The sequence below is a fragment of the Sphingomonas sp. TZW2008 genome, from assembly GCF_002117915.1.
Classification (GTDB): domain Bacteria; phylum Pseudomonadota; class Alphaproteobacteria; order Sphingomonadales; family Sphingomonadaceae; genus Sphingomonas.
The window spans coordinates 1-53,855 of sequence record NZ_BDJB01000004.1; the positions used below are offsets into that span (position 1 = coordinate 1).

51 protein-coding genes and 2 tRNA genes are annotated in these 53,855 nt (G+C 63.6%); 21 read left to right on the forward strand and 32 right to left on the reverse strand.

The annotated features are described in order from the left end of the window. Nucleotides 1–59: 59 nt before the first annotated feature. From B7L05_RS16845 to B7L05_RS04800, 3 genes are all read right to left on the reverse strand, one after another. Nucleotides 60–1,853 (reverse strand): hypothetical protein, encoded by a 1,794-nt coding sequence (locus tag B7L05_RS16845; protein ID WP_144037136.1) that lies wholly within the window; start codon nt 1,851–1,853, stop codon nt 60–62. A 600-nt stretch (nt 1,854–2,453) separates the two neighbouring features. Then, a complete protein-coding gene (locus B7L05_RS16850) occupies nt 2,454–2,711 on the reverse strand; it encodes a hypothetical protein (protein WP_144037137.1) in 258 nt (85 codons plus the stop codon). Further along, complete coding sequence (locus B7L05_RS04800; RefSeq protein WP_307718254.1) at nt 2,701–2,925, reverse strand: AlpA family transcriptional regulator; 225 nt, start codon at nt 2,923–2,925, stop codon at nt 2,701–2,703. Before B7L05_RS04800 ends, B7L05_RS16850 begins: the two co-directional genes overlap by 11 nt. Nucleotides 2,926–3,074: 149 nt before the next feature. Between B7L05_RS04800 and B7L05_RS04805 the strand changes: the two genes are divergently transcribed. Beyond that, on the forward strand, nt 3,075–4,238 hold the full coding sequence (locus B7L05_RS04805) for a site-specific integrase (protein WP_085809113.1): 1,164 nt from the start codon (nt 3,075–3,077) through the stop codon (nt 4,236–4,238). A gap of 62 nt (nt 4,239–4,300) precedes the next feature. Here the strand turns inward: B7L05_RS04805 and B7L05_RS04810 are convergent. From B7L05_RS04810 to aroA, 6 genes are all read right to left on the reverse strand, one after another. Further along, nucleotides 4,301–4,387, reverse strand: a tRNA-Leu gene (locus B7L05_RS04810). Between the two features lie 47 nt (nt 4,388–4,434). After that, nucleotides 4,435–4,713 carry an integration host factor subunit beta gene (locus B7L05_RS04815; protein WP_085809115.1) on the reverse strand — a complete coding sequence of 93 codons (279 nt, stop codon included), beginning with the start codon at nt 4,711–4,713 and terminating at the stop codon, nt 4,435–4,437. Nucleotides 4,714–4,865: 152 nt separating this feature from the next. Next, nucleotides 4,866–6,581 (reverse strand): 30S ribosomal protein S1, encoded by a 1,716-nt coding sequence (rpsA, locus tag B7L05_RS04820; RefSeq protein ID WP_085809116.1) that lies wholly within the window; start codon nt 6,579–6,581, stop codon nt 4,866–4,868. Between the two features lie 244 nt (nt 6,582–6,825). Then, complete coding sequence (gene cmk, locus B7L05_RS04825) at nt 6,826–7,449, reverse strand: (d)CMP kinase (protein ID WP_085809118.1); 624 nt, start codon at nt 7,447–7,449, stop codon at nt 6,826–6,828. Then, nucleotides 7,446–8,417 (reverse strand): proline iminopeptidase-family hydrolase, encoded by a 972-nt coding sequence (locus tag B7L05_RS04830; protein ID WP_256926608.1) that lies wholly within the window; start codon nt 8,415–8,417, stop codon nt 7,446–7,448. The genes cmk and B7L05_RS04830 overlap by 4 nt, the downstream gene beginning before the upstream one ends. Then, nucleotides 8,414–9,793 carry a 3-phosphoshikimate 1-carboxyvinyltransferase gene (gene aroA / locus B7L05_RS04835; RefSeq protein ID WP_085809119.1) on the reverse strand — a complete coding sequence of 460 codons (1,380 nt, stop codon included), beginning with the start codon at nt 9,791–9,793 and terminating at the stop codon, nt 8,414–8,416. Before aroA ends, B7L05_RS04830 begins: the two co-directional genes overlap by 4 nt. A 113-nt stretch (nt 9,794–9,906) precedes the next feature. On the opposite strand from aroA, the gene B7L05_RS04840 reads away from it, so the two are divergent. The 9 genes from B7L05_RS04840 (at nt 9,907) to B7L05_RS17660 (ending at nt 16,411) form a co-directional block, all read left to right on the forward strand. Next, nucleotides 9,907–10,227: a TIGR02300 family protein gene (locus B7L05_RS04840; protein WP_085809120.1), complete on the forward strand. Its 321-nt coding sequence runs from the start codon at nt 9,907–9,909 to the stop codon at nt 10,225–10,227. A 79-nt stretch (nt 10,228–10,306) separates the two neighbouring features. Next, nucleotides 10,307–10,382 (forward strand) — tRNA-Ala (locus B7L05_RS04845). Nucleotides 10,383–11,058: 676 nt separating this feature from the next. Beyond that, entirely contained in the window at nt 11,059–13,158 is a 2,100-nt protein-coding gene (locus B7L05_RS04850) for a hypothetical protein (RefSeq protein ID WP_085809122.1), read from the forward strand. Beyond that, the gene (locus tag B7L05_RS17650; protein ID WP_256926630.1) at nt 13,073–13,492 is read left to right on the forward strand and encodes a hypothetical protein; all 420 of its coding nucleotides are present in this window, start codon (nt 13,073–13,075) and stop codon (nt 13,490–13,492) included. The genes B7L05_RS04850 and B7L05_RS17650 overlap by 86 nt, the downstream gene beginning before the upstream one ends. Beyond that, nucleotides 13,414–13,704, forward strand: coding sequence for an HIRAN domain-containing protein (locus B7L05_RS17655; RefSeq protein ID WP_256926609.1), 291 nt, complete (start codon nt 13,414–13,416; stop codon nt 13,702–13,704). The genes B7L05_RS17650 and B7L05_RS17655 overlap by 79 nt, the downstream gene beginning before the upstream one ends. Further along, a complete protein-coding gene (locus B7L05_RS04860) occupies nt 13,697–13,951 on the forward strand; it encodes a hypothetical protein (RefSeq protein ID WP_085809124.1) in 255 nt (84 codons plus the stop codon). Before B7L05_RS17655 ends, B7L05_RS04860 begins: the two co-directional genes overlap by 8 nt. 146 nt (nt 13,952–14,097) lie before the next feature. Further along, nucleotides 14,098–14,736, forward strand: coding sequence for a glutathione S-transferase family protein (locus B7L05_RS04865; protein WP_085809126.1), 639 nt, complete (start codon nt 14,098–14,100; stop codon nt 14,734–14,736). A gap of 246 nt (nt 14,737–14,982) precedes the next feature. Next, nucleotides 14,983–15,999, forward strand: a complete 1,017-nt coding sequence (locus B7L05_RS04870; protein WP_085809128.1) for an SDR family oxidoreductase — start codon at nt 14,983–14,985, stop codon at nt 15,997–15,999. 226 nt (nt 16,000–16,225) lie between these two features. Further along, the gene (locus tag B7L05_RS17660; RefSeq protein WP_256926610.1) at nt 16,226–16,411 is read left to right on the forward strand and encodes a DUF2252 family protein; all 186 of its coding nucleotides are present in this window, start codon (nt 16,226–16,228) and stop codon (nt 16,409–16,411) included. Between the two features lie 215 nt (nt 16,412–16,626). On the opposite strand, the gene B7L05_RS04880 is transcribed toward B7L05_RS17660, so the two are convergent. Continuing rightward, nucleotides 16,627–18,093: a PAS domain-containing protein gene (locus B7L05_RS04880; RefSeq protein ID WP_085809130.1), complete on the reverse strand. Its 1,467-nt coding sequence runs from the start codon at nt 18,091–18,093 to the stop codon at nt 16,627–16,629. A gap of 433 nt (nt 18,094–18,526) precedes the next feature. Between B7L05_RS04880 and B7L05_RS04885 the strand changes: the two genes are divergently transcribed. The 3 genes from B7L05_RS04885 to B7L05_RS04895 all read left to right on the forward strand — a co-directional run bounded on the left by B7L05_RS04885 (nt 18,527) and on the right by B7L05_RS04895 (nt 20,954). Further along, the gene (locus tag B7L05_RS04885) at nt 18,527–19,342 is read left to right on the forward strand and encodes an alpha/beta fold hydrolase (protein WP_256926611.1); all 816 of its coding nucleotides are present in this window, start codon (nt 18,527–18,529) and stop codon (nt 19,340–19,342) included. A gap of 18 nt (nt 19,343–19,360) precedes the next feature. Continuing rightward, complete coding sequence (locus B7L05_RS04890) at nt 19,361–20,500, forward strand: HAMP domain-containing sensor histidine kinase (RefSeq protein ID WP_085809132.1); 1,140 nt, start codon at nt 19,361–19,363, stop codon at nt 20,498–20,500. An 82-nt stretch (nt 20,501–20,582) separates the two neighbouring features. Then, on the forward strand, nt 20,583–20,954 hold the full coding sequence (locus B7L05_RS04895) for a response regulator (protein WP_218775988.1): 372 nt from the start codon (nt 20,583–20,585) through the stop codon (nt 20,952–20,954). Nucleotides 20,955–21,556: 602 nt separating this feature from the next. On the opposite strand, the gene B7L05_RS17570 is transcribed toward B7L05_RS04895, so the two are convergent. Both B7L05_RS17570 and B7L05_RS04905 read right to left on the reverse strand, forming a co-directional pair. Then, nucleotides 21,557–24,400: a PAS domain-containing protein gene (locus B7L05_RS17570; RefSeq protein ID WP_085809134.1), complete on the reverse strand. Its 2,844-nt coding sequence runs from the start codon at nt 24,398–24,400 to the stop codon at nt 21,557–21,559. Between the two features lies 1 nt (nt 24,401). Then, nucleotides 24,402–25,910 carry an ATPase domain-containing protein gene (locus B7L05_RS04905; protein ID WP_085809136.1) on the reverse strand — a complete coding sequence of 503 codons (1,509 nt, stop codon included), beginning with the start codon at nt 25,908–25,910 and terminating at the stop codon, nt 24,402–24,404. 396 nt (nt 25,911–26,306) lie between these two features. On the opposite strand from B7L05_RS04905, the gene B7L05_RS04910 reads away from it, so the two are divergent. Further along, nucleotides 26,307–26,981, forward strand: coding sequence for a recombinase family protein (locus B7L05_RS04910; RefSeq protein WP_085809138.1), 675 nt, complete (start codon nt 26,307–26,309; stop codon nt 26,979–26,981). An 11-nt stretch (nt 26,982–26,992) separates the two neighbouring features. Then, nucleotides 26,993–27,205, forward strand: a complete 213-nt coding sequence (locus tag B7L05_RS16865) for a hypothetical protein (RefSeq protein WP_144037139.1) — start codon at nt 26,993–26,995, stop codon at nt 27,203–27,205. Nucleotides 27,206–27,459: 254 nt separating this feature from the next. Here the strand turns inward: B7L05_RS16865 and B7L05_RS04915 are convergent, their stop codons facing one another. The 6 genes from B7L05_RS04915 to nhaA all read right to left on the reverse strand — a co-directional run bounded on the left by B7L05_RS04915 (nt 27,460) and on the right by nhaA (nt 34,834). Then, nucleotides 27,460–28,041, reverse strand: a complete 582-nt coding sequence (locus B7L05_RS04915) for a DUF305 domain-containing protein (protein WP_256926612.1) — start codon at nt 28,039–28,041, stop codon at nt 27,460–27,462. Between the two features lie 37 nt (nt 28,042–28,078). Next, entirely contained in the window at nt 28,079–29,194 is a 1,116-nt protein-coding gene (locus B7L05_RS04920) for a hypothetical protein (RefSeq protein WP_144037140.1), read from the reverse strand. Between the two features lie 89 nt (nt 29,195–29,283). Then, complete coding sequence (locus B7L05_RS04925; protein ID WP_085809141.1) at nt 29,284–30,690, reverse strand: DUF2254 domain-containing protein; 1,407 nt, start codon at nt 30,688–30,690, stop codon at nt 29,284–29,286. Then, nucleotides 30,687–31,958, reverse strand: coding sequence for a sodium:proton antiporter (locus B7L05_RS04930; protein WP_085809142.1), 1,272 nt, complete (start codon nt 31,956–31,958; stop codon nt 30,687–30,689). The genes B7L05_RS04925 and B7L05_RS04930 overlap by 4 nt, the downstream gene beginning before the upstream one ends. Continuing rightward, the gene (locus tag B7L05_RS04935) at nt 31,955–33,517 is read right to left on the reverse strand and encodes a DUF389 domain-containing protein (protein ID WP_085809143.1); all 1,563 of its coding nucleotides are present in this window, start codon (nt 33,515–33,517) and stop codon (nt 31,955–31,957) included. Before B7L05_RS04935 ends, B7L05_RS04930 begins: the two co-directional genes overlap by 4 nt. Before the next feature lie 33 nt (nt 33,518–33,550). Continuing rightward, nucleotides 33,551–34,834, reverse strand: coding sequence for a Na+/H+ antiporter NhaA (gene nhaA / locus B7L05_RS04940; RefSeq protein WP_085809144.1), 1,284 nt, complete (start codon nt 34,832–34,834; stop codon nt 33,551–33,553). A 124-nt stretch (nt 34,835–34,958) separates the two neighbouring features. Here nhaA and B7L05_RS04945 point away from each other — a divergent pair, with 124 nt between their 5' ends. Next, nucleotides 34,959–35,987 (forward strand): TrkA family potassium uptake protein, encoded by a 1,029-nt coding sequence (locus B7L05_RS04945; RefSeq protein WP_085809145.1) that lies wholly within the window; start codon nt 34,959–34,961, stop codon nt 35,985–35,987. A gap of 5 nt (nt 35,988–35,992) precedes the next feature. Here B7L05_RS04945 and B7L05_RS04950 read toward each other — a convergent pair whose 3' ends face one another. From B7L05_RS04950 to B7L05_RS04960, 3 genes are all read right to left on the reverse strand, one after another. Continuing rightward, nucleotides 35,993–37,918 (reverse strand): glycoside hydrolase family 97 protein, encoded by a 1,926-nt coding sequence (locus tag B7L05_RS04950; RefSeq protein ID WP_179187127.1) that lies wholly within the window; start codon nt 37,916–37,918, stop codon nt 35,993–35,995. Nucleotides 37,919–37,933: 15 nt separating this feature from the next. Continuing rightward, a complete protein-coding gene (locus B7L05_RS04955) occupies nt 37,934–39,730 on the reverse strand; it encodes an SLC13 family permease (RefSeq protein WP_085809147.1) in 1,797 nt (598 codons plus the stop codon). 64 nt (nt 39,731–39,794) lie between these two features. After that, nucleotides 39,795–40,175, reverse strand: coding sequence for a YidH family protein (locus tag B7L05_RS04960; RefSeq protein ID WP_085809148.1), 381 nt, complete (start codon nt 40,173–40,175; stop codon nt 39,795–39,797). A gap of 139 nt (nt 40,176–40,314) precedes the next feature. Between B7L05_RS04960 and B7L05_RS04965 the strand changes: the two genes are divergently transcribed. The 3 genes from B7L05_RS04965 (at nt 40,315) to B7L05_RS04975 (ending at nt 43,216) form a co-directional block, all read left to right on the forward strand. Then, complete coding sequence (locus tag B7L05_RS04965) at nt 40,315–41,163, forward strand: mechanosensitive ion channel family protein (RefSeq protein ID WP_375601244.1); 849 nt, start codon at nt 40,315–40,317, stop codon at nt 41,161–41,163. 148 nt (nt 41,164–41,311) lie between these two features. Next, nucleotides 41,312–42,634, forward strand: coding sequence for a L,D-transpeptidase family protein (locus tag B7L05_RS04970; RefSeq protein WP_256926614.1), 1,323 nt, complete (start codon nt 41,312–41,314; stop codon nt 42,632–42,634). 30 nt (nt 42,635–42,664) lie between these two features. After that, complete coding sequence (locus tag B7L05_RS04975; RefSeq protein ID WP_256926615.1) at nt 42,665–43,216, forward strand: DUF421 domain-containing protein; 552 nt, start codon at nt 42,665–42,667, stop codon at nt 43,214–43,216. A 406-nt stretch (nt 43,217–43,622) separates the two neighbouring features. Here the strand turns inward: B7L05_RS04975 and B7L05_RS04980 are convergent, their stop codons facing one another. The 10 genes from B7L05_RS04980 to B7L05_RS05015 form a co-directional block, all read right to left on the reverse strand. Continuing rightward, complete coding sequence (locus B7L05_RS04980) at nt 43,623–44,006, reverse strand: response regulator (protein ID WP_256926616.1); 384 nt, start codon at nt 44,004–44,006, stop codon at nt 43,623–43,625. A 43-nt stretch (nt 44,007–44,049) separates the two neighbouring features. Next, nucleotides 44,050–45,624: an HWE histidine kinase domain-containing protein gene (locus tag B7L05_RS04985; protein ID WP_085809152.1), complete on the reverse strand. Its 1,575-nt coding sequence runs from the start codon at nt 45,622–45,624 to the stop codon at nt 44,050–44,052. Nucleotides 45,625–45,627: 3 nt separating this feature from the next. After that, complete coding sequence (locus B7L05_RS04990) at nt 45,628–46,392, reverse strand: PAS domain-containing protein (protein WP_144037142.1); 765 nt, start codon at nt 46,390–46,392, stop codon at nt 45,628–45,630. 138 nt (nt 46,393–46,530) lie between these two features. After that, a complete protein-coding gene (locus tag B7L05_RS17665) occupies nt 46,531–46,902 on the reverse strand; it encodes a response regulator (protein WP_256926617.1) in 372 nt (123 codons plus the stop codon). Beyond that, nucleotides 46,793–48,457, reverse strand: a complete 1,665-nt coding sequence (locus tag B7L05_RS17670) for a PAS domain-containing sensor histidine kinase (RefSeq protein ID WP_256926618.1) — start codon at nt 48,455–48,457, stop codon at nt 46,793–46,795. Before B7L05_RS17670 ends, B7L05_RS17665 begins: the two co-directional genes overlap by 110 nt. Before the next feature lie 430 nt (nt 48,458–48,887). Then, nucleotides 48,888–49,685, reverse strand: coding sequence for an alpha/beta fold hydrolase (locus B7L05_RS05000; RefSeq protein WP_085809154.1), 798 nt, complete (start codon nt 49,683–49,685; stop codon nt 48,888–48,890). A 251-nt stretch (nt 49,686–49,936) separates the two neighbouring features. Further along, entirely contained in the window at nt 49,937–50,341 is a 405-nt protein-coding gene (locus B7L05_RS05005) for a hypothetical protein (protein WP_085809155.1), read from the reverse strand. Continuing rightward, complete coding sequence (locus tag B7L05_RS05010) at nt 50,338–51,093, reverse strand: spermidine synthase (RefSeq protein ID WP_256926628.1); 756 nt, start codon at nt 51,091–51,093, stop codon at nt 50,338–50,340. The genes B7L05_RS05005 and B7L05_RS05010 overlap by 4 nt, the downstream gene beginning before the upstream one ends. A 5-nt stretch (nt 51,094–51,098) precedes the next feature. Beyond that, a complete protein-coding gene (locus B7L05_RS16870; RefSeq protein WP_144037143.1) occupies nt 51,099–51,335 on the reverse strand; it encodes a hypothetical protein in 237 nt (78 codons plus the stop codon). 65 nt (nt 51,336–51,400) lie between these two features. Beyond that, nucleotides 51,401–51,607 carry a cold-shock protein gene (locus B7L05_RS05015; RefSeq protein WP_085809156.1) on the reverse strand — a complete coding sequence of 69 codons (207 nt, stop codon included), beginning with the start codon at nt 51,605–51,607 and terminating at the stop codon, nt 51,401–51,403. 220 nt (nt 51,608–51,827) lie between these two features. Between B7L05_RS05015 and B7L05_RS05020 the strand changes: the two genes are divergently transcribed. Together B7L05_RS05020 and B7L05_RS05030 are read left to right on the forward strand one after the other, a co-directional pair. Continuing rightward, the gene (locus tag B7L05_RS05020; protein WP_085809157.1) at nt 51,828–52,325 is read left to right on the forward strand and encodes a transglutaminase N-terminal domain-containing protein; all 498 of its coding nucleotides are present in this window, start codon (nt 51,828–51,830) and stop codon (nt 52,323–52,325) included. A gap of 263 nt (nt 52,326–52,588) precedes the next feature. After that, nucleotides 52,589–53,122, forward strand: a complete 534-nt coding sequence (locus tag B7L05_RS05030) for a MarR family winged helix-turn-helix transcriptional regulator (RefSeq protein ID WP_375601245.1) — start codon at nt 52,589–52,591, stop codon at nt 53,120–53,122. 414 nt (nt 53,123–53,536) lie between these two features. Here the strand turns inward: B7L05_RS05030 and B7L05_RS05035 are convergent. Continuing rightward, the coding region (locus B7L05_RS05035) for a DUF1345 domain-containing protein (protein WP_144037158.1) at nt 53,537–53,855 on the reverse strand (319 nt) is incomplete at its 5' end.

The following is a 53,855-nucleotide window of genomic DNA, read 5'->3' on the forward strand; positions in this document are numbered from 1 at the left end:
CTCCGCCGTCGCCCTCGCTGCAACCGTCATCTTCTGGCTGTGATCAACGAGTCCTGAGCCTAAGCTGTGAACGCGCCGGAAGAACAGCGTACAAACTGTCGTCCCCTAATAGTAATCTGTTGTTCCGCCAATTTGCTCTTGAACCTTGATGATCCAACGATCTTAGTCAGATAGGATCGACTTTTAGCTTCGCTCGCCTTGATGACTTCGCTGAACGAGACGAATGGCAAAGTCATGGCTAGCGCGCGATCTTCTATCATCGATACAACCAGTGCGAGGATTTTATCCGCCTTCCGCTGCTTCGCTTGCGGCACCGGCTCCCATGCTTTCATCGAGCAATCAGGAAAGGCGCGTTCGATCAAAGATCGCCTATGGTCGCCTTCCGCCATGATCAAATAGGCATTAGCTCGACCGCATTCAGCGCCGCTCACATTGCGGACCGAACTACGACAAACCGCCTGATACAGGTTGCTGATGAATTCCGCATCCTTCTGTGCGCTTCGCTCAACCCTAGAGATGATACCCTTTGTATTCCCGCTTACCCCTAGCGCTAACGCATCGTAGGCCGTTTCGTCGTAGCTATAGTCACCAACGATGATGACATTGGGGATATCGCGAAAACTGTTGATCCCAACGTGACGCCCCCAATTGGTGATAGCGACGCGTGACAGATCATCGATCATATCCGCGAGGCTGTTTGGCAGAACCGCGCGATCATCATCTAAGCCACAGAACTCTTTTGCCATCACGATAAGAAAGCGTTCCCCGGCAGCACCGTTGATAAGATCAGCAATGGCACGAAAGACGGTGTTACGCTCTTCCGGCTTTCGCATTTGCGTCTTCCCCGCTCCACGGTTCCAACAATGAACCGTTAGGTTGCAATAGCTCACGGCAATAGGCGGAAGTGGGCGCACAACCATGCCATAGGGGGACCAATCGTCGTAACGCCCTGTAAGGCGTGCAGATGCGTCTAGGACGATCAGCGGGGCGATATCAACCGGAAGGGGCTTACCGGTCCCGATGAGGCTTGTATCGCTGCCTACGCTACCCTGGAGGTACGCCTTTGACCCTGAAAGCTTCGCCAGCGCGTGTAGCGTCTGCTTTGCCGTATCGCTCGCCTTGAAGCCGACCTTCAACACGGCGTCTGCGATTTCTTGCAGTTCAGCGGGTATTTCAATCGCTGCACCTGCGCTGGCACGTTGCATTTCAACCGCTAGCCAAAAGAGCGTATGTCGGTGATCGTGAGGTAAGGCTTTATACTGGCTAGGTAGAGCCATAACGTCGGCGAGTGCAAAAGAAGCAGTTTCAACGGGGGGCAACGCTTCATCCCAAACCCTCAGCGCCCTAGGCTTGCCACGGTAGTAGAAGCATTCCGCTAATCCGAAGCTTCCTACTTCTTTGAATACCCGTCGAGCTTTCGCATGAGAGGCGAAAAGAACGGGCACTTCACTCGCCTTATGCCGCCCGGAACCGTACCCGGCATACGGTTCGGCGCCCGTCTGAATGGCGTAGTCTTCTTTCTCTAGGCCAGCAGCCAGTACATAGGTATCAACTTCGTCAAAAGAATTAACAAAGATAATGACGCCTTTCCCGTATGAACCCTTAGCCTTACACTTCGCTAGTTTCTTAGATACAGCAATTGACTTTCCAGTACCGCAATCAGCACTAAGAACAAAGATTGATTTTTCAATTCGCTCTTCCAAAGATAGTTGTAAGGCATCTGTGATCGATGACGGTGCCACCGGTATAAGAAAACTAACAGGTTCTTTGATAAAGACTGTGCTATTACCTGATGCGGCATGTGATTTGTAGTTTGTGGTATTCTGACTGTAGAACGTATATGAGTTAAACATGTTTTCCTATTTGAGTTAAAAATATGTAGTCCAATATCCTTATATATACAGAGTTGGACTACTTTGTTGAATTTCCACCTAAAGTGGGGTATTTGAGTCTATCCCGCAAAATCAATTCTTGTTGATATGCTTGCGGTTTGGGCGAAGCCAATGCCATCGGCCTTTCCCATGACGAGGGTTGGGCACACCGTCCCAAGCCCCGCGAACCACGATCGAACCTTGCGGGTTGACCATTGCGGGCGGACAGTGATGCGTAAAATGGTATTGGCGGCGATGCGGATTGAATTGAGCAATCGGTCTCGATGCTCGCTCTTCTAACACCGGCTGTAGAAAAGAACACCGTTAGTACCGGTGGTTATGATTTACGTGTTAAGATAAGTATGGCTGATATTAATAGAATTCGCGAATTCTAAGTTTATATAGCTATTCGGAATATAAAAAACGCATCGTATTTAACATTTACGGAAATAAGACTTGGAAGCGTAAGAATGAAAAAGTGGTAAGCCAATAGTTAGTAGGGCTTGTGACGCAGTTTTAGCTTGGTGCGTCACGAAGCTCACAGCATGAATGTTTTATTGCGCTGCGACGACGGATAGTTCGCTACCTTCCAGCCGCTGCAATATCGAACCGCGAGACGATCGTTCGTGCTGTCAATCCGGCGTCATAGAAGAACCATTCGTCACCAATCTGCGTGACGATCCAGCCACGACGCAACGCTTCCGCGATGACGGACGCGCGAGACGTGTTCCTGTCAAGAGACGGTAAACGGCGTCGGACCGGTCCACCGCGACGGGCGACTTTGCTGCTGTCGAAAATCTGATTGATCCACGCGGTGGGTGCGGTGCGCTTACGCGACATTGCTAGCACCTCCGCCAATGAAGGCGTCAAGATCAGCGACGCGGTAGAACCGGCGGCCGCCGACGCGAACGCTAGCCGGGCCAATATTCCGACTGCCCCAATTTGATAGCGTCCTGTAAGATAATCCCAAATAAGACGCCGCGTGACGACGGGTCATGCGTCCATCAGGCGTAATGCGTACGGTGTTACTCTCAATCACAGTCATAGACTCCATTTTCACGCGATGCCATAATCGGCCCGCGAATCGGAACTAGGCGGGAGAGCGACCGGATAAAATGCGATGTAACCAGTATTTCCACTTCAATGAAACGCCCGTCAACTTGCAATTATCGTTATGGTTCTTTGCACTTATTTGAGGTTATTATGCCGAAGTTTGTGAAGATGACGCGTGACAACGTACGCAAGCTCATTCCCGGCAAGCGCATCGCCGAACATGGAATCGTCGTACAACGAACGAAGAAGGGTGACCTGCGGTACAGCGTCAACGTGATGGTGGATGGCGAACGCATTCATCGTACGATCGGGACTGAAAGCGACGGCGTCACTCGCGAGCAAGTGGAACGCGCTATCGAGCAGTTTCGAACGCAAGCGAGGGAAGGGCGCTTGAACCTACCGGCAGGACGTAAGCTGCATCTTAGCTTCGCGGAAGCCGCCAAGGGCTACCTAGAACGGATGGAACAGACCGGAGGGCGAAACCTCAAATCGAAGACCCGCCACATCAATGCGCACCTTGTTCCTGCGTTCGGGAGCGTGCGGGCTGATCGCCTTACCGACTTTCAGGTGCAGCAGTACGCCCGGAAGCGCTTGGAGGTTGTGAAGCAGCCAACCGTCAATCGCGAGTTGGCTACCCTCTCCCACGCCTTGAAGCGGTTCGTGCAATGGAAGTGGATCAAGCACGACGATGCGCCGCGAATCGTGAAAGGGTTGGAGCCGCGTAAGAAAATCGCTGTTCTTGATGAGCAGCACGCAACGGCGTTGATGGAAGCGGCCAAGGCCGATTCCGACTCGAGGTTGTGGCTTTTCATTGCGTTCGGACTGAACGCGGCGATGCGTCACGCCGAAATCCTGCGGGTTCGATACGATCATATCGACTTCGCGAACTGTCGCATCTTCATCCCGGATGCGAAAGCGGGCGAGCGCGAGCAGCCGATCACTTCTAGCCTCGCGAATCACCTACAGAGCCAGTTGGCAGTCGATGGCGAATCGGCAGATTGGGTGTTCCCATCAGTTGGAAAGACGGCGCGTCAGCCGCACCGAACGAGCCTAGCGGTTCCATTCAAGCGAGCGGTGATTCGGGCCGGTTTGCTGCCGGGCAAGGTCACCCCGCACGTCATGCGGCATACGGCGATAACAAGGTTGGTGAAGGCTGGTGTCGATCTTCCCACTATACAAAGAATCAGCGGTCATAAAACGCTCGCGATGGTTCTTAGGTACGCTCACGTTCACGGCCGCCATATCGACCAGGCGATTGCGGTATTGGACGTAAACGAGCGTTCCGCAGCTACATCAGTTTTACACGCAGCCTGATAGATACGGGATGGGTGTCTGCGCCCGTCCCGCGAATAACCAGCTTTTACAGAGACTTGTGATGGTGCGGACGGCGGGACTCGAACCCGCACGCCCATAGGGGCAGAAGATTTTAAGTCTCCGGCGTCTACCGGTTCCGCCACGTCCGCGCATCACTCACGCTCGAAAGCGCGCGCTGGCGGCCAACGTCAAGCGTTCAGACGTTAAGGCGTGCCCGCATCTCCTTGCCGGGCTTGAAATAGGGCACACGCTTGGCCGTCACGTCCACCGTTTCGCCGGTGCGCGGGTTGCGCCCGGTGCGGGCATCACGCGCGCGCGTGGAGAAGGCACCGAAGCCGCGCAGTTCGACGCGGCCGTCCTCTGCCAGCCGCCGAACGATCTCATCGAAGAATGTCGCCACCAGCGACTCGACGTCGCGCGTCGACAGGCTGGGATTTTCCTCGACCAGCAACTGCACCAATTCCGATCGGATCATTCGTCTACCCTCTGACACGCCATCGGCTGCACGGCGGCGGCTACTCTAATACAGGTCAGGAGTGATCATAATAGGACCGAAACGACATTAATTTTCGGTGCTGGCGGAAATCGGGCCGGATCGCATGTGCGACCCGGCCCTTTCCGTAACGGTCAGTCCTTGCTCTGGCGCGCCTTGAGCGCCTCGCCGAGGATGTCGCCGAGCGACGCGCCCGAGTCGGACGAGCCGTACTGCGCCACGGCCTGCTTCTCCTCGGAGATCTGCATCGCCTTGATCGAGAAGGTCGGCTTCTTCGAACGGTCGAAGCCGGTCACCATCGCGTCGAACTTCTGGCCGACCTGGAACCGCTCCGGACGCTGCTCGTCGCGGTCGCGGCCTAGATCGGTGCGCTTGATGAAGCCCGTCGCGCCATCGTCGCCCGCCTGAACCTCGAGGCCCGCGTCGCGGACTTCGAGCACGGTGACGGTGGTGATCTGGTTCTTGCCCAGACGATCGCCGGCTGCCGCCGCGCCGCCCGCCACAGGCGCGCCGCGCTCGAGCTGCTTCATGCCGAGGCTGATGCGCTCCTTCTCGGCGTCGACGTCGAGCACGATCGCCTGAACGGTCTCGCCCTTGCGGTGCAGGTTGAGCGCGTCCTCACCCGACACGCCCCACGCGATGTCGGACATGTGGACCATGCCGTCGACGTCGTTGTCGAGGCCGATGAACAGGCCGAACTCGGTCGCGTTCTTGACTTCGCCTTCGACGGTCGTGCCGACCGGATGCTCGGCGGCGAAGCGCTCCCACGGGTTCTGCTGCGCCTGCTTCAGGCCAAGCGAGATGCGACGCTTGTCGGCATCGACCTCGAGCACCACCACGTCGACTTCCTGCGAGGTCGAGACGATCTTGCCCGGGTGGACGTTCTTCTTGGTCCACGACATTTCGCTGACGTGCACCAGGCCCTCGATGCCCGGCTCCAGCTCGACGAACGCACCATATTCGGTGATGTTCGTGACGCGGCCCGACAGCTTCGCGCCGACCGGATACTTGGCCGATGCGCCATCCCACGGATCGCTCTCGAGCTGCTTCATGCCCAGCGAGATGCGCTGCGTGTCCTTGTTGATGCGGATGATCTGCACCTTCACCGTGTCGCCGATGTTGATCATCTCGGACGGGTGCTGGACGCGCTTGTAGCTGAGGTCGGTGACGTGCAGCAGGCCGTCGATGCCGCCCAGGTCGACGAACGCACCGTAGTCGGTGATGTTCTTGACGACGCCGTCAATGATCTGACCCTCGGCGAGGCTCTGGATCAGGCCCGAACGCTGCTCGGCGCGGGTCTCTTCGAGCACGGCGCGACGCGAGACGACGATGTTGCCGCGCTTGCGGTCCATCTTCAGGATCTGGAACGGCTGCGGGATGTCCATCAGCGGCGTGACATCACGCACCGGACGGATGTCGACCTGGCTGCCCGGCAGGAAGGCCACGGCGCCGTTCAGATCGACGGTGAAGCCACCCTTCACGCGGCCGAAGATCACGCCCTCGACGCGCGCGGTCTTGGCGAATTCGGTTTCCAGCTTGTCCCAGGCGGCTTCGCGGCGCGCGCGGTCGCGCGACAGCATCGCTTCGCCGTGCATGTTCTCGACGCGGTCGACATAGACTTCGACTTCGTCGCCGACCTTTAGCTCGGCCTTCTGGCCCGGCGCCGGCGCGAACTCGCGCAGCGGCACGCGGCCCTCGCTCTTCAGGCCGACGTCGATCACGGCCATGTCGTTCTCGATCGCGGTCACGGTGCCATGCACCACGCGGCCCTCGAAGCTGTCGGCGCCGCCGAACATGTCATCGAGCATCGCCGCGAAATCATCACGGGTTGGGGTTGGCTGGGTCGCCATAAAGTCGTTGGTCCTAACTCAGTTCGTTTCCGGCCAAGCGGTTGGTTCCGCTGGTCTTGGCCATCACCGCCGCTGCGGCCGAATGCCGCCGCGGCGTCCGCACGGGCAAGGGAGGGAGGAGGGCCAGAACGCGCTTATGCGAAAAGGGCGCGAGAGGATTTCCTCCGCGCCACGCCTCCGCGAACCCAGTCCGCCGGACGGCGCGCCTTACTGCAAAGCGCGGCCGATCACAAGGCGCATCGCCTCAGCCGCCGCGCCGCGCCTCGACCAGCGCGATCGCCTTCTCGATCGATGCCTCGATCGACAAGAAACTGGTATCGAGCAGCGCGGCGTCGCTCGCCGGCACCAGCGGCGCGGCGGCACGCGAGCTGTCGCGCTGGTCGCGCGCGCGAATGTCGCCGAGCACCTGATCGAACGACGCGGTCGATCCGCGCGACAAAAGCTCGTTGTGGCGGCGGCGGGCCCGGATCGTCGGCGTTGCGCGGACGAACAGCTTGGCCTGCGCATCGGGCGCGATGACGGTGCCGATATCGCGCCCGTCGAGCACCGCGCCGCCCTCCTGGTGCGCGAACCTCTTCTGCCGCTGGAGCAGCGCCGCGCGCACCAGCGGGTGCGCCGAGACGATCGAGGCAAGCTTGCCCATGTCGTCGTCGCGCAGCGCGGGATCGGCGAGCGTCAGTTCATCGAAGTCGCACGCGGCGACGGCATCGGCTTCCTTGGTTGGATCGAGCTCCAATCGCGCCACCGTCGCGCCCACCGCGCGATACAGCAGCCCCGTGTCGAGGTGCGGCAGCCGGTAATGGCGAGCGAGCGCCTTGGCGATCGTGCCCTTGCCCGACGCGGCGGGCCCGTCGACGGCGATGATCATGCCAACACGTCCTGGCGCGCGAGCCAGCCGCGCACCAGCGCCACCGTCTCCGCCGGCCGATCGTTGAACAGCCCGTGTCCGGCGCCCGGCATAACCGCGAACTCGGCGCCGGGCACGCGCGCTGCAAAGCCTGCCGTGGTGACGGGGCGCGCCTCGTCATGTTGGCCACAAAGGAACAAGGTACGCCTTCCTTCCAGCTTGGCGAGCAGCGGCTCGCCGTCGTAATCCTTGAGCGTGCCGGTGGAGACGAACTCGCTCGCCCCCCACATCGCGCGGTACAGCGCCTGGTTCGATCCCGGCACCGCGCGGCGATAGGCCGCGACGTCGGCGGCGGCTGCCTCGCGCCGGCCGTACGCGGCGTAGAAGGCGGCGGTCGGCGCGTCGCACGCGGGTGGCGGCACAAGCTGAGTCAGCGCGCCGCACTGCCGAAGCTGCATCTGAACCGCCGGCGGCAGAGCGCCGATCAGTGCCTGCGCGTCGGAGAGCCAGCTGCGCGTCGACACGAGCGGGCTGGCGAGCGCGAGCCCGGCCAGCGCCGCCGGCCGCCGCGCGCCATATTCCAGCGCGATCGTGCCGCCCCAGCTAGCGCCGAGCACGTGCCAGCGCGCGATGCCGAGCGCCTGCCGGATCGCGTCAAGCTCGTCGACGAAGCGCGCGACACGCCAGTTCGCCGGATCGCCTGGGCGGTCCGAGCGCCCCGAATCGAGCTGATCGTACAGGATCACCGCGCGCTCGTCGGCGAGCGCCAGCGCCTCGAGGAAGCCCGCGTGCGTCCCGCCCGGCCCGCCGTGGATCATCACCACCGGCGGGCGCTTCGCGGCGAGATCGCCGTCGACGCGAACGAAGATCCGCCCGCCCGTTACCGGTACCATCGCCGTGCGTACGGGCCGATCGAGCACGCGTGCGAGCGCCGGCGCCGCGGCGAGGCTGGCGGCGAGTCCGGCGATCAGGCCCCGGCGATCGATCACGTCCAGCTGACCGTCCCTCCCAGTGTCTCGAGCAGCGCGAAGAAGCCGGGGAAGCTCGTCGCCACCGGGCTCGCGTCGTCGATCGTGACCGGCGAACGGGCGTGAAGTCCAGCGATCGCCATGCTCATCGCGATACGATGGTCGAGACGCGAGGCGATCCGTGCGCCGCCCGCGATCGGCTCGCCGCCGCTGCCCTCGATCGTCAGCCCGTCGGGATGCTCGGTGGTGGTGACGCCGCACGCGTCGAGCGCGGCCTTCATCACCGCGATGCGGTCCGATTCCTTGACGCGCAATTCGTCCGCACCGCGCGCGATCGTGCGCCCGCCGGCGAACGCCGCCGCAACGAACAGCGCGGGATATTCGTCGATCATCGATGGCGCCAGATCGTGCGGCACCTCGATTCCTGTCAGTGGCGCATGCCGCACGCGCAGGTCCGCCACCGGCTCGCCGCCGACGCTACGCGGATCGAGTTCGGTGATGTCGGCCCCCATCAGCCGCAGCGCGGTCAGCAGCCCGGCACGCGTCGGGTTGAGGCCGACGTTCTCGACGACCACGTCGCTGCCCGGCACGACGCTCGCGGCCACCATGAAGAAGGCAGCGGACGAGGGATCGCCCGGCACGACGATCGTCTGCGGCCGCAGCTCCGCCTCGCCCGTGATCGAGATGATCCGGCCCCGGTTGGTCGCCTCGACCTCGATCGTCGCGCCGAACCCCGCCAGCATCCGCTCGCTGTGATCGCGCGTGGCCACCGGCTCGATCACGCGCGTGACGCCCGGCGTGTTTAGGCCGGCAAGCAATACCGCCGATTTCACCTGCGCGGATGCGACCGGCAGTTCGTAACTGATCGGGACTGCCGGGCACAGGCCGCGCACCATCAGCGGCAATCGCCCGCCCGGGCTGGCGGTGATGTCCGCCCCCATGCTCGCCAGCGGATCGATCACGCGCTTCATTGGCCGGCCGGAGAGCGACGCGTCGCCGGTGAACGTAACGGTGATCGGATGGCTCGCGACCAGCCCCATCAGCAGCCGCGTCGACGTGCCCGAATTGCCCATTTCGACCGCCCCCGCCGGTTGGAGCAGCCCACCGACGCCGACGCCGTGGATGCGCCAGATCGCATCCTCGCCGCGCGTGATCGTCGCGCCCATCGCGCGCATCGCGGCGGCGGTGGCGAGCACGTCCTCGCCCTCCAGGAGCCCCTCGACGCGGCTCTCGCCCACGGCCAGTGCGGAAAGCATCAGCGCGCGATGGCTGATCGATTTGTCGCCCGGCACGCGGATCCGCCCGCGCAGCGTCGCGGCGGCGTGGACGGTCGCCTCGTGCGCGCCGTGGCGCTGATCGGCAGGAAGATTGGCGGGCGGGGCAGGGGGGTGCGGCATTGCGCGCCGCGCCTTGCCAGCGGGGTTGTGCTATGGCAATGGCCGCCCCACTTCGCGGGTCTGGGGCTTTCCCGAACCTGTTGACTCTTCCCATCCGAAAGGCACGACACGGCATGATTAAGCCGGAATGGGGCACGAAGCGGACGTGCCCGAAATGCGCCACGCGTTTCTACGATCTGCAAAAGGACGATCCGGTCACGTGCATCGAATGCGGCTTCGCGTTCGTGCCCGAGCCGATCCTGAAATCGAAGCAGCCGATGCCGTTCGAGGCCGCCAAGGCCGAGAAGACCCCCGACAGCGATCTGGCAGGTGACGACGAGAACGATCTGGTCGCGGACGAGGACGAGGAGCCCAGCGCCGACGATGAGGTCGATCTGGGCGGCGACGACGATCTCGGCGTCGAGACGCAGACGGACGACGACGACAACAATTGACGGCAATTCGGCAAGCGGCCCGAACAGGCCGCTTGCCAAGCCAATCGCGCCCCGCTAGGGGGCGCTTCCCGGACGGATTGGGGCCGTAGCTCAGCTGGGAGAGCGTCGCAATGGCATTGCGAAGGTCAGGGGTTCGATCCCCCTCGGCTCCACCAACCTAAGTCTCTGAAATCAATCGGAAGACTTGGCCAGATGCTTGGCTATGTCAGATCTGCTGGCCGCGTCTGGTATCGCGCTGGTATCGCAGCGGCGATCTGCTCGAAACACCGCCGGTGCAAGCTTTCAGTTGGCTTGAGTGAGAACCGGAAGGTGTTTGTTGCGGAGCCGGCTTTCCCGTGAACGTGCGGCTGGCGAGGCTAACACCGCAAACCTGTAACTCAGATTTGAGCTGAGGGCCGGCTCGAATGGTGGATCGATATGCCGAAGAAGATTGATCCTTGGGCCGTGGCGCCGGCCAGGCACACAAACTCGTCCCAATAGTCTCATTCTCGATGCCCTCAATCTGTCGTTAAAGGCTCGACTCAGTACATGAGGCGGAGCGCTCCGAGGGGCCGGGCCTGTGGGCCGCGCTACTATGCATCTGAGCGGCCTACACGGCGAATGCACCTTTCTCAGCGTGCGCTTGGAACTCGCTCCGGCCCGCGCGCATCGGTCTTGATCCACAAATCCAGTGGCGGGGAATTGACAAGCCCGTACTTGAATCTGGAAGTATAAGCTTCTGAAATGAGCTGCTGCCGGCCTCGGCACTGCGGCCGGGGCAGAAGGGGGTGGTGGGGTGGTGCGGGAGAGCCGATCTGGCGTTCCGCGGCCTGAGGCCGCGGGAGAAGCTTCTTGAGCGCTACGCTTGACGCCCTTCAGACTCGGCTGGAAGCTCATTTCGAGGCGCTCGCGGAGATCCGGCGTGCGCGGAAGTTGCCGGTCTTTGCGCTGGAACACGGCATTCCAGCCGACGAACTTGCGGACATGTCCGCAGAACTCCGGAGAAAGCTTCGCGTCGGCGGCTATCAGCTTAGTAAGCACTGGCTCGTCTGGGTCGTCTACGCAACTGAGCAGGGCTATGACTACGACGGTGACGAGTATTGGCACTCCTTCGAGCGCCGCACGCCCGGCTGGGACCGGAGCTGGCGTTCTTCCCTACGCGCCTGGTTCCACAGGTTCGGTACCAAGTACCGCGGTCTGCGGCCAAACGGCGCATGGGCCAACTTCTTTTCCATTATAGCCTGGCCCATCACGCATTCGCTTCTGCCGAAGGACCTCCAGTGGCAACTGGCGAGAACGCTCTATTCGCTTCGATACAACCTGGTATCGCGGCTGGATCGAACGCCGGCTGAGATCGGCCGCTACGTCGCCAGCTTCAACTACGGCGGCAGCTCGAGATACGAGAACTTCCTCCAGCAGAAGGAGTTGGTCGGCCATCTGGTGCTGGCGCTCCTCCAGCACATGCCTGCCGAGGACGCCATCGCCATCCATCCGGCTGCTCTCGAGCGCGTCGTGCAGGACCTCGAAAGGGCGCGCGAGGCGAGGGCCTGGTTGAAGGAGGCGCGCAGGGCGGTGGAGATCGCCCGGCTGAAGGGCACGGCTCCTGCGCGGCAGTCTAGCTCGAGGCCGCAGGCTGGCCAGGAGGAGTCCGCGGAACCCCGCCCGTCAATGCGCCCGTCGATTCTGCTCTCGCGCACCGCGCCGGATGAGTGGACGCCGATGCTGGAGCTTCCCAGCTTTCGACAGGTCGCGGCCATTTCGCCCGAGGTGGGCGAGTTTCTGAGCGGCACGCGGTGCAGCGTCGCCGGTGCCGCAGGCCTGCGGCCTCCGGGATGGCTCCTGACCGGGCCGCAACGGAGGGTGATCGCAACCTGGCCTGACCCGGGGAAGCCGGTGCTCTCCTTCCAGTCTCCCAACGCGGCCGTCGAGCATCTCCTCTCGAGCGAATGCCGCATATCGCCCGGTCCGTCTTGGCTCTTCCGCGTCGGATCGGATGGGCGCGCTTTGGAGATCGCAAGCCTGCTCGTCCGACCAGGCAAGTCTTACCTCCTCGTCCAGTCAGAAGGCGCCCCGGACTCCCCGATCGCGAAACCAACCACGATCAGGTGCGCAGGCGTCGTCGCGCATCGGATCGAGGTGCCCGCGGCGCTGAGTGAGTCGGATGTGTCGGTGCTGCGCGGGCTTGGGCTCTCCGTCGCTGAGACTATCCGGATCTGGCCGGCGGGACTGTCCGCGCGCGGCTGGGATGGGGAGGGCACGACCGAGTGGCTGGAGGGTGAGCGGCCCTGCTTCGGGATCGAGCACGACCATCCAATCGCAGCGTACGAGTTCCGACTTGGTGCGGGACCCGCGTTAACCGTCCCGGCGAAGCCACCGGGTGAGCCCACCTTCATCAGGTTGCAGCCTCTGCCGCCGGGCAATCACGTCCTCGCTATTTCAGTGGCGCGAATTGAGGGTGAGGCCCCTACCCGGCCGGCGGAGGGGCTGATCTCGTTGTCGGTCCGTCCGCCGGACACATGGGTCAGCGGCGGCATTGGACACGCCGGTCTGATCGCCACGACCGAGCCGCATGATTCGACGCTCGACGCGTTCTGGGAGGGGCTGACCGAGTTGAAGGTGATGGGTCCCCCGGGACGTCAGATCGCGGTGTCCGTCGAACTGGTCAACGGGGCAGGCGGCACGCTGGGCGTGGAGCAGGTCGCCACCATCGCGCTTCCCATGCGCGAGGATTCGTGGCGCAATGCCCATCAGCTATTCGTCAGGCGGGAGAAGGATCCCTGGGCGCACCTCGGCGCCGCGGCGGTGCGGTACTGCAGGGCTTCCACACCGCCGAGCAGCTCAAAGCCTTTGTCGCGGGAGGCCGGGCATGAACCGCGCCATTCTCCCGCTCCTGCTCGCCGGCGCCTCGGCGCTCGGGGGCTGCACGACGCTCGGCGGCACTGTGAAGGGTGACTTCACCTGCCGCGCGCCGGCCGGCACCTGCGCGCCAATGACCAGGATCGATGCGGCCGCGATCGGCCAAGTCGCCGAGCAAGGGGCCGATCCTGCGGCAGGGCCCGAGCGGCAGTTGCCGCGGACGGGTCGTGGCGGCAGCGTCGCCGTCCGGACGGGCGAGCGCATGCTCTCCATCCTACTCCCGGCGCATGTCGACGAGGCCGGCGTGCTGCACGATGCGGCGACCGTGCGCCCGGCGAGCCGGTTGAGCTCTTGCCCGAGCCCAAGAACCCTGCCGACCCGAACGCTATTGCTGTCTTCAGCGCGCGCGGTGTCCAAATCGGCTACCTGACCGCTGATCGCGCTCCATGGATCGGCGGCATGCTTCGCAACGGCCGCGAGATCGAGGCGATCTTTCAGGCGGCCACGCCGGCCGGTGCCGCCATCCGTGTCGGCTTCGACGGAGAACAGCCCTTGCTGCCTGCAATGACCTTGGCGCGACGTGAGCCTCCCAGCGCAGCAAGGGATGGCCTTTGGCCGGACGAGACCTATTTCGATGACTGAGCTTGCCTTGCTGGACACAGACCGAACAGATTCGAGCGATCAGAAGCTTTCGCCGGATCAGCACTTTTTCAAAGAGGCCTGGGCGATCGCGATCGACCTTCGATCGGATCTGGGCCTTGCCGAGGCCGTCGTCTGGGCAGATGCCTACCTCGACGAAGTTCGCGTGCGACAAGACTCCATAGCTGTGGCGCGGTGGGCTGTGGTGATCAGCGCGTTGGATGAGCTCGCGCGAGCGAGGGTGCACTGACGCTTGACGAGGATCTGACGCCGCTGACTTGCCATTCAACCCACTGTCAGGACAACGAGCGCACGCTGTATTCTGCTGGGGGTCGATCGTGTTCACGGCACCCCGAAGCCGGGGCGTAGCCATCGCATTGTAGAAGGTTCACTTTGATGACCGAGCTATCGATTTGGACGCTCGACTGGGTCCCTGAAGGTCCGCGGGGGTTCGTGCGAGACCTGAGACTGCGATGGGCATGCGAGGAAGCCGGCCTCGCCTATGTAATCCGATCCGTTCCGTTCGACGATAGAGCGACCAATCACCTCGCGTGCCAGCCGTTCGGCCAGGTGCCCTATCTCGACGATGCGGGATTGAAGATGTTCGAGAGCGGCGCCTGCCTGCTTCACCTCGCCGGCAAGAGCGAGGATCTGATGCCACGTGATCCTCGCGGAGCGGCAGAAGCACTCGAATGGACCATTGCTGCGCTAAATTCAATAGAGCCAGTGACCGTGCCATGGTGGTTTCTGGAGGTTTCAGGTGCCGCGAACGGGAAGCTTACAGGCTGGTTCGAAAGTCGCCTCGCTCATATGGAACGCGTCTTGGCCGAACGCGAATGGTTGGCCGCCGGTCGTTTTACCGTTGCCGACCTCTTGATGGCCGATGTTTTGCGCGTGGTGAAGGTGCGGGCGTTCGGCTATCGGCCGGCCACAGAAGCCTATGTGGCACGCCTCACAGGACGTCCCGCCTTCAAGAAGGCCTACGCTGATCAGCTGGCCCACTTTGCAGCCGGCGACAAAGCAAGGGGCGGTTAGACCTGCTTCGTGTCCCGGTCAACGGGATGCTATACGCCGTGCTACTTGCCCTACACTTGGCATACACCTCAAGCGCACCTCATGGATCGAAGCAGATAGCGTTGTCCGCGTTCGGAAGAGGATAGGGTCGACGATGATGGTCGAAGGCAGAACGCTCGTCAAAAGGTCGGTAAGCCCGGAGCAATCCTCCACTCTGCCCGTTGTCTCGCATGTCGCCTCGCGCCGAGCCGGCCGAGGATCACGCCCATGCCGATCAAGTTGAAGCCCCTTCGAAAGCAGGTGATCGTCGTGACCGGCGCGACCAGCGGAAATGGGCTTGCCATTGTCGAACAGGCGGTTGCGGCCGGTGCCGCAGTGGTGGCGGTCGCCCGGAATGCGACTGGCCTGAACGAGCTTGAGACTCGCCTGAGTGTGTCAGGCGCGCGCATCGCGGTTTGCGTGGCGGACGTCAGCGACATGGCCGCACTGGAACGGGCTGCCGACATCGCGGTCGAGGCGTTCGGCGGGTTCGACAGTTGGGTCAATAATGCCGGGACCGGGACTTACGGTACGCTGGAGAAGGTACCCGTGGAGGACCACCGCCGCGTGTTCGACGTGAACTATTTTGGCACGCTGCACGGATCACTGGTTGCCGCCAGGCGACTGCGCGGGCGCGGAGGTGCAATCGTCAACGTCGGCTCGATCTTGGGCGATCGCGCTATCATCCAGCAGGGTCCGTATTGCGCGACAAAGCACGCCGTACAGGCCCTGACAGACACGCTCAGGATGGAGCTGGAACGCGAGCGCGCCGGCATCTCGGTCACGTTGGTGAAGCCAGGAGCGATCGACACTCCGTTCCCCGAGCACGCCCGGAACTTCATGGACACGCCGCCGCGCCTGCCTCCGCCGCTTTACGTCCCCGATGTCGTCGCCGACGCCGTCCTGTTCGCCTGCGCGCACCCCAAGCGGACGCTCTACGCCGGCGGCGGCGGTCTGCTTTCCTCGCTGTTCTCGCAAGCTGCCCCGCGTTTGGCCGATCTGGCGATGGAGATGATTGGCACGACTGCGCAGCAGAAGCCCGATGATGCCGGTGATCTGACGCGGCGCGACAATCTCTATGAGCCGCGCACCGATGCGTTGCGCGGCAGCCAGCGTGTTCACGCCCGTCGATCGAGCCTCACATTGCAGATGCAGAAGCTGCCAGCGCCTCTCGTCGTCCTTGCAGCAGCGGGCGTATCCGCAGGGGTAGCGTTCGCCGCGCTGGCAGCCAGGCGCAATTCCTGAGTCCGGCCGGTCGATCGGGCCAGGATTCAAATCTGTCTACCATACCTAGTGAGCATCGCTCCGCGAACTGGAGCAGGCGCAAACCGCCAAGATGGCGCGCTTGGTGCGCGCCTATGGCCGAGGGAACACGGCCAAGTTTTATGGATGGCTCGCCACCTTTTCGATTACCGCGCGGGTACCAGTCGGTCTGTTCATTTAAATCTGTGACGACTGTCACCTGGGCAATTTGCGACCTCTCAGCGACGGCAGCGGCGAAATCCAGATCCAAATTCGCGATCTCGATCAGACCGTTGTCGGCAACGCCGCGCACCACCGGATCTGCGTGGGGTTGTCGCTTGCGACTGCCGCGCGCGGCTCCGACCTGCCGGGCGTGACCCCCGCGCGGATGGTCGAGGAGATGGTCGACGGCTAAGAGCACGCGATGGCCAACCGAGGTGACGACAACGCCGCCCCGAGCCTGACGTGGTGCGCTCCATCAAGCCTCACGCGCAGGGAAGACGGTGGCGGGTCCTCGCCCGCGAGCGCATCGAAGATGGCGCACCCACAATCCAGTCGGGTAAGAAGTTCTGGGCGTTGGAAGACTGCGAGCGCGCCGCACTCGACGAACTGCGATAAGCCTAACGGCCGCTATTCGCTTTCCAGTTCCGGCAATGGGGCTGAGGCGCTGAACACCACACCGCTAGGTGGATATTGTAAATCGACCTTGCCGTTGATTTCGCTCTTTAACACCCGTTCGATGAGCTTAGATCCGAACCCGATCCGGGATGGCGGCGTGACGGTCGGTCCGTTGATCTCCTGCCAACGAAAGTGGAGGCTTGCCGCCACGTCCTCCGAAACGTGCCAGCTGATCTCGACATAACCGGTCGGGCTGGACAGCGCACCGTATTTCGCGGCGTTTGTCGCCAGTTCGTGCAGGGCGAGTGCCAAGCCGATCGCGATGCGGGGAGGAACCCGCACGTTTGGTCCTTCGGTCCTGAGGCGACTACGGTCGGTCGCGCGGAACGGCGCGAGCGCGCGATCGACCAGATCATGCATGTTGGCGCTCTCCCAGCGCTCATTAACAAGTAAGTCGTTGGCAGCGTCCATCGACTGAATGCGCGCGGACAGCGTGGCGCTTGCCTCCTCGACCGAATTGGCAGTGCGCAGTGTCTGCCCAACGATTGCCTGCAAGGTGGCGAGCATGTTCTTCACCCGGTGACTGAGCTCATTGGCCAGAAGGGTGCGATGCTCCTCGGCACGCTTACGGTCGGTGATGTTCTGGGAAACGCCTACAAGAAGCAGCGGAGTTCCATCGGCGCGGCGGAAAACCTGCCCGCGGACGGCGATCCATCGTTCCTCGCCAGCAGGCGTGTGAATACGGTATTCGACCTGGTAGTCGTCGGTCTCCTCCAACGCGACTCGAAGTGCTTCGTCGCGACGAGCGCGATCCTCCGGATGCACGGCCGCCTTGATATGCTCGTAGAGGAACGGCTCGGAGACGGCGCGCCCGAAATTTTCCTTGCACCCCTCTGTGACGGACATTCGCTCAGTCGCTAGATCAAGAGTCCACGATCCCAATTGCGCCGCCTTTAGCGCAAACCTTAGCTGGCTTTCCGCCTGGATCAGATCGCTCGTGCGCTGGCCGACTTCGATCTCCAGGTCATCGCGATCCCGCTGCAGCCGAACAAGCCGTTCGCGTTCGAGCGTGACGTCGAACTGTGAAGCGAAGAAGTAGGTCACGTCGCCTTCCTCGTCGAACACCGGGGACACCAGAAGGCGGTTCCAGAACGTCTGACCATCTTTACGATAGTTCAGCAATTCCAGTTCGATCGGCTGTCGGGCCGCGATCGCCTCCCGTAGCCGCTGCACCTCCCCCCGGTCGGTGGCTGGGCCCTGCAGGAACCGGCAATTGCGTCCAATGATCTCGTCATGATCAAAGCCGGTCAGACGCGAAAAAGCCGCGTTTACGAAAACGATCGGATTGTCGGGCTGATTGGGATCGGTGATCAGCATCGGCATGCGCGTCGCGCGGACAGCGGCAGAGAACGGGTCGGTGCCTCGATCCTTGCGCACCAGCTCGTTTGCGATGCGCGAATGCTCAACGTGATCCCGCAATGCGCACTCCGTTAGTCACTACCCCGCGCGCCCCTCAGCGTGCCGTTACGTGAGCGTAATCGAAACCGGAAGCCTATGGTAGCGGGGCAGAGCAGGGCTGTCCCGATCACCTTTCGACAGGCTGGCCTTCTCCTCTCCTCCGGATGCCAATTGCCGTGATGCGGGTCGGTTCAGCGCTCGGCCCGAAGGAGGTTGTAGATGCCGATCGCGGGCCGCGCAGCACGTGACGCCGATCAGGACGCGGGTATCTGCGGTCAAAGCTGGAGTTGCTCGAAAACCGACGCGCTGTTCAACTTACGGATCTAGCTGCCCAGGCGATGCCCGACCAGCAATGGCATGACATGATTGCGTGTGCTAAAGGCTTAGTGTCCCGCTCAGATCGACCGACCTGCCTGTCGCCATCGACCCGCTCCGGATGAGGAAGGCCCGATCGATGACGAAGACTGACACCGTCGCAGATCCCGGATTGATGGCACGGCTCGCGGTGAACGTTCGTGGCGCAGGGCCGCAGGCGATGATGTTCGCGCATGGGTTTGGGTGCGATCAGGCGATGTGGCGGTACGTTGCGCCGGCGTTCGAGCGCGACCATCGGGTAGTCCTGTTTGACTATGTCGGCGCAGGCGCCTCCGATCTGGCGGCGTATGATGCCGAGAAGTATGGGTCGCTCGCGGGCTACGCCAATGACGTGGTCGCGCTCGCACGGGCGCTCGACATCCGAGGCGGAACCTTCGTCGGCCACTCCGTGAGCGCAATGATCGGCGTGCTCGCCGCCAATCTAGCGCCCGAGCTGTTTGCAAATCTCGTTTTGGTCGGTCCGTCCCCCCGCTACGTCGACGACGGCGCCTATGTCGGCGGGTTTACGGCCGAGCAGATCGAGGAGTTGCTCGACTTCCTCGACAGCAATCACATGGGCTGGTCCCAGACGATGGCGCCGGTCATCATGGGCAACGCTGATCGGCCCGAGCTTGGCGAGGAGTTGATCAACAGCTTCTGCCGCACCGATCCAGAGATCGCCAGGCACTTCGCGCGGACTACCTTTCTGTCCGACAATCGCGAAGACCTCGCCCGGGTTCACGCGCGCGTGTTGATCCTGCAATGCCGCAACGATCTTATCGCGCCGGTCAGTGTGGGCGAGTTTGTCCACCGTCAGATCCGCGGCAGCGAGTTCGTGCTGCTCGACGCGGTTGGGCATTGCCCCAATCTGAGTGCCCCTGCTGAGACGATCGCGGCGATCAGAGCCTTTGTCTGACCCGGGCACCGACTGGCGATGAACGGCTCAAACGCCATCGCCGACCCCGGAGACTGGTTCGACGGCGCACCCTGTGGTCTCCTGCGGACAGACGTGGAGGGCTGCATTGTCGAGGCTAATGCGATCTTCGCCCTCTGGACCGGCTACAACCGGGAGGTTCTCGTCGGGCAATCACTACCGGACATCCTGCCGATCAGCGGCAAGATCTTCTACGAGACTCATTTCGTGCCGATGTTGCGGCTCCAGGCGCACTTCGACGAGGTGGCGCTCGACTTCGTGCGGGCCGACGGAACGCGCATGCCAGCGCTGGTAAACGCGGTGGAGCTGCGCGACCGCGACGGACGGCCGCAGGAGGTCAGACTGGCGATCTTCCGGTCGACCGACCGGCGGCGCTACGAGCGCGACCTGCTCGATGCCCGCGCCCGGGCGGAAGAAAGTGCCAGAGCCGAGCGTGCGACCTCCAAGTTGCGCGAGGAGTTCATCGCCGTGCTGGGACACGACCTGCGCAACCCGCTCGCCTCGATCGCGAGTGGGATGCGGCTGCTTGCAAAGGAGCCGTTGAGCGACCGCGGACGGCGGGTCACTAACCTGATCGATGGGAGCATCCTGCGCGCGGGTGGGCTGATTGACAACGTGCTCGACTTTGCGCGCGGTCGCTTAGGTGGTGGCATAGTGTTGTCGAGGGATGCCGATGCTCCGCTTGAGCCGGTGCTGAGGCAGGTGGTGGACGAACTGCGCGCGATCTCACCAGATCGCGAAATTACAGCAAATTTTGCGTTCAACCGTTCGGTGGACTGTGACCGTCAGAGGCTAGGCCAGCTGCTCTCAAATCTGCTCGGTAACGCGCTTTCCCATGGTTCCAAGGACATGCCCGTGCGCATTGAAGCCTCGATCGCGGACGATGTCCTCACGATATCTGTCACGAACGGGGGCGCCGCGATCCCGCCGGAGACCATGGCGCACCTGTTCGAGCCTTTCGTGCGGGGGCGCGTGCGTTCCGATCGGGATGGACTGGGGTTGGGGCTGCACATCGCCGCGGAGATCGCCAAAGCGCACGCCGGGAAGTTGGAGGTCACCTCAGACGAGACGCGGACGTGCTTCTCTTTCACGATGCCGCTTAATCGCTCTGTCAACGCGGGGGTCCCGCATTCTGAGTGACGGGCGGTAACCTATTGTCACATCGAGCGTTCTCTCCATCCCAGTATGTTCCGTGGACATGGTGGGATGGAGTCTCCTCGCCATGATGATCGATCACTGTCCGACCGTTCTGATCGTTGAAGACGAGCCGCTCGTGCGAATGCATGGCTGCGATCTGCTCGAGAGTGCCGGCTTTGACGTGATTGAGGCACAGACGGCCGATGAGGCGCTCGATCTTTTGGAACGCCACGGCCACGTGCGTCTGCTGTTCTCCGACGTTGACATGCCGGGCAGCATGGACGGCCTGGAACTTGCGCGACGTGTCCACCTGCGCTGGCCAAAGATTGGTCTTCTGATGACCTCGGGCCACCATCGACTCACTCCCGAGATGATCCCGGACCACGGCCGTTTCATTGCGAAGCCGTGGAGGGAAAACAACGTTCTTGCCGAGATGCGCGCGATCCTCGCGTCGTAGCGGTCAAGATCGCCGCGAGCTTTTGATGTCGGCAACGGGGCAAACATCTTAGATGGTATCCGATTGGTCCGGTTTACAGGCGGACTGATGTCACTCGCAAGCAGGTCGAAACGGCTGCTTTTCACCGGTTGAGCGTCACAACTGCTTCCGCGAGCTCAGCGGTTCCGAACAGCTAGTCTTCGACGCGGGCACGATCCCCGCACGCGATTCGTCAGCTATTGATCATTCTTGCCGTGGCGTCATCGCCACCGACATGGAGAGTATCAGAAGTCACGCATTGTTGCGGGCTGCCGACACAAGTGGGAGCGGGTTTCACAGTCGTGTCGCAAGATCGCAAGATCGCGAAAGATTTTTGATCAGCGCGCAGGTCGCAAGTGCAACAGCTTGCACCATGAAACTGGTCCAGCCGTATTCCTCCTGCAAGTAGCGCCCTGCGACTAAAATCGGAAGTCGCTTGCTCTTTATGTCAGCTCTGACGCATCGTCCATCTTACCTAAAAGGATTGACGTCTGTTTATGCAAATTTGATCTACTACGATAGCTAAATCCACCTATGGTACAAGGCGTTATAGCTCATGATAGTGTCGCGTTGATGCGAGTAGGCTAGTCCAGCAAGCTCAGTAGTGTTGCCGCCAGCTCGTCCTTCCGGAACGGCTTGGTCAGGCGGGGGCGATCGGCATCCACGCCCTCGATATCCGCGTAACCGGATACCAGCAGGACGGGAAGACTGGGGCGAGCCTGCTGCACGTGGCGGGCAAGCTCGGTACCTGTCATGCCCGGCATCAGGTGGTCGGTGACGACGACGGCGATGGCCTGCTCCTGTTCGAGCAGTTGCATTGCTTCTTCGCCCGATCCCACTTCGATCACGGCGAAGCCGAGGTCAGAGAGCATGTCCGCGGTGCTCATGCGCACCAGCTCCTCGTCGTCGACCAGGAGCGCTACGCCGCGATCGGCTGCACCGTCATCCCGGCGGTGAGCCGAGGCGAGGTGTTCCGCCCTGTCGGCGCTGACCGGCAGCCACAGCTCGACATTGGTGCCGACGCCCGGCCGGCTCTGGATGGTCATGGCTCCGCCAAGCTGGGAAGCCAGGCCGTGTACCGACGACAGGCCGAGCCCGGTTCCCTTGCCGATGCCCTTGGTCGAGAAGAACGGTTCGATCGCGCGGGCGAGCGTCGCTTCGTCCATGCCGGTTCCGGTATCCGCGACGGAAAGCCGCACATAGGTTCCGCTCGGAAGCTCAGAACGATGGCCGGCGCCGACCGGTTCGGTGCTGGTCGAGATGCGCAGGGTGCCGCCGTCCGGCATCGCATCCCGCGCATTTACCGACAGGTTCAGCAGCGCCATCTCCAGCTGGTTCGGGTCCGCATGGGCTGGCGACAGGTTCTCGGCCACATCGACGCTCACCTTGATCTGCGGCCCAGTCGTGCTCTCGATCAGGTCCCCCATGCCAACGACCAGTGCCGCCACATCGACCGGGACGGCCTGGAGCGGTTGGCGCCGTGCGAACGACAGCAGTCGCTGGACCAGCGTCCGCGCGCGCTCGGCCGATTGTGCCGCGCCGGCGATGAGGCGCTGCTCGCGCTCGCCGCCGAGTCCCTTGCGCTGGAGCATGTCGAGAGAGCCGACGATCGGGGTCAAAAGATTGTTGAAATCATGAGCAACCCCGCCGGTGAGCTGGCCCATCGCCTCCATTTTCTGGCTCTGGCGCAGCGCCTCCTGCGCGCGGGCGAGTTCGGCTTCCCGCGCCTTGGCATGGCTGAGATCGCGGCCGATTGCGATGAAGTTCACGCCGTCGGGCTCGGGCGCCACGGTCCACTCGATGGGCTTCCACCCGCCGTCGCGCGTGCTGATCCGGTTCTCGAAGCGGGTGGGCTGCCCCGTCCTCTGCATGGTCTCGATCGCCGCGAGGGTCGGCGGAGCATCTTCGGGATGCATGAAGGTAGCATAGCCGTTCGAGAGCAACTCGCTCTCGAACCAGCCGAGGACCAGCTTCCAGGCGGGGCTGACAGCCGACATCATGCCCCGGTAATCAGCCCGAGCCAGCATGTCCTGCGAGAGGTTCCACAACCGATCGCGCTCCGCCGCACGCGCCTCGACCTGCATTTCCAGTGTCTCGTTGAGCTCGCGCAAACGCGCCTCGCTCTCGCGCAGCGCGTGCTCGCCGCGAGCCCGCTCGACGGCGCCTCGTGTGCGCTCGGCGAATTCGCGGATGAGCGCGAGATCGGCGTCGCTCCAGTTCCGCACCCTGCCATCGTTGACGAAGAACACCGCCTCCAGCCGACCGCGCTCCAGCAAGGGCGCGTTGACGAACGAGCGTGCGGCCTTGCGTTCCAGCGCCTCGGCTGCGCCGGAGGTGCGGCTGTCGAGGCGCGCATCGGCGATCACCGTGAACTCGCCGCGTTTCAGGCTGTCGATGAACGAGCCATACTCTCGCAGCGGTGTCGCCCCGGCGAGGCTCTCAACCCCAGATGCCGTCCAATCGCGATCAACGTGGAGCCTGTCGGAATCTGCGTCGATTGCGCCATAACCTACACGCGTGACGCCGAGCGTTTTGCCGAGAACACAGGCAGCGGCATAGGCGATGTCGGACGGCTCCTGCAGGTCAGCCAAGGCATCGGTAAGGTCGCCCAGCGCCAAGCGGCGAACCTCCGTCGTCCTCCGTTCGGTAATCTCTAATACAGTGCCGGTTACGCGTAGGCAGCGGCCTGTCTGATCGAACACGCCCCGACCCTTGGCGGCGACCCAGCGTTCGACGCCGTCCTCCTTGCCGATCGTGCGATATTCGACGTCGTACAGGGCACGCAAACTCGGGTCAGCCGCCGCCGCGTAGGCAATGCTCGTAGCCTCCCGGTCGTCGGGATGGAGGCCATTGTAGAAATCGTCCATCGTCACCGGCACGTCCGGAGAGATGCCGAACATCGCCTTGGTCCGCGCGGGCCAGATCAGCCGGTCGTTGACGACGTCGACGTCCCAGAAGCCGACCTCTGCATTCTCGACCGCCAGCCTCAGGCGTTCCTCACTGTCTCTCAGCTGCGCGGTGGTGTCGCGCACCTGATACTGCCGCGCCCGGGCCTTGAGCGAGGAGCGGATCGCGCCGAGCATTGCCTCGGCATGGAGCGGGCGCTCCAGCAGCACGACGTTGCCGAGTTCCGAAAGGCGATCCGTGGCGGAGATGGTCCGCGGGGTGCGTGAACCGTTGGCCAGTACGACGAACGGGATGTCGGACCAGGCGGGCTGCGCTGCGACCCACGTCACCAAGCTCGACAGGGGCGCCGCCGCCAGCGCTTCTTCGGTGATGAGGACCGCACCCGCGCCTTGATCGAGCAGCTCGACAAGCTGCAGCTCATCCGAGCAGATCCGCGCGTTGATATCGTGCCGCTTCAGGAGCTCGGCTGCAATGGCGGCGTCCCGCCCGCGCGGGGCAAGGATCAGAACTCGGTCATGCATGCTAGGTGCGCGGATCTTCCGGATCGATCTGACTAGCCATCAGTGTCTCCTGCGTGCCGGAGAACGTAGGCGCGCCTGTCAGAACGCCTTGGAAACGGTTGAGCGGCTCACCCAATCGCAGCCCGTTGCGGTCGATCTGGAACTCCCGAATCGTGCGTTCGTGCCGCGCCGTGCGTGTCTTTATGACTGAAATCGCCTGCCGTACTTCGCCCAACGCCTCGAAATAGCGCAATTGGACGACCGTATCCGCCAGGTAGCTGAGATCCACATCTGATCGGATGTCCCCGGCGATACCATGGAGGCCAAGGATGAGGAGGCTGACAACGCCCTTTTGGCCGAGATAGCTCAGCAGCTCATGCATCTGCAGAACAAGGAACTGCTCGTTGGGCATCGCCTGCAAGTAGGCATTGAGACTGTCGATCGCGACCATGGTCGCCCCGCCGTCGACCGCCTTCTGAATGCGGCTTGCGAACTCGCCCGGGGACATTTCGGCCGGATCGATGGCTCGTAGCTCGAGTAGGCCACTGTCGATGTGCGGCTGCAGATCCAGGCCGAGGGCGGCGCTGCGGGCGAGCAGCGTCGCCGCGCGCTCATCGAAAAGAAAGTAGGACGCTTTTTCGCCGCGCCTGAGTGCCGCGTCTATGCATTGGATGGAGGCCGTCGTTTTCCCTACTCCAGCAGGACCAGCCAGCAGCGTGGCGGTTCCAGGCACAAGACCTCCACCCAGCAGGGCATCCAGTTCCGACGAGCCGGTCGAGACAGGTTGGCCGCCTTTCTCGGAAGGGTGATCCGCGGCGACCAGGCGCGGGTACACGCACAATCCACCGCGCTCGATCTCGAAATCGTGATATCCACCCCTGAACTGCCGCTGGCGCATCTTCACGATGTGCAAGCGACGTCGTTGACCGCCGAAGCTCGCCAGCGTCTGGTCGAGCGAAATGACGCCATGGGCGATGCTATGCAGTTGAAGATCGCTTCCGGTCGCGCCCCGATCGTCAAGCACGAGCACCGTGCAGGCCCGCGTCGCGAAAAAGTGCTTCAGCGCCAGGATCTGGCGGCGGTAGCGGATCGGGCTCTGCGACAGCAGCCGCAGCTCGGACAGGCTGTCGAGGACGAGGCGGGTGGGGCGGACATCGTCGACCTTCGTCATAATGTCGCGGACCGTCTCGCCCAGTTCGACCTCGCTCGGGTGCAGCAGCGTCTGCTCATGGTCCTCGGCAAACCCATCCGGGGGTACCATCTCGAACAAGTCGAGACCCTCCAACGACCAGCCATGCGCTTCGCCGACCGCGCGAAGTTCGACCTCGGTTTCGGCCAGAGTGATGTACAAGGCTGTTTGGCCAAGAGTCGCGCCCTCGAGCAGGAACCGCAGGGCCAATGTTGTCTTGCCCGTGCCTGGCGTGCCTTCGACCAGGTACATGCGCTCCGGCGTGAGGCCGCCGCCGAGGATCTGGTCCAGGCCAGCGGTGCCGGTGGAGGCCAGTCTGGGTTGTTGATCGTTCGGCGACACGCTCGCTCCTTACCTTCAGGGCTGCCACCGCGCGGCAGGCTCAGCCGGGCGAGATGTAAGGCTTAGCTGATAAAGGGACTGACCGCGAAAAGCGACTGTTCATGCTCACTCGAGGCGCGTACCGGTCGGTCGCGCCGCAGGATCGCAGACCTGCGTCAAGGCCAATGAGAAGCTAATCCTCGGCTCGACCGTCCGAACGACGCCCAGTCGCTTGATGTTCGTAGTTCGATTTGCGAGGGGCAGTGAGCCAGGAGAGCTGCCTATCGATCCTTTCTCCAGCCTCGACATAGATGGCCAACTTGTATTGGCCCGATGAGCTAGGCTCCTATAAGTCGGCAGTTCAGAGCTTGAGCTATATGATTTGGTTCGGCTCACAAGAATATGTCCGGATTGGCCATGAAGAACGACAGCACGCTTCTAACGGTCCGCGCGGCGCGAGTGTACCTGCGAGTCAGCACCGAAGAGCAGGATCTGACCGGGCAGGAGGCGATTGTCGCAGGTGCCCGATCAGCGGGCTATTACGTGGCGGCAGTGTACCGCGAAAAAGCTTCCGGCGCGCGGCCCGACCGGCCGGAGCTGCTTCGCATGGTTGCCGATCTCCAGCCCGGGGAAGTGATGGTCGCCGAAAAGATCGACCGAATCAGCCGGCTCCCGCTCGCCGAGGCGGAGGTGCTGGTGGCGACGATCCGGCCAAAGGGTGCGCGCCTCGCGGTGCCGGGCATCGTCGATCTTACCGATCTGGTCGCCGACAGCGCCGGCGTCGCCCGCATCGTTTTGGAAGCCGTGCAGGACATGCTGCTGCGCGTAGCGCTTCAGACCGCACGCGACGATTATGAGACTCGACGAGAGCGCCAGCGCGAGGGCATTGAGATCGCCAAGCGGGCAGGGCGGTATGCCGGGCGCAAGCCCGACCTAGCTCATCACCGTCGGATCATTGGCATGCGCCAAGCAGGCATGAGCATCGCCAAGACAGCGGAGCTGGCGGGGTGCAGCGTTGCGCAAGTCAAACGCGTAACCGCGATGCACCGGGCAAAGGCGGCCACGATCGGCCAGACCTCAACTGACCCGTAAGCAGCCTCTCTATGGCGGTATCCACGCGATTGGCATGGCGACTGAAAGTAGGTCGGGGATCACCCCTTCGCACCACCTGCACGATTGAACAATTCAGCATCCCCTCGGGGCTGCCGCTCACAATCGCCATGTCGAACAACGGCGGCGCGGCGGTGCTGGCAAATGGTTTAATCTTCATTGCGGCACAAACGTCTCATTCGCGCACCGGACCTTCGCGCAAGTGAAACGCCGTGAACTAGGAAGCTATCGATTGGGGAATAAGCGACGCCGATAGTCTGTGAGGCGCAGCGGCGCGAACTTCTGGTAGCCTACGCGGGCGGGCACAACTTTTTTGAAATGCCGGTCAGCGACCAGGAGATCGCCAACGCGCTCCCTCTGGGCTGATCCGCCCGTGAGGGTCCGCCTAACAGCACTGCCCCGATTGGGCGGCGAGCACACCTCTATAATCCAGCCGGCCTGCGCTAATGGGACTCTGATCCTAACGGATCGGCGCCAGCGCATTTATACCGGTATCGGCATCCGTTTCGGGAGGCGGCGGCGCTGTCCCGAGATGGCGATAGGAAGGAAGGTCCGGTGCGTCGCCGGGCACCGGCTGCGCTTCCAGCCTCGCGATCATGCGCTTCATCTCGGCGATCTCGCGGACCTGGGCGTCGATAATGCCATCGGCAAGCCGTCGTACTTGGGGATCGCGGATGTGAGCGCGTTCGCTGGTCATGATTGCGATGGAATGATGGGGGATCATCGCCTTCATGTACGCGACATCTCCAACCGTCTCCTGGCTGCGCACCAGCCACAGCGCCCCTGCGAACACCACTGCAGCGCCGGCGACAATCCCTATGTTGGCGCGTCGGTTCGGATACATGCCCCACATGAAGCCAATCATGATCACGGCCATAACCGCGCCCATGACGATGGCCATCCACGTCCGTGTCTGGCTGTATTCGACGTCGCTGATCGCGTAGGTGTTGAGGTACATGAGGCCGAACATCACAACCGTGGAGGTCGCGATCATCGCGGCGAACCGCAAATAGCTCATGCCGCGCATCTGCTTGTCGTCCATGGTTCCCCTCACCGTCGGAGGATTGCACTTCAACGCTCTAACCTTCTGCCGGCGCGCCGACGAACACCGCCACCAGACAGATTAGCCCGATCACCACAAAGCCGACGCGCTGCGCGTTGGTGGCGCTGCGGTCTCGTACCGATACCATCAGCGCCAGCACGCACTGCAGCGCATAGAACAGAGCGAAGGCGCGTGACGACAGCGCAACGACCTCGAAGGGGTCGGTCAGCCAGACGATGAGGACCGCCAGCGCCCCCGCCAGCGTGAAAGCGAGTGGCACGCTGATCCGACGTCGCGATACCTCATTGACGAGCCCACCAGAGCCGATCGAGTCCGCCACGGCCGCGCTCAGCTGACTGGACACCGCGCCGGCGAGCACGAAGAGGCCGAGTGCCGGTGCGATCAGCTCCATGATGTCGAGAATGCCGGCGACGCCTTCGGTTGCCGCGGCCCGCGACAGGAATGGGGTGAGCAGCGCGATGAACGCGAGATAGATCGCCGAGGCGATCCACTGTGCGTGCCGCATGGTGCGGATCCGCAGGGCGGCCGGATAGTCGTGGCCGAGGTAGCGTGAGGTCTCGAAGCCCTGCACGGTGATGATGAGGCCGAGCAGCATGGGAATGCTGGCGAAGGACAGGCGCACCGGGGGCAGGGGATCGACGATGCCGCTGCGGGCCCATGCTATCGCCAGCGCCACGAGCAGGCCGGCGATGATCCCGATCTTGATCGACACGGTGCCGTGCGCGAGATGTTCGACCCGGCGCAAGCTACCACCGAACGCCAGCAGCGTCATCAGCCCGATGATGACGGTCACGATCACGTTCGCCGCGATCGACCGCCAGGCGGGATCGATCGCGACCGGCTTCAGCGAGAACTCCGCCAGGAGCTTCAGGTAATAAGCGACGGACACGGCATAAGCGAGGGCGAGCACCCCCTGGGTGATGCGGGCGACCCAGGCGATACTGTCGTGGAAGGGCGCGCTGGCGAGGTGGTCTTCGACATGGATGATGTTGAAGCGGATCACCCAGCCGGCCGCGTAAGCGATGCCCAGCAGCGCGGTCATGGCGAGGATCGCAGCGCTCCCGAACTCGCGCGCCAGCAGCGGACCGCAGATCAGGAAGCCCGAGCCGATGATGGAGGCGAGCGGCGTCACCGTCGCCCGCCAGCTATCGCTGCGCGCGAACCGGCCAAAGGTGAGCGCCAGCGTGACGGCAAGCGCCACTACGAGCGCGATGGCGACAATCATGCACTTCCCCCCAACCAAGCCTGTCCATCGCGCAGCTTTCGCTTGTGATCCGGCTCGGCCAGCGCGCGCAGCAGCGCATCGGCCCGCGCCAGCACGGTCTGGCGACTGGCGCCCTCCAGCGTGCGGTCGGCGAGATCGCGGAACGCTTCGGCCTGGGCGCGAAGCACTTCTAGCCTGGCCGGCGCATCGCACTGGAGCGCGACGTCGCCCAACGCTGCGATGAAGCGCTTGCCCGCCAGCGCGTCGGCGCTGGCATATTGGGCCAGCGCGCCGAACCCCCGATCGACGAAGCCGGCGAAGGAGACCGGATGCGCGATCACGCGCAGCGCGCCGTCTTCGTCCGCGCGAAGCCGGGACGGCAGCTCGCGGCGGGCAAGATCGGCTAGAGCGGCACCCAGCCAGTCGAGGCAGGAGTTGGCGGTGAACGGATCGTTGACACCCGGCGACAGCGCACGCGCGGCAATTTCGACCAGTTCGTCGATAAGGAAGCGCAGGTCCTGAAGCGCGGTGCGGCGTGCGCCAATCGCGAAGGCGCCGCACAGTTTAGTCTCCGCGTTATCATCGAGCGCATCGGTCGGCACGGCTTCCAGCAACACGCTGCCGCGGTGCACGAAGTCGCCCGCCTGATATTGCAAGCGCAGGACCGCTTCGCGATCCTGCGCCACCTCCATGATCGCGTCCGTGTCGATCAGCTGGACGTAGCCAGTGCTCTTGGCTCGCACCCCGACGCGCTTGGCGGCTTCGCCGGCCGTGGCGTTTTCACGGAACGGTGGGGGGACCCGGTCGTCGTCCGATTGCTTTTCGAGCGGCTCGCCGACGCCGACCGGGAAGCGGTGGTCGATCTCCGTCAGCAGGCGGTCGCCGATCCGCTCGATAACGCTGTTGATATGGATGCGGCTGGGCACGTGGTGGATAAAGTAGATCAGCACCGCGATGGAGCAGAGCACCAGCAGCACGCCGACCAGCACCGCGAGCTGGGGCACGAAGCCCGGCTCTCCAGGTGTCTCGCCCGGGGAGCGGATCGTGCGCACCACGACGAGCGAGTAGAGGAACGTCGCAATGAAGGTGCCGAGCGTCACCTGATTGCCACGATCGGACATGAAGTTGCTGAGCAGGCGCGGTCCGTACTGGCCGGAGGCATAGACCACGGCCGCGATGGTGACGGAGAAGGTCGTGCCCGCCACCCCGATCATCGACCCGCCGATCGAGGACAAGAGGCTGCGAGCTCCATCGGGCCGGGCCGCATAGAGCCAAGGCAGGCGGTCCATCCAGCCTGTCGCGTGGTGGCTGTCGAGCCAGATCATCGCCGCGGCGAGTAGCAGCGCCGCTAGCGCCATGATCGTGGGAACGAACCAGTAGCTCTCGCTCAGCGTGTTGGCGAAGCGGGTGAGCCGGGCTCTCACGTCCGCGCCTCTCGCGCGGTCAGGTGCTCCAGCACGCGCTTGATAGTGCCGCCCTGGCCAATCACTGAGAACAGCACCACCACATAGGTGGCGGCGAGGATGACGCTGCGCGCCGGCCCATCCGGCAGGCCGAGCGCGAGTGCGATCGAGATTCCGCCGCGCAGGCCGCCCCAGATCAGCGTCACCGGTGCAATAAGCCCGTAACGATGCGTCGGCCGGATCGCGCGCAAGGGGAGCACGACCGACACCGCGCGGCAGGCAAGCGCCAGCGGAATGGCGGCCAGGCCAAGCACGAGCAGGCGCAGGTCGCCCGGAATTGTGACCACCTCCAGCCCGATCAGCAGGAACAGCACGGTATTCAAGATATCGTCGATCAGGTCCCAAAATTTGTGGAGATAATCACGGGTGGTCTCACTCATCGCGTGCGCGACGCCAGCATTCCCGATGATGAGACCCGCCACGGCCATAGCCACCGGTCCGCTGGCATGGAGCGGGCGGGCGACTGCATATCCGCCCATCACCACGGCCAGGCTGATCAGCACCTCGACCTTGTACTCGTCGACTGAGCGCATCGCGCGAAACGCGATCCATCCGATCGCGAGCCCAAGCGCGACGCCGCCCCCGGCTTCAACCGCGAACAGCTCGGCCGCATGCGCGATCGAGAAGGGTTTGCCCGACATAGCGGAGGAGAGCAGGATGGTGAAGATCACCACCCCGACGCCGTCGTTGAACAGGCTCTCACCGGCGACCGTCGCTTCCAGCGCAGGCGAGACGTTGGCGCGCTTGAGGACACCCATGACTGACACGGGATCAGTCGGGCTGATGAGCGCGCCGAAGACGAAGCACCAGATCGCGGGCAGCTCGAAGCCGATTAGGCGCGAGAGAAACATAAATCCGCTGCCGACCAGCACCGTCGAGAGCGCCACCCCAATCGTGCTGAGGACCAGGATTGGCCAGCGACCGCGGGCCATCTCCTGCCAATCGACGTGCAGCGCGCCGGCGAAGAGCAGGAACGACAGCATGCCCTCCATCAGGTTGGTATGGAAATCGATGCCTGCGATGAAGCCGACTATATCATGGCCAAGCCCGGCGCCTGGGAAGAGGCCGTCCAGCCCGACGACGATCAGCGAGGCGATCGCGCCCATGATGGTGAGGCCGATTGAGGAGGGCAGCTTAACGAAGCGGTAGTTGAGATAGCCGAGCGCAGCGGCCAGAACGATCAGGATCGCCGCGGCATCGAACGGGGTGAGTGCGAACCCCCCGATCATGGCGCGGGTACCGACACGCCGGTCAGCAACGAGAACCGCTGCCCGGCAGGAGGCGCCGCGACCGCGGCCAGGTTTTTCGCCTTCAGCACGGCGGCGATCGCCAGCGCACGGCGTTGCGAAAGATTGGGCCGGTCAGGCGGGGTTCCGGACGGAAGGCCGGGGACGCCGAGCGCCGCCATGTTCCAGCGGCGGGCAGCCCAGGCAGATGTCAGCACCGCAGCTTGTGCAGCAGCGTCAAGCGTGTCGACATTGTCTGCGAAAGCGATCTCCGGCAGAGGCATTTGGGGCGGCACGATCACGACCGACCAGCCCTCGGTCTCCGCCGCAGCGCGCGCCTCGAGCGTGCGATAGGTGGCGACGGTCGCGCCCGGCAGGGCGGCGGCTGCAGCCGTCGCGCGTCGATGGTCGCGGTCAATCGTCACGTCATCGGCCGAAACGCCGGTCACGAGCGCGATCATCTTGCTCAACGCCGTCATGCGTTGCGCCTCTTGCCCAGCCATGTCGCCGGCCTGCCGCAGCTCCTCGCGTTGCGCCTCCAGCGCGCCTGCGCCCGCTTCAAGCAGGATCTGATCGAGGTTGAGCCGGATCGGACGGCCGAGCTTCTCCTGCAGCGCAGCCTGAAGTGCAGGCGTCTTCTGCATCGAGCCGCGCGGGGTGATCACCACGGCGCGGACGAGCAGCGGGGCAGCGGCGAAGTCGAGGTCGAGCTGGGTGACGCGAGCATTGTCACCGAAGCGTTCGTTGAGCAGCGCGCGTGTCTGTGAAACGGCCAGAGCCTCACGACCGATGCGATTGAGCGAGATACCCAGCGGCACGGCCATGGCGACGAACACGAGAATCAGGACCAGTGTCTGCGCCCAACTCTGCCGGCGTGATAAATGATGCCCAAACCCGTAGAAGCGCGCCATCGCCGTCGCCGAGAGCGCAATCGTGATGAAGTTGGTGACGAACAGCGCGAAGGCGCCGGCACCCACCGGCACGTTGCGCGTGGCAACCCCATAGCCGACCACGGCCAGCGGCGGCATGAGCGCGGTCGCAATCGCGACGCCCACGATCGTCTCGCCCCTTCCCCGAATGATGGCGAACGTGCCGGCCAGGGCGGCGAACAGGGCAACCGCGAGGTCGAACAGGTTGGGCCGCGTGCGCGCCACGATCTCGGACGTCGGCGCCTGCAGGGGCGAGACGAGGACGATCAGCGCCGTAAAGGCGACCGCCGCGCCCGCGCCGATCGCCAGCGCCTTCAATGACCGGCGCAGCTCCGCAAAGTCGAACAGCGCCAGGCTGAAGCCGAAGCCAAGGATCGGGCTCATCAACGGCGAGATCAGCATCGCGCCGATGACGACGGCGGGTGAAGATAGAAGCAAGCCAAGTACCGCGATGCCGGCCGACATCATGGTCATGAATGCGAAGCGCGCCGACCAGCCGCTATCCTCCACGATCCGGGCGACCACGGCTTGATGGTCGACCCGGCCCACGACCGATCGGCGCCACCAGCGATACAGCGTCAACTGTGCCAGTCGGGCGGTCAGATCGGACGTGCTCCTGAGTGCTTCAGTCATGGCAACGCCTTATGCGGAACATGGCCTTCATCGTCACGCTTCGACCTGTCTTGAACGCGATGCCGACAAGCGGAGCACGAGATAGCCCGCGCAAGCGGACAGCACAGAGCCGGCAAGGATGCCGACCTTGACCGCCTCGACAAGATCGGGGTCGGCGAAGGCGAGCCCGGCGATAAACAGGCTCATGGTGAAGCCGATGCCGCACAGCAGCGCCATGCCGTAGATCTGCGGCCACGACGCACCGCCCGGCGGCCGCGCGACTCCCAGCCGTGACGCTGCCCATACGGCGCCGAGGACGCCCAGCTGCTTGCCGAGGAACAGGCCGGCCGCTACGCCGAGCGGCAGCGGCGATAGCAGGGCCGCCAGCCCCACGCCGGCAAGCGAGACACCGGCATTCGCGAAGCCGAACACGGGGACGATGAGGTAGGCGACCCATCGCTGGATTGCGTGTTCCAGTCGGTGAAGCGGCGAGTCCCTTGCATCCGGCGTGCCGGGCGAGCGGCGGATCGGGATCAGGCTGGCGGTCAGCACCCCGGCGATCGTGGCGTGGATGCCCGACGACCAGATGGCGATCCAGAGCAGCACGCCGAGCAGCAGGTATGGCCAGAGGCGGACCACGCCGAAGCGGTTGAGGACGAACATGAGTCCGAGGATCAGCGCCGCAGCCAGCAGGGCAGGGCCGCTCACCGAGCTTGTATAGGCAACGGCGATCACAGCGACCGCCCCCATGTCGTCAACGATTGCGACGGTGGTCAGGAACAGTTTGAGCGAGGCAGGCACCCGCCTGCCGAGCAGAGCCATCACTCCGATGGCAAAGGCGATGTCGGTCGCCGACGGGATGGCCCAGCCTCGCGCGAGCCCAGGGGTCGAGCCGGCGATCGCCAGATAGACCAGCGCCGGGACAATCATGCCGCTGAGCGCCGCAGCCATTGGCAGCGCCCGGTCCGCCCAAGTTGCCAGATGCCCGTCGACCAGCTCGCGCTTGATCTCAAGACCAACGAGCAGGAAGAACAGTGCCATCAGCCCATCGTTGATCCAGTGCAGGACAGAGAGCGGTCCGACATGATGTTCGAGTAAGGCGAAGTATGTCGGCGCAAGTGGGCTGTTGGCGATCCCCATCGCCGCCAGAGCCGCGACGATCAGGACGATCCCGCCCGATGCGCCGCTGCGCAGAAAGGCACGCATTGCGGAACGCGGCCGGGCGACTTGGTCCGCGATCTTCTTGGCAACGGCAATGACCGGCGCTGCAGGCGCGGGAATTTCGGACAAACGGGACCTCGGGCGCAGACACTGGTGCTGGCGGCCCGACCAGCACATCAACCTGCCCGATCACCACGCCGGACACCCTGAACGCCCTATCCCATGTTTGGCCAAGACGGGCAAGTCGGCGAAGGGCCACATCGCAGGGACAATCGTGTGACGCTCGTTTAAAGCGGTTGGCATGAAGCGCGCAAAATCCGGAGCACGCACGACGCCGCGGTTCTACCGCCGGAGCGTCCTGCCGCCGTCGGTGACCCTGCTCGCACGGGTGGCGGCTGCGCTGGGGCTGGTCGGCATCGCGCTCGCAGGCCACTGGTTCGATCGCGCTGGACTGCGCGACAATACGGATGGCGTCGTGTCGTTTCTCGACGTGGTCTATTTCACCATGATCACCGTCACGACCGTTGGTTACGGCGACATCGTGCCGGTGACCGACCGCGCGCGCATGTTCGACACCTTCGTGGTAACGCCGGTGCGCGTCTTCGTGTGGCTGATCTTCTTGGGTTCGGCCTACAGCTTTCTTCTTCGAAATACCTGGGAGCGTTGGCGCATGGCGGCCATCCAGCGGCGACTGAACGACCACACGATTATCTGCGGCTTCGGCGCGACCGGGCGGGAAGCGGCGGACGAACTGGTGCGCCGTGGCTGTCCGCCAAGCGAGATCGTGGTGGTCGACCAAGCTGAGGGCGCGCTGGAGGAGGCGGTGGAGCAGCAGCTCGCGACCGTCCACGGCGACGCCACCCACAATGCCGTCCTGACCGCAGCCGGGATCGATCGGGCACGCTCGCTGATCGTCACGCCCGGGCGCGACGATACCGCCGTGCTCATTGCGCTCACCGCGCGGCGGCTCGCGGCGCACGTGCCAGTTGCCGTGGCGATCCAGGCGACGGAAAACGAGGTGCTGGCCAGCGATGCGGGTGCGACGGTGATCGTCAATCCCGTGAGCTTCGGCGGGCAGTTGCTCGCCGGAGCAAGCCGCGGCGCGCACATCGCAGACTATGTCTCCGATCTGGTCACCTCGCATGGCCGTATTGCGCTGCGCGAACGCGCCGCAGCCGCGCAGGATATCGGCCTTCATCTGCGGGAGCTGCGACCCGGACAGGGGCTCCGGCTTTATCGCGACGGGCGTGCGATCGGCTTCTGGGAGGAAGACGCGATCGTTCATGAGGGCGACACCGTCATCGAGGTCCTGCCGCAGGACGGAGCCTGATCGCCTTATTCGGGTTCAAGGACGACCACTGCACCGCCGCCGGCGGCAACCGGCACCTGGAGGCTGGTGCCGGCACGTACAACGCCGCCATGCGCCTTGACGGCCGTAGGCGTGGCGCCGTCGACCAGCGCTCGAAGGCGCCATCGCCCGTTCGTCAGGAAGGCGAGCGGGAGCGACACCATGCGCGGCTGTTCGTCGTTCATCACGCCCACAAACCAGCGTTTGCCGCTGCGCCGCGCAACCGCGATCCAGCGTCCCCAATCGCCTGCCACCCCGTGCGTCTCGTCCCAGGATGCGGGCACGAGCCGCAGGAAGCCTGCGCCGGGCCGCGGCGCGCCGCTGTCGTCCAGATACGCCCGCGGCGCATCCGCCAGCGATTGCAGCGGGCTGGGATAGACCACGAACATGGCGAGCTGCTGCGCCCGCGTCGTCATCACCAGCGGCAGGACCTGGCCCGCCTTGAACTGCGCAGGCGTGACGTTGCGAAAGCCGCCGGGCGTGTAGTCCATCGGCCCAATCGTCGCCCGGCTATAGGCGAGGCGAACATTGGCGCCGGCAGTCACCTTGCGGCTCCACTTGTTGTACTCGGCTCCCATCACGCCTTCCTGGGTCAGCAGGTTGGGATAGGTGCGCTCCAGCCCGCGCGGCACAGGTGCGCCATGAATGTTCACCATCAGCTGGTGCCGCGCGGCGGCGGCGAGCAGCCGGTGGTAATAGGCGATCGCAACCTGGTCCTGTCGATAGACGTAATCGACCTTGATCCCGGCGACCCCCCACGCATGATAGAGCGCGAACACCCGGTCCATATCGGGTCCGATCGCCTCCCAGTTCGTCCACAGCCACAGGCGGACACCGCGCGGCGCTGCGTAGCGGGCCAGCGCCGGGATATCGACACCCGGTCGGAAGCGGGTCACGTCGGCCAACGCCTTGTCGCCGCCCGGCCGCGCCGCCCAACCCCAGTCGATCACAAAATAGGGCAGGCCGAAGCGGCCTGCAAAGTCGACATAGTGGCGGTAGGTCGGGTTGTTGAACCCGGCGTTCGGGACGCCGGCCGCCTTGATGCCCGACCACCAGGCCCAGGCGGCCTTGCCCGGTCTGATCCATGACCCATCGCCGATACGCGAGGGCGATGCGAGCTGTTGCACGAGCTGGTTCTCGATCAGCGTTTCGGGCCGATCGGCGATCATGATAACCCGCCATGGGGTCCTGAGGGTCGGGCCGCCCGCCGGCAGGACCGCGGCGAGGTGGTCACGCGCGGGCAGCGGGGTCAGCCGCAGGTCGACGCCCAGCCCCTTCGACCTGACCAGATACCCGCCCGGATAGTTCTCCACGTCGCTCTCGGTCAGCGCGATGGCTTCGCCGCCCCGCCCGGTCCGGCAGCTCAGCGGCAGGTCGTACAGAATGCCGGGCCGAAGGGCGCTGGCACTCACGGGAGCGTAATCGCCTTCGTGCGAGTTCAGATATTTGGTGTGGCTAACGGCAAGGCATTGATAATCGCGCGGGAAACGCAACGACGTTGTCTCCCCGACCAGCCGGGTATCGCGCGCAGCAGCAGCGCGGGGCTGCTCGATGCGGAAGGCTGCGCCGCTGTTGTAGGCGCGGAGGCGCAGTAGAAGGGCGCGCTTGTCGCCCCCGGTCTCGCGTGCCTGGATGAGCAGTTCGCGATAAGGCTGCGCCGTCTCCGCGGTGGGTCGTTGCGATCGTTCGATCCGCAAGGAGCCGAGCGGCTGGTCTGCTAGGATGAGGCCGACCGGCGAGGGCGCGATCACGTCCGCGCCGTGACGCCTGATCCGCACCGCCAAACTCCCGTTGGCGAAGGTGCCAGCCGAGATCTCGATTTGCCCGTCCGGCGAGCGCGCCGCCAGGGGATCGCTTGGCGCACGCGAACAGCCCGCCGCCAGGGCTGGCGCGATGATCCACCAGGATCCCACCCGTGGGCGCAACCGTCAGTAGAGCCCGTATTTGAAGACGAGTAGGGCCGACAGCGTGACGATCATGAGCAGCACCAGCGGGATGCCGGTGCGGGTGTAATCGCCGAACTTGTAGTCGCCGGCCGTCATGATGAGCATGTTCGTCTGATAGGCCACGGGCGTCGCATAGCAGAGGTTGCAGCCGAACAGCACGGCGAGCACCAGCGGCTCAACCGGGATGGACAGCTTCTGCGCCAGGCTGAAGGCGATGGGGGTGCCGACCGCCGCGGCAGTCGTGTTCGAGGCGAAGTTGGTGAGAATAGTGACGAACACCATTACCGCGGCCAGCGCGCCGCCTGGGGGCAGATGATGCAGCCCCAGCGCGATCAGCTGGCCGAGCCACTCGGCCGCGCCGCTCTCCAGAATGACCCGGCCGATGGCGATGCTGGCCGCGACCAGGACGATGACCTTGGCCGACAGCGCCCGCCCGACCTTGTCGAAGCGAACGCAACCAGTCACGAACATGAGGATGGCGCCCGCGAGCGCCGAAATCGCGATTGGCAGGAGTCCGACGCTGGCAAGCCCGACGGAGCCGCCCATGATCGCAAGCGCAAGGGAAGCCTTGGCGGTGCGCGGCACCTCCTTCGCGCCATCCAACATCAGCAGGCTCTCAGCACGCGCGAGTGCCGCGATGTCGGCCATCGTGCCGGTGACGAGGAGGATGTCGCCTTCTTCGAGGGGTGCCTCGAGCAACGTCTCATTCCGCCACTCCCACGCCGTTCTGGCATGATGAACACCAAGGACCGCGACGTCGTGCGTCTCGGCGAGGCCGGAGGTTTCAATCCGCTTGCCGACCAGGGTGGAGTCGGCGCCGATGGACATCTCCACCACCGCGAGGTCCTCACGACGATCGCGTGACGCCGCGTGCACTCGGTCGAGCAGGGCTGCCGGTGCGGTCGTGGCGCCGAGCGCCCGCATTGCGTCCTCCAGCACCTCGTGCGGCGCTATGACGGCAATCCGATCGTCGACAACCGCCGGTTTCTCCGGAGCGCCGACAAGTTCGACCTGCGGCACCACGCGCGCAAGGAACGCGGCCGGCACCTGACCGATCGCGGGCGAGCGGGATCCGAGCCGGAGCGACGCATAGAAGCGGCGCGGCGCATGGCCGGTCGCTACCGAATTGTCGGGCAGCAGTCGAGGCATCACCAGCCAGATGAAGGGCAGTGCCACAAGCGCCGCGATGATGACGAGTGGGGTGAAGTAGAACACGCCCATAGGCCGCATCCCCAGGTCGGTCGCGATAGACACCACCAGCAGGTTGGTCGATGTGCCGATCGTGGTCGACATGCCCCCGATCAGCACCGCACTGTTGATGGGGATCAGCGTTCGCGAGGCCGGCATTCCGCCGCGCGAAGCCAGCGCCACCATGATTGGCAACAGCAGCACGAGCACGGGCGTGTCATTGACCATCATGCTCATCACCATGGCTAGCACCAGGGTGGTCAGGAAACCGACGCCGCGGTTGAAGCGCCATAATCTGGTCAGGAGGCGTGCGGCCGGGTCGAGCGCGCCGGTCGCTACCAAGCCGCGCCCCATAACCATCAGCGCGCAGATTGTAATGAGAGCGTAATGGCCAAAACCCTCGAAGGCTAGCTTAAGCCCGTCCGTCGGTCGCTCGCCCGGCAAGGGAAACCAGTACAGGCCCAGCGCGATGACGCTGATCGTCAGCAGGGAGATGATCTCGACCTTCAGCCGCCCCGAAGCGAAGCCATAGAACATCGCCACCGTGACCAGCATGGCGGCAATTGCGTGGGCGGAGGGAGCGTCGATCATCGTGCTCGGCCTCTATTAGGGTCAGCAACGAGGCTCCACGCCTTCCGGAGCGGCCGGCAGTGGATCACGTCAGCAGCCATATAGCGACGATGAGGCCCGTCGCCGCGACCGAGATTGCGACGGCCATGACCCTGAAGTTGATCGGCGAGACGCCGGCTATGTGATGCGCCGTCAGCCGCTCGTGCAGGCCACGCGCCCGACGCTCTGCGGCGATCACCAGGAAAATGCCGAGCAGGATGAACACGGTGGCGATCGCTTTCGCTACCCAGGTCGGCTCGACGGGTTTGAACAGCGCGCTGAAGCCCAGGCCGATGCCGATGCAGGCCGTCGCCGTCCGCGCCCAGCCGCTGAACGTCCGCTCGTTCGCCAGCAGAGTGCGGTCCTCCGCGAGGTCGGTGCGGTCCTCCGCCAGATCAGTACGCGCAGTCTTCTCGTCGCTCGGCATGCCTCATCATGGGAGAAGACAAGCCTCCCGGCAAACCTCTTGTCACGAAGGCGAGGCCGCGGTCTTTGCATGACAAGGCTGCGGTAGGTTACAGTGAATTATGGATATTGTTGCCATTCTCCTCCGCCGCATACGCGATATGGGAACCGAGTTCGTGCGGATCCTGCCCCAGCTCGGCATCGCGCTGTTGGTGCTGGTCGCGACCTTCTTCGTTGCAAAATCTGCGCGGCGGATCGCCGAGCGCCTGCTCTCGCACACCGATCTTCGCGGAACCCTGGTCAATCTGGTCGAGACGCTGGTGGGAGTGGCAATCTGGGTGCTGGGGCTGCTGATCGCGATGTCAATCGTGCTGCCCGGCGTCACGCCGGCCAACATCCTCGCGGTGCTGGGTCTGGGCTCCGTGGCGGTCGGCTTCGCGTTCAAGGACATTTTCGAGAACTTCCTCGCTGGCGTCCTCATCATGCTGCGCAAGCAGATGCGCATGGGTGACTTCATCCGCTGCCAGGACGTCGAGGGCCGGATTGAGATGATCAGCCTTCGCGACACGCACCTGCGTCACCTCAGCAACGAGCTCGTAGTCGTGCCCAACGCCTACCTATTCAAGAACCCCGTGGAGGTCGTCACACAGAGCCAGCAGCGGCGTCACACGGTGGAGGTCGGCGTCGCCTATGACGTCGACCTCGACGCCGCCCGCACGGTTATCCATGACGCGGTCGCCGCGGTCGGCCCCGTGCAGGACGATCGGCCGGTCGAAGTCTATGCCAAGGAGTTCGGCGACAGCTCGATAAACTTCCTCGTCCGATGGTGGGCGGGTTCAAAGCCAGTCGACGCGCACCAGTCGCGCGACGAGGTGGTGCGCGCGATCAAGCGCGCGTTGGATGATGCCGGCATGGAGATTCCGTTTCCCTACCGTACGCTCACCTTCAAGGAACCGTTGCCGCTCACGCGAGCAAAGCCGAAAGGCCAAGCCGACGGCGCAGGCGGGTGACCTCCCGAGAGGACTGATCAGCGTCCCCGATCGTTGATATTGCATGACGAAACTTGGACTTTTCACCTCTTCCGCCTTCTTGCTTCTTGCCTCCCTTTCAGTCGCTTCCGCTGCATCGCCGATCAGCAGTCCACCCGCTATAGCGGACGTGGAAAGCCTCTGGTCGCCGCAGAACCGCGACACGTTCCGGGACGCTCTTGCCGCCCGCGCCCGACACGGTCTTGATCACCTGCAGCTGCCGGTTCCGGACGGTTCTCCCGCAAGCCTCAACAAGGCGGCGCTCGCCTATGCCGACGCACTGGCACGTGGTGTGGTCGATCCCACCTCGCTGCACGCGATCTACACCGACCCGCGACCTACAGACAGGCAGCTCGCTGACGAGCTTCACCGCGCACTTCAGGAAAACCGTCTTGCGCCCTGGCTGTACGGCCTGGCACCACAGGATGCGGCCTATCGCGCGCTGAGTGACGCCTACATGGCTGCCAACGATCGGCGCGGGATAGATCGATCAGAGGTGTTGGCAAGTGCCGAACCGCTCCGCATCGGGGATGAGAGCGCGGCCGTGGCAACGATTGCGGCGCAGTTGCATGCAGACGGCTATCTCGATCAGCCTTACTTGGGATCGACCTACAGTCCAGCGCTTGCGGACGCCGTCACCCGGCTGCAGCGGGATTACGGCATTGCGGCCGATGGGATCGTCGGCCCCGACACGCTGGCGGTGCTGAACCTCGAGCCCGGGGACCGCGCGCGGGCCCTGGCCCTCGCGCTGGAGCGCCGACGCTGGCTGTCCCGCAATCCGCCGCCGACCCGCATCGACGTCAACACCGCGGCGGCCACGTTGCATTACTATCGCGACGGCGCACTTGTCGACGAACGCAAGGTGATCGTCGGGAAGCCGGGAAAGGAAACGCCCGCGCTGTCGTCGCCCATCTACCGGGTGGTCGCCAATCCGACATGGACGGTCCCCAAATCGATCCAGAACGGCGAACTCGCGGGGGTCGACCGGCGCTATCTGCGCGCGCACAACATGGTACGCCGGGGCGGCTGGATCGTGCAGCGTTCGGGACCCGGCAATGCGCTCGGACTGGTGAAGTTCGACATGCACAACCGGCGCGCCATCTACCTCCACGACACGTCGTCCCGTCATCTGTTCGAACGGAGCCAGCGCCATCTCAGCCACGGGTGCGTCCGGGTCGCCGACGCGCTTGGATTCGCCGAGATGCTCGCAGAGCAGGAGGGCGTGGCAAGCGAGTGGCAGCGCGCCCTCGATACGGGGCGACAGCGGTTCGTCGCCCTGCCACGAGACATCTCAGTGCGCATGCTCTACCACAACGTCTTCGTGGCAGCCGATGGCCAGGTCGCTTATCGGACTGACCCGTACGGCTGGAACGCGCCCATAGCGGCAGCCCTTGGCTTCTCCGGAAAAGGGGCGTCCGTAGCAAAGCCGGAAGCAATCGATGTCGGTCCATGATGCTTCTGCGAAGAGGACGGGGGGTACATGATGAGCGAGCAGATGTTCTTCGCTGGAGCTTCGGGAGTGTGGCGAACGCTGCTGGTGGGGCTGTGTGCGTACGTTTTGCTCATCTTTGTCCTGAGGACGACGGGCAAGCGAACGCTGTCGAAAATGAATGCGTTCGACCTGATTGTCACCGTCGCGTTGGGATCAACCCTCGCAACGGTAATCCTGTCCAAGGACGTCGCGCTTGCCGAAGGTGTAACCGCTTTCGTGATGCTGGCAGTCGCGCAACTTGCCGTGACATGGCTGTCGGTGAGGTCGAGTCGCTTTCGCGGCTGGGTGAAGGCCGAACCCACGACACTGGTCCGAAACGGGATGATGCTTTCGGAGCCTATGAAGAGCGAGAGAGTTACTCCGGACGAGATTGACGCGGCCGTTCGGGGTGCCGGCTTCGATGGTTTAGACGCCATCGCTTTGGTGGTTTTGGAAACGGACGGAAGCATGAGCGTCGTTTCGCGGGCGAACGCCTCTGCGTCCGATCGCACCCAAAGCACGAATGGCACAAACGAGCGGCCGATTCGATGCAGGATAGGCTAACGTTACCCTGAACAGCTGATCATATTGTTCGGAATCATAGAAGCAGCAAGTCCCGTTAAGTTCTCGCCTTCAATGTTCCTGTAGCTGGTAAATCGGCTCATCGCTTATTTGAGTATGAGCTAGTTTACCCGCCAAGCCGGGTAGGGCAGGGTGGCTGCCGTCGAACGATGTCGGTCGGTCAGCAGATCGCCGCGGCAACTCGAAACCGGCCTGTCCCAGGAAACAGCAGTGCCATTTCTCCATGCCGAACAAACCGTTTTAAGAAAAACGCAAATAAACAGTATCCTGGGAAAGCGGCTTTGCCGGGTACCTTAAGATCACGGATGCGGCCGCGGCTACCCCCGTTCAACCTTCACCTTTCAAAGCGTAGGCCGGCGCAGATCTATTCGTAACAACGGGTTGGATGTCAGGTCGATCGATCAGAGCCTTTGTGATCCGGGGTGGCTGCCATACGGCGCATGGCGGCGATCACGTCACCATGATGGATGGGCTTGGAGTAGAACTCCGCGGGGACCGGCAGGTCGAGGTCGGCCTTGGCAAAGGTGGCGGCGGTTAGGATGATCTCGATCGGCGGCCATCGATTGCGAATTGCAGCGGCGATCTCGATCCCTTTCACGCCCCGTGGCATGTCGAGATCGATATATACGATCCGGAGGTCCGTGCGGGTCTCAAGGATCCTGATCGCCTCATCGACGCTGGTTGCCTCGACGGGAATGAAACCGGCCCGTTCGACCATATCGGCGACCTCGATGCGGAGCACCGGCTGATCCTCGATGATGAGAACAGGCAAAGGCCCGATCGGTTGTGACTGACCCATAACGTGGCTGATCGACTTAACCCTGGATGATCTGGTGAAGCGGCGCGCTCATATCTGCTGTCAGCCCCTCGGTATCATAGTGAAGCTTAACGCCTCCCGACCCGGTAAGACCCATGCGGATGATGCGTGATCCGAAACCACGGTGGGATGGTTCAACCGCCGGTGGACCACCGCGTTCCGCCCAACGCGTGTCGAGGATCTCGACGTCTTCGCTGTGAGATATCGTCCAGCTCAGCGTGACGCGGCCATCGGGCACGCTCAACGCACCGTGCTTGGCGGCGTTGGTCGACAGCTCATGTAGCAGCAGCGACAGCGACATGGCGGTGCGCGAGCCGATCCTGACCTCCGGTCCCGAGATAGTGATGCGGGCAGTGTCGAAGGACGTCAGTGCCGCCTCGGCGATCTGTCGGAACCCTGCCGCGGACCAGGATCGTGCCAGCAGCACGTCGTGCGCCGATGCCAGCGCCTTCGTCCGGTTGCCGAACTCGGTGGCCGCGGCATCGCTGGCGGTGCGCGCCAGCGTCGCATTGGCGATCGCCTGCACCACGCTGAGCGTATTCTTGACCCGGTGCGCCAGCTCGCCGTTGAGCAGCGCCTCCTGCGCCCGTGCCCGGCGCTGTTCGATCGCGACATGGACGCGGTAGGCGACGTCGCGGACGAACTGCACTTCGTCACTGGTCCAATCACGGGCTGCGACGGTGCAGACGTAGAGCATCGCCACGCAGGCGCCTTGCTGCATCATGGGAATATTGACGAAAGCGCGCGCACCGCGCGCTTCCAGCGCAGCGGCTTGGTCGCGCGTACAGGCATCGGAGCGACAGTCGCGAACGACAACCGTCTCTCCGGCTTTCAGATTATCGATGAACGAACCAAAGTCGCGAAGGCGTAGCGTTCCGCTCAGGCTAAGGGCAGGTTCCGCTGTCCAATCGCGCTCGACCGTGATCGTTTCGGCCACGGGGTCGATGTCGCCATAACCGACGAGCTCGACGCCCAGCGTCTCCCCAAGCACGGCACTCGCCAACGGGCCCAGATCATCGGTTGGTTCCTCGTCCAGCAATCGGTCACTTAGGCGGATCAGGGCTGCCTGCCGCCGTTCGCGCAGCACACGGTCGGTGACCTCTGTGAAGATGATCGTGAAATGATCGTCTCCGGCGTGCTGCATCACGCCGTCATACCAGCGGCCGAGCGTCCCGACCTGGCGCGTGAAGCGGACGGGCTCGCCGGTTTCCACTGCGGTCACGGGTTCGAAAACCCAGGCGTCCTCGATGCCAGGAAAGACCTCCCGGATCGTCCGCCCGACCGCGCAACCCCGCTCGATACCGACAAGGTCGTACCAGGCGTTGTTGACCTCATCATATCGCCAGTCGACGACCCGGCCTGCCTCGTCGCGGACAAGCTCGCCGAGAATGAAGCCCTCGCGCAGCGTCTCGAAGATGGTGCGCCACTTCGCCTCGTCGCGGGCGACGGCATCCTCGGTTCGGCGACGCTCGGTCGTGTCGGCGATGAGCATCGCGACACGACCATCGGCGACGGGAAAGAGGTGCGCGTCGTACCAGCGCCCGAGCGGCTTCGCCTCGCCTTCGAACCGCACCGGCTAGCCGGTCTTGGCGACGTGTCCATGGGCATCATGCCAATGCTGTTCGATGCCGGGTGCGATCTCGTTGGCCCAGCGTCCAACGGCATCGCTCAGTCCCGTGTGACGCTCGAACGCAGGATTGGCTTCGACGACCCGGTGATCCACCGGTGCGCCGTTCGCATCGAACTTGACCTCGCTGATGCAGAAGCCGGCATCGATGTTCTGGAAGATGGCCCTGTACCGCGCTTCGCTGGCCCGCAGGTCAGCTATGGCAGCGTCACGCTGTCTTTCGACCAGCACCCGGCCGGTTGTCTCGAGCGTCACGTTCAGCAAGCCGGCGACACGCCCCTGCTCATCGTGGATCGGCGAATAGGAGAACGACCACCACGTGTCCTCCGCATAGCCGTTGCGGGTCATCAGCAGCGGCAAGTCCTCGAATGTGCATGTCTCGCCCGCAAATGTACGCTCGACCAGCGGTTCGATCTCGGGCCAGATCTCCGGCCAGACCTCTGCGAAAGGCTTGCCAAGCGCCTGTGGGTGGCGGCTCCCCAGGATCGGCACATAGGCATCGTTGTAGAGCAGGGTGCGGTCCTTGCCCCAGACGATGCACATCGCATGGCCAGACCCCAGCATCATGTCGACCGCCGTGCGCAGGCTCTGCGGCCAATGGTCAACAGGCGCAAGCGGTGTCGAGGCCCAGTCGGTGGCTCGGGTAAAATCTGGCATCAGAGAAGGCGTATCGACGAGGTACGGGCTTTTCGCGTTTGATCCGTGGGTCGTCACGCTGGCCGTTATCCATGCTCGGCATGGCCCGGTGCCATCCTGTCACCGTAGATTACCGACCATTCCAATCAAAACCAAGCTTTTGGCGTGGCCGATGCAACAGCTTCGTTTTGACGACGCTGGCCAACATGTGCCTCGCTATCGCCGGGGCTGCCAGGTAATCGACTTGCGGAACACGCGAGACAGCTGCTCGATCGAATAGGGTTTGTGCAGCAGCTCGAAGCCATGGCGCCCGTTCTGCGCCAGCACATGGCTGTAGCCGCTGGTCAGGATGACGGGCAGCCGTGGATGGCGACGGCGAACCTCCTGCGCCAGTTCAAGGCCGGACATTCCGGGCATCACCACGTCCGAGAAGACTATGTGGAAACGGCTGCTATCCTTCTCCAGTTCGGCCAGCGCCTCATCGGCGTTGAGCGCCAGGATCGTGTCGTACCCAGCTCGCGCAGCGCCTGGGTCGCGAAATCGCCGACGCTGCTGTTTCCTCGACGACCAGCACGCATACGTCGTCACCCGTGGCAGCGACGGGTTCGTCCTCCTCCACCGTCGCGCGACTGCCATTGATCGCGACACGGGGCAGGTAGAGGGTGAAGGTGGTGCCGCCGTGCTCGCCGCTTTCGACCCGGATATCTCCGTCCGACTGCTTGGCAAAACCGATCACCTGGGAAAGACCCAGGCCCGTGCCCTTGCCGACACCCTTGGTGGTGAAGAACGGCTCAAAGATGCGCGCCACGTTCTCGGGCGAAATGCCGCTGCCGGTGTCACTGATCGTCACCGCGACATAGTCGCCGGCGATCGGTGGATGCAGCCGGATCTCCGGGATGCCTGACACGGGACTGACGAAGATAGTGAGATCTCCTTCACCGTCCATCGCATCGCGCGCGTTGATGCTCATGTTGACAATGGCGGTGTCGAACTGCCCCTTGTCGGCCAGGACGTAGCAGGGTTCTTCGGGCAGGACCGTGTTAATGACGATGCGCGAGCCGGTGAGCGTCCGGACCATCGATACCAGATCAGCGACACTTTGACCGCAATCGAACGTCTCAGGCTTCAGCGCTTGCCTTCGCGCAAAGGCGAGCAGCTGTCCCGTCAGTTTGGCCGCGCGGTCCGCGGTGTCGCCGATTGCGTCGATATATTTTGCATGGCCATCATCGCTGAGATCGGGTCGGCGAAGGAGATCGACCGAGCCACGGATCACGGTCAGCAGGTTGTTGAAGTCGTGTGCGACGCCGCCGGTGAGCTGGCCGACCGCCTCCATTTTTTGTGCCTGGCGTAACGAATCTTCGGCCAACGCCAGTCTGTCCGTCTGGGCGCGCTCACCGGTGATATCGCGAGCGCTGGAGTACAGCTTTCCCTCGAACGGTACGGCGACCCACGACAGCCAGCGTATCTCACCGTCCTTCGTCCGGTAGCGATTGTCGAACCGCATCACCAGATTGCCGTCGCGCACCTCTTCGAAGGCCGCGGCACTGGCAAGCTCGTCGTCAGGCATCAGAAAGTCGGAGAACGGCGACCCTTCCAGCTCCTGTGCCGTCCAACCGAGTGCTATCGTCCAGGCCGGATTGACGCGGTCGAAGCAACCCGTGCGCAGATCGATGACCGACAACAGCTCCGACGTAACCGTCCACGTCGTCGCTCGTTCGCGTGCGCGCGCGACGATCTGTGCTTCGAGGTCGCTATTGAGCACCCGCAGCTCCGCCTCGCGCGCCGCCAGTTCGCGCTCGTGCACAATCTTCCCGGTGGTCTCGGTTGCGATGTTGAGGAAGCCGGCGATGACGCCCAGATCGTCGCGCAGCGGACTGTAGGCGAAGGTCCACCACGTTTCTTCCGAATGACCGTGCCGTGTCATGGTGAGGGGCAGGTCTTCATGCCCAACCGGCGTGCCGGCCATCGCCGACGCGACGAGAGGTTCGATGTCAGGCCAGACTTCCGCCCAGACCTCGCTCAAGGGCTTCCCCAGCGCGTCGGGGTGCCGCGAACCGAGGAACGGCGCATAGGTGTCGTTGTAGAAGAGCGTCAGCTCCGGCCCCCAGCCAACGCACATGGCAAATTGCGACGACAGCATCATGTCGAGGATGGTTTCGAGCGAGCGCGGCCATCTTTCGCGAGCGCCCAGCGATGTGCTCGACCACTCACAAGCGTCCGCCAGACTACGGAGATCGGAACCTCTGCCCCTTATTCCCTGATCGTTCATGCCCGCCTTTGGTCCTTACCTGGTCTCAGGACCAAGATGGCCGGCTGCCAAGAATTCGAGATATAAACCACTTCCACTCGCTGAAGGCATCCTTTCCACGACGCCTGCGTCCCCGGAGTGTCGACAGACAGTTTGTGCGCTCTTTCGCAACTGACCATGCCTTTTTTGGGAAGTTGGCGGGTAGCGGGCGGGGCCGAGGCTAAGCACTTCCTCGTCCGCCCACATGAATCAGTGGCTGAAGTCGGGAGGCGTTAAGAGGCCTGATATGGCCGGATGTGGGTCTAGGCTGCCACTCTCACTCAACTCAGGCCTTCGGCGCTTCGGCCGCTTGCTGAGTCGCATCGAGAATCACCGCGGCCGTATCCGCTGGCGCATCCCACATTGGAAAGTGGCCGCTGCCTTCGAACCAGTGAAGTTTGGCCGTTGGAAAGGCTGCTTGCGCGCGCGCAGCCTGTCTTGGGAGGCAGAGCCGGTCGTGTCTGCCCCACCCAATGACGATCCGGCCAGTAATGGCGGCGGCGGGGCCGGTCTGTTCGGGCCCCGTTGCGAGGTTGTGAACCAGCGCGTCGAACGTCGGCGTTGTGCTGAGACCCTCTAGTTCTGTTGCGACCATCTGCCCGTCAAGCGCCCATGGACGCGCGGAGAGCTGGGCGAGCAGTGCCGTACGCAATGCCGCGTTCCGGCTCAGTGCGGGCAGGCTCGACCGGATCGCTCGTAGCAGGCGACCGGACGCGCCTATGGTGATCCTGAAGAAGGCCCGCTCCCAGCCGCGCCAGAAGCCGCCGGGATCGAGCGCGACAACATTGCCGACCACGCCGCGCCGCGCGAGCTCGAGCACGATCCGCGCACCCATGGAGCTGCCGACAACGTCTACGCCGGCTAACCCGGCGCTTGCGATGAACCGCTCGACGCTGCCGACAAGACCGTCGAATGTTCCGCTATCCGCTTCTGAAGGGGTGGCGCCGTGGCCGGGAAGATCGATCGCAATGACCTTCCGCGAGGCGCTGAGCGGGGCCAGCATGGTGCCCCAGGATCGCCAGCTCCCGCCAAGGCCGTGGATCAGGAGCAGCGCGCGTCCAGAGCCGCGCTCGATTTTGTTCATCCTGTGTCCGCCTTGTCGCTTTGCAGCGTACAACGAGCCCGGTCAGTTCGCGGGCCCGGCTACCATCGATAAATTGTCGTGGAGATCAGCGCGCAGGCCTGCGCGCTAGCCGCGCTCAAGCTGAGATGATCTGCCTCGCCAATGCAGAACACTTGACCATTAACGAGTGATCGCGTCCGAGCAGCGCGGTACCGGCCGGACCGTTCGCAGATGGGTTAAGCAGTTTGACCCGCCTGAGCGTCGACCGTTGTTCAGCGCCGGGCTTGCAAGCGCCTCGCGTTTCCAGTCACCGCGGTGTGGAGCGGGGCAAGTGCCCGCCCGGCAGCCCCGACAGCGTGATGCTGGATCCGTGCGCTCGATGCGACCGCGCTCTTCGCAGATCGCATGGGCCGCAACATCTCGGATTGGATCGCCTGCATGTCCCCTGTGATCGAGAGGCTGGCCTGCATGAAGGCTTCGGTCTTTTCGGCCACCATCCTGTATAGCTCTGGCCAATTGCCATGGAGCGGGTCGAAAGCGGCTGCCCCGATCGTCGGCATGCGGGCGTTCACCACCGCCGGCGCTGCGGCCATCGTCTCGAACAGGCGAAGGCTGACAGTGCAGCTCTCCATCCACATGTCGAACCAGAGGAATGGCGATGCCGTGCGCTTCGTCATGCCTCAACTCCCAGTCGGGCGGCATCGATGCCGCTCGACCGATCGCCTGATCGATCTACCGTGGCGAGCCAGATCGTGTGATCCGGGTTGTCCTCGCCTCGATCCGTGTCGACCGTGAACTCCTCGACGTCGAAGCCGGTCGCCCGCAGCTGACGGGAGAAGCCGTGATCCGGGTAAGCCGACCAGATGGCGAGCACGCCGCCGGGCCGCAGTGCCGCACGCGCCGTGCGCAAGCCCCAGGCGGAATAGAGCCGCTCATTGGCGAGGCTGATGAGCCCGTCCGGCCCATTGTCGACATCGAGCAGGATCGCGTCGTATCCGCCGGCCTGACCGACAATCAGGTCATGCATGTCCTGCACCTCCATGGTAACCCGTGGATCTTCGAGAGAGCTGCCGAACAGATGGCGCAGGTGGCTCCCAGCCCAAGTCACGATCTTGGGCACGAGCTCGGCGACGACGATGCTGGCCCCCGTCGGCAATCCGGCTCGCGCGGCGGCGAGGGTGAACCCCATGCCCAGCCCGCCGATCAGGACCCGCGGTCGTTCGCCCAAGCCGTCGAGCGCCAATGTCGCGAGCACCTGCTCCGAGCGGTAGGACCAGCTTCCCATCAGCTGCTCGTGGCCGAACATGATCTCGTAATGAGGCCCATGTCGAAGCAGGCGCAGCTCACCGCCGCCGGGTATGTCGGCCGTGTCCACGAGCAGGCCCGCTCGCTCGGTTACGGCGTCGCCGATCGCAGCTTCGAGCGTCACCAACGTCAAGTGTCGCGACGAACGAGTGCGGCAAGTCCGCGGTCCGGGTTCTCGCTCGGGTCGCCCAGCAGCTTGTCCGCGGCCGCCTTGGTGCGCGTCGCGTCGGCGCGTTCGCTGCGACCGGCGAGTGCATCCCAGGCCTGGGCAGCGCGTTCACACCGCTCGCGCACGTTCCGGAGAGTGGATGCCTCGGCGGCCAAGCGCTGACGAGCGGCCTCGTTTCGATAAAGCTGTAAGGACATGACGGCTCCTGCGCAGATGGACGGTTTGGCGAAAGCCCCCGAGGGCCTCCGCCGATCGGCCTTGCTCAGGCTGCCTGAAGGTTCACCGCCGAGGCCTTGCCGCGGCGCTCCGTTTCGAACTCGTAGGAGACGCGGTCGTCCTTGTTGAGCGTGCGCATGCCGGCGCGCTCGACAGCGGTGATGTGGACGAAGGCGTCGGTGCTGCCGTCCTCGGGCGCGATGAAGCCATAGCCCTTGTCGGCATTGAAGAATTTGACGGTGCCGGTGATCATATGGGCATCCTTTGTCCCATGGGTTGTCGGGCATACGCCAACAGCGGCGCATCCCGGCTTCGTGAGGCTAGAAAGGGACAAGGGGAGCCTGAGGGGCCCCAAATTCGTCGCAGGCGACGTTTGCCTAGACTGATATAGGGGGCGGGTGCCGGGAAGATAGTGCGGGGCATGCTGGAGATTTCCGCTGTCCCTGCACGCAGCCTGAAGCGTTCGGTCCGACGTGAAGATTCGCATCCGCCACACCACGACCTACAATTATCGTCGGTCGGTGAAGATCGGGCCTCGCCGGCTGTTGCTCACGCCGCGCGGCGATCATGATCTGCGGGTGTTCGCGCGCGAACTCGACTGCCAGCCGGGGGTCTACCTGGAATGGACGCAGGACGTGTTCGGCTACGTTGTCGCCACCGCCTGCTTTGCCGAGCCCGCCTCCGAACTCGTGATCGCGGTCGATCTCCTTATCGAGCAATCAGCGCCACAGTGGCCCGTGTTCCGGATCGCCCCGGGCGCGCACTCCTACCCCTTCAGCTACTCGGATGATGAGGCCACCGACCTAGGCGCGCTGCTGCGTCCCATCCACGTTGACAAGGATGGTGCCCTGGCACGTTGGGTCGAAGGATTCGTTCTTGGCTCGACGACCGACACGCTGTCGCTGCTGAAGGACATCGATTCAGGTACCACGGCGGCGGTCGCCTATCGTACCCGCGAGGAGGGCACGTGATGCCGCGTTTGAATGGTGTGCCGCAGCGTGTTCGGCGATCCTATCGCTTGTAGCTTCGGTTGCCGGTCCTGATCGCCAAGCTTTTCGCGCGGTGGCAGCCAAACCTTCTTTACCGTCTCGTTGACAGCTTGCCTGGCGAAACCGAGATCCGGTCGCCCATGGTTATCGGAAGCGGTCAAAAGGCGGACGAAGCCCAGCACACCGCGCGGAAACAGCAAGGTTTTAGCGAATTCGGCGCACCCGTCCTGTTATGAACGTACACGGTGCTGGCGTTTCCCGGCTTGAAGCGGCAGTGGCATCGCATGGTTGATATCGTCGTTCCGTCGCCCGACCTTTTCCTTCGCGAAGACGCGATACGGGGCGGGATGGACCTGCTTTTCTTCGCCAATACACGTCATCTGCGGCGTGCGGATGAAAAGCTCGCGGAATTGGGGATGGGTCGGGCCCATCACCGCGTATTGTACTTTGTCCAGCGCAAACCGGGCTTGCCAATCTCGGGACTTCTAGCAATCCTCGCTATCACGAAGCAATCATTGAAACGCGTCACTCACGACCTGATTGCGCGCGGCCTTATCGAATTGCGGCACAGTCAGGTCGACCGCCGACAACGTCTGGTGCACCTTACCGAAGCTGGTTCAACTCTTGAACGACAGCTTTTTAATGAACTTCATGGCAGTATGGCACAGGCATATGCTGCCTCCGGCGGTGAGGCCGTAAAAGGGTTCTGGATCGTCCTGCAGCACCTCATTGGCGAAGAAGGGTGTGAACAATTTCGAGCAGTTCAAAGTTGTAAGTGAACAAAAGCGACGTCTTACTCGTGGTTACCGCACTGTATGCGATGACAGGCGGTCATCTTGCCGCCGCCTCGTACGTAGGATCTTGTCACTTGATGAGCGCGATCCAGGTTAGAAAATCGCGCCGATCATGATAGCGGAGATCTGTAGGATCAGGCGAACCTCAAAGGTGCTCTGCAAATTCATCCGACGATTAATGCGGTTTTCATGAAGGCCTTCTCACAAGGCTCAACGTCACGCGTCTGAAAATAGTCTTAAGATTAAGACTTAGTCTGCGATACGTCCTCAGCGCGGTGATGCGTGAGCATAACCCTCTGAACCACGTGGCATGCTCAAGGGATCGTTAGAGATAAGGGTGTTGGGAACTCTGCCAGCTTGCCCTTCCGCCTGTAGGCTTCCGTCCGGCCAAAGCGCTGCTTAGCTACTGATGATGTTGATTGTAAAAGCAACGACCCCCAGGTTGAAGATGAAGGCAGCTATAGAGTGGCCGAGTACCGTTCGTCGCAGCCGCCGGGTAAGGATGCTCACGTCGGCTGGCTGCAGCGTCATGCCGAGCGCGAAGCTTAGGTAAAGAAACTCCCAGTAATCCGGCTCGTTGCAGCCGGGAAAATCGATTCCTCTGTCGTCCGCATCATCCTTGTCGGTGTCGCCGTAGAATATGTGTGCGTAGTGGAGCGCGTAGACGACGTGGGAGAATGCCCAGGCAAGCAGTAGCGTACCAATCGACAATGCGATG

Bases quoted from the DNA above. Each gene is read 5' to 3' on its own strand.
- B7L05_RS16845 (WP_144037136.1), bottom strand. From the start codon at position 1,853: ATGTTTAACTCATATACGTTCTACAGTCAGAATACCACAAACTACAAA.
- B7L05_RS16850 (WP_144037137.1), bottom strand. From the start codon at position 2,711: ATGTCGCGTAAGCGCACCGCACCCACCGCGTGGATCAATCAGATTTTC.
- B7L05_RS04800 (WP_307718254.1), bottom strand. From the start codon at position 2,925: ATGGAGTCTATGACTGTGATTGAGAGTAACACCGTACGCATTACGCCT.
- B7L05_RS04805 (WP_085809113.1), top strand. From the start codon at position 3,075: ATGCCGAAGTTTGTGAAGATGACGCGTGACAACGTACGCAAGCTCATT.
- B7L05_RS04815 (WP_085809115.1), bottom strand. From the start codon at position 4,713: ATGATCCGATCGGAATTGGTGCAGTTGCTGGTCGAGGAAAATCCCAGC.
- rpsA (WP_085809116.1), bottom strand. From the start codon at position 6,581: ATGGCGACCCAGCCAACCCCAACCCGTGATGATTTCGCGGCGATGCTC.
- cmk (WP_085809118.1), bottom strand. From the start codon at position 7,449: ATGATCATCGCCGTCGACGGGCCCGCCGCGTCGGGCAAGGGCACGATC.
- aroA (WP_085809119.1), bottom strand. From the start codon at position 9,793: ATGCCGCACCCCCCTGCCCCGCCCGCCAATCTTCCTGCCGATCAGCGC.
- B7L05_RS04840 (WP_085809120.1), top strand. From the start codon at position 9,907: ATGATTAAGCCGGAATGGGGCACGAAGCGGACGTGCCCGAAATGCGCC.
- B7L05_RS17650 (WP_256926630.1), top strand. From the start codon at position 13,073: ATGAACCGCGCCATTCTCCCGCTCCTGCTCGCCGGCGCCTCGGCGCTC.
- B7L05_RS04860 (WP_085809124.1), top strand. From the start codon at position 13,697: ATGACTGAGCTTGCCTTGCTGGACACAGACCGAACAGATTCGAGCGAT.
- B7L05_RS04865 (WP_085809126.1), top strand. From the start codon at position 14,098: ATGACCGAGCTATCGATTTGGACGCTCGACTGGGTCCCTGAAGGTCCG.
- B7L05_RS04870 (WP_085809128.1), top strand. From the start codon at position 14,983: ATGCCGATCAAGTTGAAGCCCCTTCGAAAGCAGGTGATCGTCGTGACC.
- B7L05_RS04885 (WP_256926611.1), top strand. From the start codon at position 18,527: ATGACGAAGACTGACACCGTCGCAGATCCCGGATTGATGGCACGGCTC.
- B7L05_RS04890 (WP_085809132.1), top strand. From the start codon at position 19,361: ATGAACGGCTCAAACGCCATCGCCGACCCCGGAGACTGGTTCGACGGC.
- B7L05_RS04895 (WP_218775988.1), top strand. From the start codon at position 20,583: ATGATGATCGATCACTGTCCGACCGTTCTGATCGTTGAAGACGAGCCG.
- B7L05_RS17570 (WP_085809134.1), bottom strand. From the start codon at position 24,400: ATGCATGACCGAGTTCTGATCCTTGCCCCGCGCGGGCGGGACGCCGCC.
- B7L05_RS04910 (WP_085809138.1), top strand. From the start codon at position 26,307: ATGAAGAACGACAGCACGCTTCTAACGGTCCGCGCGGCGCGAGTGTAC.
- B7L05_RS16865 (WP_144037139.1), top strand. From the start codon at position 26,993: ATGGCGGTATCCACGCGATTGGCATGGCGACTGAAAGTAGGTCGGGGA.
- B7L05_RS04915 (WP_256926612.1), bottom strand. From the start codon at position 28,041: ATGGACGACAAGCAGATGCGCGGCATGAGCTATTTGCGGTTCGCCGCG.
- B7L05_RS04930 (WP_085809142.1), bottom strand. From the start codon at position 31,958: ATGATCGGGGGGTTCGCACTCACCCCGTTCGATGCCGCGGCGATCCTG.
- B7L05_RS04935 (WP_085809143.1), bottom strand. From the start codon at position 33,517: ATGACTGAAGCACTCAGGAGCACGTCCGATCTGACCGCCCGACTGGCA.
- nhaA (WP_085809144.1), bottom strand. From the start codon at position 34,834: ATGTGCTGGTCGGGCCGCCAGCACCAGTGTCTGCGCCCGAGGTCCCGT.
- B7L05_RS04945 (WP_085809145.1), top strand. From the start codon at position 34,959: ATGAAGCGCGCAAAATCCGGAGCACGCACGACGCCGCGGTTCTACCGC.
- B7L05_RS04955 (WP_085809147.1), bottom strand. From the start codon at position 39,730: ATGATCGACGCTCCCTCCGCCCACGCAATTGCCGCCATGCTGGTCACG.
- B7L05_RS04960 (WP_085809148.1), bottom strand. From the start codon at position 40,175: ATGCCGAGCGACGAGAAGACTGCGCGTACTGATCTGGCGGAGGACCGC.
- B7L05_RS04965 (WP_375601244.1), top strand. From the start codon at position 40,315: ATGGGAACCGAGTTCGTGCGGATCCTGCCCCAGCTCGGCATCGCGCTG.
- B7L05_RS04975 (WP_256926615.1), top strand. From the start codon at position 42,665: ATGAGCGAGCAGATGTTCTTCGCTGGAGCTTCGGGAGTGTGGCGAACG.
- B7L05_RS17670 (WP_256926618.1), bottom strand. From the start codon at position 48,457: ATGATGCTGTCGTCGCAATTTGCCATGTGCGTTGGCTGGGGGCCGGAG.
- B7L05_RS05000 (WP_085809154.1), bottom strand. From the start codon at position 49,685: ATGAACAAAATCGAGCGCGGCTCTGGACGCGCGCTGCTCCTGATCCAC.
- B7L05_RS05005 (WP_085809155.1), bottom strand. From the start codon at position 50,341: ATGACGAAGCGCACGGCATCGCCATTCCTCTGGTTCGACATGTGGATG.
- B7L05_RS16870 (WP_144037143.1), bottom strand. From the start codon at position 51,335: ATGTCCTTACAGCTTTATCGAAACGAGGCCGCTCGTCAGCGCTTGGCC.
- B7L05_RS05015 (WP_085809156.1), bottom strand. From the start codon at position 51,607: ATGATCACCGGCACCGTCAAATTCTTCAATGCCGACAAGGGCTATGGC.